Source organism: Methylocapsa sp. S129, assembly GCF_009765995.1.
In the GTDB taxonomy this organism is placed as follows: Bacteria; Pseudomonadota; Alphaproteobacteria; order Rhizobiales; family Beijerinckiaceae; genus Roseiarcus.
Genome location: NZ_LMUI01000004.1, coordinates 55,909 through 111,868 on the forward strand (window position 1 = coordinate 55,909; position 55,960 = coordinate 111,868).

General features: G+C 62.4%; 60 protein-coding genes, 1 other RNA gene and 1 pseudogene (2 of these 62 running past the window's edge). 44 read left to right on the plus strand and 18 right to left on the minus strand.

Annotated features, from left to right (window positions below; translation table 11 throughout):
• From ubiE to GSQ90_RS00310, 3 genes are all read right to left on the minus strand, one after another.
• Positions 1–610 carry the 5' portion of a bifunctional demethylmenaquinone methyltransferase/2-methoxy-6-polyprenyl-1,4-benzoquinol methylase UbiE gene (ubiE, locus tag GSQ90_RS00300; RefSeq protein ID WP_158812481.1) on the minus strand. Its footprint begins 152 nt before the window's first position, so 610 of the gene's 762 nt are visible here — the first part of the coding sequence; its start codon is at positions 608–610; its stop codon lies off the left edge, out of view.
• A gap of 108 nt (positions 611–718) precedes the next feature.
• A complete protein-coding gene (gene cobF, locus GSQ90_RS00305; RefSeq protein ID WP_158812482.1) occupies positions 719–1,477 on the minus strand; it encodes a precorrin-6A synthase (deacetylating) in 759 nt (252 codons plus the stop codon).
• Positions 1,478–1,490: 13 nt separating this feature from the next.
• Entirely contained in the window at positions 1,491–2,540 is a 1,050-nt protein-coding gene (locus GSQ90_RS00310) for an MBL fold metallo-hydrolase (protein ID WP_158812483.1), read from the minus strand.
• Between the two features lie 84 nt (positions 2,541–2,624).
• Here GSQ90_RS00310 and rnpB point away from each other — a divergent pair.
• Positions 2,625–3,027, plus strand: an RNA gene (gene rnpB / locus GSQ90_RS00315) — RNase P RNA component class A.
• Between the two features lie 13 nt (positions 3,028–3,040).
• On the opposite strand, the gene GSQ90_RS00320 is transcribed toward rnpB, so the two are convergent.
• Positions 3,041–4,285 (minus strand): FAD-dependent oxidoreductase, encoded by a 1,245-nt coding sequence (locus tag GSQ90_RS00320; RefSeq protein ID WP_371418315.1) that lies wholly within the window; start codon positions 4,283–4,285, stop codon positions 3,041–3,043.
• A gap of 150 nt (positions 4,286–4,435) precedes the next feature.
• On the opposite strand from GSQ90_RS00320, the gene GSQ90_RS00325 reads away from it, so the two are divergent.
• The 6 genes from GSQ90_RS00325 (at position 4,436) to GSQ90_RS32060 (ending at position 9,297) form a co-directional block, all read left to right on the plus strand.
• Entirely contained in the window at positions 4,436–5,089 is a 654-nt protein-coding gene (locus GSQ90_RS00325) for an urease accessory protein UreE (protein ID WP_174247429.1), read from the plus strand.
• Entirely contained in the window at positions 5,031–5,783 is a 753-nt protein-coding gene (locus tag GSQ90_RS00330) for an urease accessory protein UreF (RefSeq protein WP_246731347.1), read from the plus strand. The genes GSQ90_RS00325 and GSQ90_RS00330 overlap by 59 nt, the downstream gene beginning before the upstream one ends.
• A complete protein-coding gene (ureG, locus tag GSQ90_RS00335; RefSeq protein WP_371418316.1) occupies positions 5,777–6,400 on the plus strand; it encodes an urease accessory protein UreG in 624 nt (207 codons plus the stop codon). The genes GSQ90_RS00330 and ureG overlap by 7 nt, the downstream gene beginning before the upstream one ends.
• A gap of 352 nt (positions 6,401–6,752) precedes the next feature.
• A complete protein-coding gene (locus GSQ90_RS00340; protein ID WP_158812486.1) occupies positions 6,753–6,980 on the plus strand; it encodes a hypothetical protein in 228 nt (75 codons plus the stop codon).
• A 214-nt stretch (positions 6,981–7,194) separates the two neighbouring features.
• Positions 7,195–8,988: a DNA mismatch repair endonuclease MutL gene (gene mutL / locus GSQ90_RS00345; RefSeq protein ID WP_158812487.1), complete on the plus strand. Its 1,794-nt coding sequence runs from the start codon at positions 7,195–7,197 to the stop codon at positions 8,986–8,988.
• A 63-nt stretch (positions 8,989–9,051) separates the two neighbouring features.
• The gene (locus GSQ90_RS32060) at positions 9,052–9,297 is read left to right on the plus strand and encodes an SRPBCC family protein (protein ID WP_210254778.1); all 246 of its coding nucleotides are present in this window, start codon (positions 9,052–9,054) and stop codon (positions 9,295–9,297) included.
• A 274-nt stretch (positions 9,298–9,571) separates the two neighbouring features.
• On the opposite strand, the gene GSQ90_RS00355 is transcribed toward GSQ90_RS32060, so the two are convergent.
• The 3 genes from GSQ90_RS00355 to GSQ90_RS00365 form a co-directional block, all read right to left on the minus strand.
• Positions 9,572–9,940, minus strand: a complete 369-nt coding sequence (locus GSQ90_RS00355; RefSeq protein WP_158812488.1) for a VOC family protein — start codon at positions 9,938–9,940, stop codon at positions 9,572–9,574.
• 67 nt (positions 9,941–10,007) lie between these two features.
• Positions 10,008–10,697 carry a YafY family protein gene (locus GSQ90_RS00360; protein ID WP_158812489.1) on the minus strand — a complete coding sequence of 230 codons (690 nt, stop codon included), beginning with the start codon at positions 10,695–10,697 and terminating at the stop codon, positions 10,008–10,010.
• A 9-nt stretch (positions 10,698–10,706) separates the two neighbouring features.
• Entirely contained in the window at positions 10,707–11,444 is a 738-nt protein-coding gene (locus GSQ90_RS00365) for an SDR family oxidoreductase (RefSeq protein ID WP_210254779.1), read from the minus strand.
• A 264-nt stretch (positions 11,445–11,708) separates the two neighbouring features.
• Between GSQ90_RS00365 and GSQ90_RS00370 the strand changes: the two genes are divergently transcribed.
• Together GSQ90_RS00370 and GSQ90_RS00375 are read left to right on the plus strand one after the other, a co-directional pair.
• Positions 11,709–13,160 carry a porin gene (locus GSQ90_RS00370; RefSeq protein ID WP_158812490.1) on the plus strand — a complete coding sequence of 484 codons (1,452 nt, stop codon included), beginning with the start codon at positions 11,709–11,711 and terminating at the stop codon, positions 13,158–13,160.
• Between the two features lie 258 nt (positions 13,161–13,418).
• Positions 13,419–14,624 carry an MFS transporter gene (locus GSQ90_RS00375; RefSeq protein WP_158812491.1) on the plus strand — a complete coding sequence of 402 codons (1,206 nt, stop codon included), beginning with the start codon at positions 13,419–13,421 and terminating at the stop codon, positions 14,622–14,624.
• 24 nt (positions 14,625–14,648) lie between these two features.
• Here GSQ90_RS00375 and GSQ90_RS00380 read toward each other — a convergent pair whose 3' ends face one another.
• From GSQ90_RS00380 to GSQ90_RS00405, 6 genes are all read right to left on the minus strand, one after another.
• Positions 14,649–15,941 carry an aminotransferase gene (locus GSQ90_RS00380; RefSeq protein ID WP_158812492.1) on the minus strand — a complete coding sequence of 431 codons (1,293 nt, stop codon included), beginning with the start codon at positions 15,939–15,941 and terminating at the stop codon, positions 14,649–14,651.
• 148 nt (positions 15,942–16,089) lie between these two features.
• Complete coding sequence (locus GSQ90_RS00385) at positions 16,090–16,839, minus strand: SDR family NAD(P)-dependent oxidoreductase (RefSeq protein WP_158812493.1); 750 nt, start codon at positions 16,837–16,839, stop codon at positions 16,090–16,092.
• A 227-nt stretch (positions 16,840–17,066) separates the two neighbouring features.
• Complete coding sequence (locus GSQ90_RS00390) at positions 17,067–17,360, minus strand: helix-turn-helix domain-containing protein (RefSeq protein ID WP_158812494.1); 294 nt, start codon at positions 17,358–17,360, stop codon at positions 17,067–17,069.
• 127 nt (positions 17,361–17,487) lie between these two features.
• Entirely contained in the window at positions 17,488–17,898 is a 411-nt protein-coding gene (locus tag GSQ90_RS00395; protein WP_158812495.1) for a RidA family protein, read from the minus strand.
• Positions 17,899–17,955: 57 nt separating this feature from the next.
• Positions 17,956–18,543, minus strand: coding sequence for a 16S rRNA (guanine(966)-N(2))-methyltransferase RsmD (rsmD, locus tag GSQ90_RS00400; protein ID WP_158812496.1), 588 nt, complete (start codon positions 18,541–18,543; stop codon positions 17,956–17,958).
• 3 nt (positions 18,544–18,546) lie between these two features.
• The gene (locus GSQ90_RS00405) at positions 18,547–20,292 is read right to left on the minus strand and encodes a pseudouridine synthase (protein WP_158812497.1); all 1,746 of its coding nucleotides are present in this window, start codon (positions 20,290–20,292) and stop codon (positions 18,547–18,549) included.
• A 229-nt stretch (positions 20,293–20,521) separates the two neighbouring features.
• Between GSQ90_RS00405 and GSQ90_RS00410 the strand changes: the two genes are divergently transcribed.
• The 5 genes from GSQ90_RS00410 to GSQ90_RS00430 all read left to right on the plus strand — a co-directional run bounded on the left by GSQ90_RS00410 (position 20,522) and on the right by GSQ90_RS00430 (position 25,596).
• Positions 20,522–21,955, plus strand: coding sequence for a homospermidine synthase (locus GSQ90_RS00410; RefSeq protein WP_158812498.1), 1,434 nt, complete (start codon positions 20,522–20,524; stop codon positions 21,953–21,955).
• 98 nt (positions 21,956–22,053) lie between these two features.
• Positions 22,054–22,923: a 2,3,4,5-tetrahydropyridine-2,6-dicarboxylate N-succinyltransferase gene (gene dapD, locus GSQ90_RS00415; RefSeq protein WP_158812499.1), complete on the plus strand. Its 870-nt coding sequence runs from the start codon at positions 22,054–22,056 to the stop codon at positions 22,921–22,923.
• Positions 22,923–23,399, plus strand: coding sequence for a hypothetical protein (locus GSQ90_RS00420; RefSeq protein ID WP_158812500.1), 477 nt, complete (start codon positions 22,923–22,925; stop codon positions 23,397–23,399). The genes dapD and GSQ90_RS00420 overlap by 1 nt, the downstream gene beginning before the upstream one ends.
• A 365-nt stretch (positions 23,400–23,764) precedes the next feature.
• On the plus strand, positions 23,765–24,193 hold the full coding sequence (locus GSQ90_RS00425) for a hypothetical protein (RefSeq protein ID WP_158812501.1): 429 nt from the start codon (positions 23,765–23,767) through the stop codon (positions 24,191–24,193).
• Positions 24,190–25,596 (plus strand): DNA-packaging protein, encoded by a 1,407-nt coding sequence (locus tag GSQ90_RS00430; protein WP_158812502.1) that lies wholly within the window; start codon positions 24,190–24,192, stop codon positions 25,594–25,596. Before GSQ90_RS00425 ends, GSQ90_RS00430 begins: the two co-directional genes overlap by 4 nt.
• 27 nt (positions 25,597–25,623) lie before the next feature.
• Here the strand turns inward: GSQ90_RS00430 and GSQ90_RS00435 are convergent, their stop codons facing one another.
• The 3 genes from GSQ90_RS00435 to GSQ90_RS00445 form a co-directional block, all read right to left on the minus strand.
• Positions 25,624–26,388: an alpha/beta fold hydrolase gene (locus GSQ90_RS00435; protein ID WP_158812503.1), complete on the minus strand. Its 765-nt coding sequence runs from the start codon at positions 26,386–26,388 to the stop codon at positions 25,624–25,626.
• A gap of 90 nt (positions 26,389–26,478) precedes the next feature.
• Complete coding sequence (locus tag GSQ90_RS00440) at positions 26,479–26,841, minus strand: VOC family protein (RefSeq protein ID WP_158812504.1); 363 nt, start codon at positions 26,839–26,841, stop codon at positions 26,479–26,481.
• A 105-nt stretch (positions 26,842–26,946) separates the two neighbouring features.
• The gene (locus GSQ90_RS00445; RefSeq protein ID WP_158812505.1) at positions 26,947–27,288 is read right to left on the minus strand and encodes a hypothetical protein; all 342 of its coding nucleotides are present in this window, start codon (positions 27,286–27,288) and stop codon (positions 26,947–26,949) included.
• 67 nt (positions 27,289–27,355) lie between these two features.
• Here GSQ90_RS00445 and GSQ90_RS00450 point away from each other — a divergent pair, with 67 nt between their 5' ends.
• The 7 genes and pseudogenes from GSQ90_RS00450 to GSQ90_RS32795 form a co-directional block, all read left to right on the plus strand.
• Complete coding sequence (locus GSQ90_RS00450; RefSeq protein WP_158812506.1) at positions 27,356–28,687, plus strand: phage portal protein; 1,332 nt, start codon at positions 27,356–27,358, stop codon at positions 28,685–28,687.
• A 156-nt stretch (positions 28,688–28,843) separates the two neighbouring features.
• Complete coding sequence (locus tag GSQ90_RS00455) at positions 28,844–29,182, plus strand: hypothetical protein (RefSeq protein ID WP_158812507.1); 339 nt, start codon at positions 28,844–28,846, stop codon at positions 29,180–29,182.
• A 746-nt stretch (positions 29,183–29,928) separates the two neighbouring features.
• A complete protein-coding gene (locus GSQ90_RS00460; RefSeq protein ID WP_158812508.1) occupies positions 29,929–30,357 on the plus strand; it encodes a hypothetical protein in 429 nt (142 codons plus the stop codon).
• A gap of 270 nt (positions 30,358–30,627) precedes the next feature.
• On the plus strand, positions 30,628–31,281 hold the full coding sequence (locus tag GSQ90_RS00465) for a hypothetical protein (protein ID WP_158812509.1): 654 nt from the start codon (positions 30,628–30,630) through the stop codon (positions 31,279–31,281).
• 2 nt (positions 31,282–31,283) lie between these two features.
• Positions 31,284–31,586 (plus strand): hypothetical protein, encoded by a 303-nt coding sequence (locus tag GSQ90_RS00470; RefSeq protein ID WP_158812510.1) that lies wholly within the window; start codon positions 31,284–31,286, stop codon positions 31,584–31,586.
• Positions 31,586–32,317, plus strand: a complete 732-nt coding sequence (locus GSQ90_RS00475) for a hypothetical protein (protein ID WP_158812511.1) — start codon at positions 31,586–31,588, stop codon at positions 32,315–32,317. Before GSQ90_RS00470 ends, GSQ90_RS00475 begins: the two co-directional genes overlap by 1 nt.
• A 139-nt stretch (positions 32,318–32,456) precedes the next feature.
• Positions 32,457–32,546, plus strand: a pseudogene (locus tag GSQ90_RS32795) (ClpX C4-type zinc finger protein); the annotation flags it as partial.
• Between the two features lie 93 nt (positions 32,547–32,639).
• On the opposite strand, the gene GSQ90_RS00485 reads toward GSQ90_RS32795, so the two are convergent.
• Both GSQ90_RS00485 and GSQ90_RS00490 read right to left on the minus strand, forming a co-directional pair.
• Complete coding sequence (locus tag GSQ90_RS00485; protein WP_158812513.1) at positions 32,640–33,746, minus strand: Fic family protein; 1,107 nt, start codon at positions 33,744–33,746, stop codon at positions 32,640–32,642.
• A gap of 212 nt (positions 33,747–33,958) precedes the next feature.
• Positions 33,959–34,243: a hypothetical protein gene (locus GSQ90_RS00490; protein ID WP_158812514.1), complete on the minus strand. Its 285-nt coding sequence runs from the start codon at positions 34,241–34,243 to the stop codon at positions 33,959–33,961.
• Positions 34,244–34,381: 138 nt separating this feature from the next.
• Between GSQ90_RS00490 and GSQ90_RS00495 the strand changes: the two genes are divergently transcribed.
• The 23 genes from GSQ90_RS00495 to GSQ90_RS00605 form a co-directional block, all read left to right on the plus strand.
• On the plus strand, positions 34,382–34,726 hold the full coding sequence (locus GSQ90_RS00495; protein WP_158812515.1) for a hypothetical protein: 345 nt from the start codon (positions 34,382–34,384) through the stop codon (positions 34,724–34,726).
• A 228-nt stretch (positions 34,727–34,954) separates the two neighbouring features.
• Entirely contained in the window at positions 34,955–35,278 is a 324-nt protein-coding gene (locus tag GSQ90_RS00500) for an NTF2 fold immunity protein (protein WP_158812516.1), read from the plus strand.
• 175 nt (positions 35,279–35,453) lie between these two features.
• Positions 35,454–36,122 (plus strand): hypothetical protein, encoded by a 669-nt coding sequence (locus GSQ90_RS00505; protein ID WP_158812517.1) that lies wholly within the window; start codon positions 35,454–35,456, stop codon positions 36,120–36,122.
• A 72-nt stretch (positions 36,123–36,194) separates the two neighbouring features.
• The gene (locus tag GSQ90_RS32065) at positions 36,195–37,250 is read left to right on the plus strand and encodes a hypothetical protein (protein ID WP_210254780.1); all 1,056 of its coding nucleotides are present in this window, start codon (positions 36,195–36,197) and stop codon (positions 37,248–37,250) included.
• Between the two features lie 310 nt (positions 37,251–37,560).
• The gene (locus GSQ90_RS00515) at positions 37,561–38,325 is read left to right on the plus strand and encodes a hypothetical protein (RefSeq protein ID WP_158812518.1); all 765 of its coding nucleotides are present in this window, start codon (positions 37,561–37,563) and stop codon (positions 38,323–38,325) included.
• Positions 38,326–38,343: 18 nt separating this feature from the next.
• A complete protein-coding gene (locus GSQ90_RS00520) occupies positions 38,344–38,736 on the plus strand; it encodes a DUF6572 domain-containing protein (RefSeq protein WP_158812519.1) in 393 nt (130 codons plus the stop codon).
• 363 nt (positions 38,737–39,099) lie between these two features.
• Positions 39,100–40,737, plus strand: coding sequence for a DUF6572 domain-containing protein (locus GSQ90_RS00525; protein WP_158812520.1), 1,638 nt, complete (start codon positions 39,100–39,102; stop codon positions 40,735–40,737).
• A 315-nt stretch (positions 40,738–41,052) separates the two neighbouring features.
• Positions 41,053–42,561 (plus strand): hypothetical protein, encoded by a 1,509-nt coding sequence (locus GSQ90_RS00530; protein ID WP_158812521.1) that lies wholly within the window; start codon positions 41,053–41,055, stop codon positions 42,559–42,561.
• Positions 42,562–42,617: 56 nt separating this feature from the next.
• On the plus strand, positions 42,618–43,436 hold the full coding sequence (locus tag GSQ90_RS00535; protein WP_158812522.1) for a hypothetical protein: 819 nt from the start codon (positions 42,618–42,620) through the stop codon (positions 43,434–43,436).
• Positions 43,430–43,915: a hypothetical protein gene (locus GSQ90_RS00540; RefSeq protein WP_158812523.1), complete on the plus strand. Its 486-nt coding sequence runs from the start codon at positions 43,430–43,432 to the stop codon at positions 43,913–43,915. Before GSQ90_RS00535 ends, GSQ90_RS00540 begins: the two co-directional genes overlap by 7 nt.
• The gene (locus GSQ90_RS00545) at positions 43,912–44,346 is read left to right on the plus strand and encodes a hypothetical protein (protein ID WP_158812524.1); all 435 of its coding nucleotides are present in this window, start codon (positions 43,912–43,914) and stop codon (positions 44,344–44,346) included. The genes GSQ90_RS00540 and GSQ90_RS00545 overlap by 4 nt, the downstream gene beginning before the upstream one ends.
• Positions 44,347–44,393: 47 nt before the next feature.
• On the plus strand, positions 44,394–45,128 hold the full coding sequence (locus GSQ90_RS00550; RefSeq protein ID WP_158812525.1) for a hypothetical protein: 735 nt from the start codon (positions 44,394–44,396) through the stop codon (positions 45,126–45,128).
• Positions 45,125–45,499 (plus strand): hypothetical protein, encoded by a 375-nt coding sequence (locus GSQ90_RS00555; protein ID WP_158812526.1) that lies wholly within the window; start codon positions 45,125–45,127, stop codon positions 45,497–45,499. Before GSQ90_RS00550 ends, GSQ90_RS00555 begins: the two co-directional genes overlap by 4 nt.
• Before the next feature lie 11 nt (positions 45,500–45,510).
• Positions 45,511–45,726 (plus strand): hypothetical protein, encoded by a 216-nt coding sequence (locus GSQ90_RS00560; RefSeq protein WP_158812527.1) that lies wholly within the window; start codon positions 45,511–45,513, stop codon positions 45,724–45,726.
• Positions 45,727–45,747: 21 nt separating this feature from the next.
• Positions 45,748–47,061: a hypothetical protein gene (locus tag GSQ90_RS00565; protein ID WP_158812528.1), complete on the plus strand. Its 1,314-nt coding sequence runs from the start codon at positions 45,748–45,750 to the stop codon at positions 47,059–47,061.
• Positions 47,058–49,541 (plus strand): glycoside hydrolase TIM-barrel-like domain-containing protein, encoded by a 2,484-nt coding sequence (locus GSQ90_RS00570; RefSeq protein WP_158812529.1) that lies wholly within the window; start codon positions 47,058–47,060, stop codon positions 49,539–49,541. The genes GSQ90_RS00565 and GSQ90_RS00570 overlap by 4 nt, the downstream gene beginning before the upstream one ends.
• 80 nt (positions 49,542–49,621) lie before the next feature.
• Entirely contained in the window at positions 49,622–50,239 is a 618-nt protein-coding gene (locus GSQ90_RS00575; RefSeq protein WP_158812530.1) for a DUF2460 domain-containing protein, read from the plus strand.
• A 64-nt stretch (positions 50,240–50,303) separates the two neighbouring features.
• The gene (locus GSQ90_RS00580; RefSeq protein ID WP_158812531.1) at positions 50,304–51,173 is read left to right on the plus strand and encodes a DUF2163 domain-containing protein; all 870 of its coding nucleotides are present in this window, start codon (positions 50,304–50,306) and stop codon (positions 51,171–51,173) included.
• A gap of 145 nt (positions 51,174–51,318) precedes the next feature.
• The gene (locus tag GSQ90_RS00585) at positions 51,319–52,011 is read left to right on the plus strand and encodes a hypothetical protein (protein WP_158812532.1); all 693 of its coding nucleotides are present in this window, start codon (positions 51,319–51,321) and stop codon (positions 52,009–52,011) included.
• Between the two features lie 198 nt (positions 52,012–52,209).
• Complete coding sequence (locus tag GSQ90_RS00590; protein WP_158812533.1) at positions 52,210–52,671, plus strand: Tox-REase-5 domain-containing protein; 462 nt, start codon at positions 52,210–52,212, stop codon at positions 52,669–52,671.
• The gene (locus GSQ90_RS00595; RefSeq protein ID WP_158812534.1) at positions 52,668–53,429 is read left to right on the plus strand and encodes an Imm52 family immunity protein; all 762 of its coding nucleotides are present in this window, start codon (positions 52,668–52,670) and stop codon (positions 53,427–53,429) included. The genes GSQ90_RS00590 and GSQ90_RS00595 overlap by 4 nt, the downstream gene beginning before the upstream one ends.
• Positions 53,430–53,587: 158 nt before the next feature.
• Complete coding sequence (locus GSQ90_RS00600) at positions 53,588–54,103, plus strand: hypothetical protein (RefSeq protein WP_210254781.1); 516 nt, start codon at positions 53,588–53,590, stop codon at positions 54,101–54,103.
• Positions 54,103–55,960, plus strand: the 5' portion of a protein-coding gene (locus tag GSQ90_RS00605; protein ID WP_158812535.1) for a phage tail protein. 260 nt of this gene lie beyond the right edge of the window; 1,858 of the gene's 2,118 nt are visible here — the first part of the coding sequence; the start codon lies at positions 54,103–54,105; its stop codon lies beyond the right edge, outside the window. The genes GSQ90_RS00600 and GSQ90_RS00605 overlap by 1 nt, the downstream gene beginning before the upstream one ends.

A 55,960-nucleotide genomic window follows, 5' to 3' on the forward strand; every position in this document is an offset into this window, starting at 1 on the left:
CATCGCCGGTGATGACCTTGCCCAGCGCGGGAATGGCGGTGAAGGAATAGGCGTCATAGAGGCGATCGAGAAGCGGCGTATCGACGCGCGAGAATTCAAGGGCAAGGAAGCGTCCGCCGCGCTTCAGCACGCGATGGGCCTCGCTCAAAGCCTTGTCGATACGCGGCACATTGCGGATGCCGAATGCGATCGTATAGGCGTCGAAACGATCGCTGGGCAACGGCAGCGCCTCGGCATTGCCCTCGACAAAGGTCACGCGCTCGCCGGTTTTACGCTTGGCCGCACGCTCGCGACCGACCCGCAGCATATCGCGGTTGACGTCGAGCGCCGTCACCGCGGTGAGCCGGCCGCCGGCGTCGGCGACGCGAAAAGCGACATCGCCGGTGCCGCCCGCGACATCGAGATGCGCGAACGGCCGGTCGCGGGGAGGCCGCACTTTGGCCACGAGCAGGTCTTTCCACAGCCGGTGCAAGCCCAACGACATCAGATCGTTCATCAGGTCGTAGCGGTCGGCGACCTTATGGAAGACGTCATCGACCAGCCCCTGCTTCTCATCGAGCGGGACTTGCTGATAGCCGAAATGCGTATTTTCACGAACCGACGACGACATAAACTGGCTCCGATGGCGACGGACCATAGCGATTGACGACGCTGATAGCATTCTTTCCCGCGCGGCGCCCTTTTTGCGGTCGGGCGCACGCCAAAACCGATTCAATGCCTACTCACGCTTCCGCAGGAGATAAATGTCCATGATCCATCCCTTTCGCGCCCGAGCCTCGGCTCGAATTCGCTCGATCTCGGCGGCGACCGCCCGCACATCGCCCGACACAAGAATCTCATCTTTCGTTCCGATATAAGCGCCCCAATAGATATCCACGTCCGCGTCCTTAACGGCCTTGAACGCGCAATCGGCGTCGAGCATCACCACGACATTGTCGAATCCGTCGGGAAAGCCCGCCGCCACGTTGCGGCCGGTGGTGATCTCGACCGCCGTCCCGATCTGATTCAGGGAAATCTTGTGGGCGGCGGCGAGGGCCTGGACGCTGCTGACGCCGGGAATCACTTCATAGGCGAACTGCACAGCGCCTCTGGCGAGGATCTGTTGGACGATCCGCAACGTGCTGTCATAGAGCGCCGGATCGCCCCAAACGAGAAAGGCGCCGCATTCGTCCTCGCCCAGTTCTTGCGCAATCATCCTCTCGAAGATGGCGACCCGCCGCTGATGCCAATCCTTCACGGCCGATTCGTAGGATGAGGGCTTCCGGTCGCGCTCTGGGTCCGGCGCGGAGACGGTCCTGTATGATCTGCCCTTGATGTGGGTTTCGCAGATCTCCTGCCGGAGGCGCGCCAAATCCTCTTTCTCGCGCCCCTTGTCGAGCGCAAAAAAGACATCGACTTTGTTGAGCGCCTCGACCGCCTGCACGGTGATATGGTCGCGATGTCCGGCGCCGATGCCGATAATAAACAACTTCCGCATCTTTGGGCGCCTTTTAAGCGGCGGCGGTCAAACGAGCCGGTCCAGCCGTTCGTTCGGCCCAACGCAATTCGCCTCGGGCGAGCATGTAATTCACATGGGCGAGCAATTCGCTGAAGGCGAACCCCATTTGATGGGGGTCGAGTTTGCGCGTGAACATGACGGTCAGCAGTTCGGCCGGCCGATGGGGTTTTTCCTCGCACGCCTGGCGCAAGGCCTCGCAGCGGGCTTCATGATGCGCCATCAGTTCGCTCGCGCGCTCGTGCAGGCCATAAAAAGGCAATTGATGGCCGGGCAGCACCAATCCATCCGCGGGCAGATCGGCTTTCAACGCACGCAGCGAGCGCAAATAGAGGCCGAGCGGATCGCCGCGCGGGCTCATCGCCGCAACGCTGACATTGGGGGAAATTTTGACGAGAACCTGATCGGCCGCCAGAAACAGCTTCTCGTCGCGGCAGAACAGCATGAGCTGCTCGGGCGCGTGACCGTCGCCCGCCAAAACCTCGAATTTGCGCCCGCCGATGGCGAGTTCGTCGCCCGCCACCAGACGCTCAAAGGTCGGCGGCAGAGGCGCGACCATGCCGAGATAATCATGGCCCATCGTTGCAATCAGCGCGGTCGTCGCCTCATCCAGGCCGTTGCGCAGATAAAAGTCGCGATAGACCGGCGCCTGAAGCTTGCCCGGCGCAAGGCTGAGGTTCAGGCATTCGATGTAAGCGGTCTGGCTGGTGAGGAGCGGAATATCAAACTTTTCGGTCAGCCAGCCAGCAAGACCGATGTGGTCGGGATGCATATGGGTGACGATCAGCCGCGTCAGGCGTCTGCCCGCTAACGGTCCGGACAGAAGCGCGTTCCAGGCCATGCGCGCATTCTCATCGTCGATTCCGGTATCCACCACGGCCCAACCATCGCCATCGTCGATGAAGTAGACATTGACGTGATCGAGCCTGAACGGCAGCGGAATGCGCGCCCATAAAATGCCCGGCGCGACCTCGATCGCCTCGCCTTTTTCGGGCGGGGTGGGAAAAGGAAAGATCAGAGGCGCGGCTTCTATCGATTTTGTCATCGCTCCTTTTACACAATTTGGCGCCATTCAAGCCACCGGCCCGGAACTTGACCCCGGCGCCGCGCCCCCCTATTGCCTCACGCGCCAGTCGGCTGGACGGCCGTCGCTTTCTCAAGCGGAGGAAAGTCCGGGCTCCACGGAGACACGGCGCCGGATAACGTCCGGCGGGGGCGACCCCAGGGACAGCGCCACAGAGAGCAGACCGCCGGTTCGCATTTCGAAAGAACTGCCAGCCGGTAAGGGTGAAAGGGTGCGGTAAGAGCGCACCGCGCGGGCGGCAACGTCAGCGGCATGGCAAACCCCGCCGGGAGCAAGACCGAATAGGAGCGACAAGAGGCGCCTAAAGCGCCTCAGGCCCGTCCCCGGGCTGGTCGTTCGGGTTGGTTGCTAGAGGCGTTCGGCAACGGACGCCCCAGAGGAATGGCCGTCACGCACGGGGCTCACGCCCCGGGCCATACAGAACCCGGCTTATAGGCCGACTGGCGATTTTTATGCGAGCCTCACCCCTGCCCCGTGCGCACGTGCTCGGGGCGAACGCCGAGGCCGACAAGGCGCGCCATCAGCCGGCGCAGGAAAGCAAAACGTCCGATCAGCCGGAAGGCGAGCGGCGGCTTCAACGGCGTGGTTTGGCTAAGGGCCCGCACGACGATATTGTTCTGCGCCATCACTTGCGCCCATTGCGTCGCCCGCGCCGGAAAAAGGCGGCGGCGTTCGACGGCGGCCAGATCATCGTCGCCGACGCTGCGTGCGAGGAGCGGCGCGGCCAGTTGGTTGGCTGCGGCGACCGCGTCCTGCACCGCCAGATTGATGCCGACGCCGCCGATCGGCGACATCGCATGGGCGGCGTCGCCGATCGCCAGAAAGCCCGGCCGGCGCCACTTCTCCAGCCGGTCGACAGCGACGCTCAGCAGCTTCACGTCATCGAAGCTGGCGATATTGGCGAGCCTTGCGATAGGAATCCGCATCAGCCGCGCGACATTCGTTTTGAAGGCGTCGAGGCCGCGCGCCTGCAGCGCTTCAAGCGAGCCCTTGGCGATGACATAGCCGCATTGCCAATAGTCGCCGCGATTGATTCTGATGAAAATGCTTCCTGCATCAAAATGCCCGGCGATCTCCGCCCCATCGCCATCCTCGCGGGGAATGCGGAACCAGAGCACGTCCATGGGCGCGCCAAGATCAATCACCTTCAGGCCAGCGGCATCGCGCAAGGTCGAATGGCGTCCGTCCGCCGCCACCGTGAGATCGGCCCGGATCGCCAACGGGCCGTCCGGCCCCCGCGCTTCGACGCCGACGATTTTGCCTGCTTCCTCGATCAGCGACTTCGCTTCCGTCCGCATCAGTAGTCTGAAGGTTTTGAACGCTGCGCCCTTGGTCGCCAGAAAGCTCAGGAAATCCCATTGCGGCATCAAGGCTATATAATTGCACGGCGCGGGCAGACGCGAGAAATCGGCGATTATGGCGCGCGTGTCGCCGAACCAGCCCTCAAGCTCGAAAGCCTTTTGGTGTGGCAATTGAAGGAATTCATCGAGAAAGCCCAATTCCTTCATCAGATTGAGGGTCGAGGGATGGATGGTGTCGCCGCGAAAGTCACGCAGGAAATCGGCGTGCTTTTCCAGCACGACGACATCGACGCCCGCGCGTGCGAGCAAAAACCCGAGCATCATGCCCGCTGGCCCGCCGCCCGCAATGCAGCAGCGCGTTGAAACAACGGATTCACTCAGGGCGGCCTCCCCCTCATTGCTTATACGCTATTGTCAATCGCCGGATCGCCGACCGCAAGCCATTCCGAGCGCTTGCCTGGCGCATGAGGCTTTTCTAACGCAGCTAAGGCGCGTATGGGAGGAGCAGCGGCGGAAGCCCTGCCGCCAAACGCTTCTTTGAATCCTGGCGAGTCCATGCAACACGCTCATTCCGTTCGTCCCGCCGGCTCCTGGTCCGGCGAGCCGGCCGACACAATCGTTCTCGATTATGACGACCGTTATCGGCGCCGCATTGCGATGACCGGCGTGCGCGGCCTCGCCTTTCTGCTCGACTTGCCAGAGGCGGTGATGCTGCGAGCCGGCGATGGCCTGGCGCTGGACGATGGACGCATCGTCGAAGTTGTCGCAGCGCCCGAAAAATTGGCGGAGATCCGCGGCGTCGACGCCGCCGCGCTGACGCGCATCGCCTGGCACCTCGGCAACCGTCACCTGCCGACCGAATTGCTTAAGAAAAGTCTGCGCATCCGGCGCGATCATGTCATCGAGGATATGGCGCGCGGACTGGGCGCCAGCGTTGTCGAGATCGAAGCGCCTTTCAACCCCGAAGGGGGCGCTTATGTCTCGGCCGCGCCAGTTCATGGGCACGATCACGGTCACGACCATCATGACCATGGCGCGCATGATCACGATCACGGTCATCACGGCGATGCGCATCACCGGCACAGCGACCACCAGAGCGTCGGCGCCGAGCCGCATGTGCATGGCCCGGACTGTGGCCACGATCATCATCATGACCACGACCATTCTCACGGCCACGCTCACGAGGCTCATGGACGCGCCAAGTCTTAAGCCGGAGAGCCTAGAGCCGGAAAATTTTGCGGAATTGCCATTGCTGCTGTGGCTGTCGCCGGCTTTTCCCGTCGGCTCGTTCGCCTATTCGCATGGGCTCGAATGGGCGGTGGAGGCCGGAGACATCGTCGACGCCGCGACGCTTCAGATATGGCTCGTCGATCTCCTGAATTTCGGCGCGCCGCGATCGGACGCGGTGCTTTTCGCTTGCGCCTTCCGCGCCGGGCGATCGTCCGACTGGGCCGCGCTGGCTGAGATCAATGAATTGGCCGTGGCGCTCGCCGGTTCGGCCGAGCGGCGGCTTGAGACTTGCGCGCAAGGCGGGGCGTTTGTCTCGGCGATGCGCGCGGCCTGGACTTGCGCGGCGCTTGAACATTTACCGGCGAGCGGCGATCCCATCGCTTATCCCGTCGCCGTCGGCACCGCGGCGGCGGGGCATGGATTGAGCCTCGATCTTTCCCTGCAGGCCTTCACCCTCAGCCTGTTCTCCAATTTCGTCTCCGCCGCGGTGCGGCTTGGGGCGATCGGCCAGACCGACGGGCAGAAGACGTTGGCGGGGATTTTGCCTGACGTGCGCCGCCTTGCGCGCGAAACATCGAGCGCTGGACTTGACGATCTTGGCGGCTGCGCCTTCCGCTCCGACATCGCCGCGATGCGGCACGAAACGCAATATTCGAGGTTGTTCCGATCATGACGAGACAAAAACAGCCGCTGCGCGTCGGCATTGGCGGACCCGTCGGGTCGGGTAAGACAGCGTTGATGGAGCAATTGTGCAAACGCTTGCGCGCCGGCTTCGAGATCGCGGCGATCACCAACGACATCTACACCAAGGAGGATGCGCGCCTGCTGGTCGAGGCCGGCGCGCTGGCGCCCGAGCGCATCATGGGGGTGGAGACGGGCGGCTGCCCGCACACGGCCATCCGCGAGGACGCGTCGATCAATCTGGCGGCGATTGACGAAATGAACCGTCTCTTTCCAGCGCTCGATCTCATCCTGATCGAATCGGGCGGCGACAATCTCGCCGCGACCTTTTCGCCCGAACTCGCCGATTTGACGATCTACGTCATCGACGTTTCGGGCGGCGAGAAAATCCCGCGCAAGGGCGGACCCGGCGTTACGCGCTCGGACATGTTGGTCATCAACAAGATCGATCTTGCCCCCTATGTCGGCGCCTCGCTCGATGTGATGGCGAGGGACGCAAAACTGATGCGCAAGGAGCGCCCCTTCGTCTTCGCCAATATGAAGAGCGGCGAAGGCGTGGAGGCCGTGATCGCCTTCATCCATGAAAAGGGTGGGCTCGGCGCGGCGTAAATGACTGTGATCACGCGCATTTGATGGACAATCGGCGCAACCTTCATTTGCAGCGCAACTCAACTGCGTCATGAGCGTTGAGCGTAAACGGGGCTGTCGCATTTTGCTTGCCCTCAAATCGGAAGGAAACCCGCTATGTTAGGCAAATTCGCTCGGACAATCGCCTTGACGGGGGCAGTGGCGCTGGGCGCGGCAAGCACGGCGCAGGCCGCAATCGGCGACGGCGTCTTGGGCGCGCGCGAGCCGCTGACAAACACGACGCAGATCGAGAAAGCCCAATTCTTTTTCGGTGGCCAGAATTACTGCTGGTATGACGACGGTTGGCAGGGTGCGGGCTGGTATTGGTGTGGTTATGCGCATCGTAGCGGCCTTGGCTGGGGCGGCGGCGACGGCTTTCACGGTTGGCGTCGCGGCGGCGGCGGAGGTCATGGCGGAGGGGGATTCCATGGCGGCGGTCATGGCGGCGGCGCATTCCATGGCGGCGGCGGAGGTCATGGCGGGGCGCATGGCGGCGGTCACGGCGGCCATGGTGGCGGTCACGGCGGCGGTGCGCACAAGCACTGATTCGCCAACGCGATGAAATGAAAGAATATGGCGCGTAGCGCCAGCAGCGTCCGGCTCATCCAGCCGGACGCTTTTTTTGCTTTGGACCTCTGCGCCCAAAGAGATATCCGTGCGCGTTTCGTCGAGCGCGCTGGCGCCCAATGGGTTTAAAATCCCGCCGTCCGCATTATTTCTCCCTTTCGGCCAACGAATCTGCTTGAATCGCCTACCCCTCTCGCGAGAAACGATCCGTGTCCATTCGCCGCCTCGATCCCTTGCTGATCGACCGCATCGCCGCCGGCGAAGTGATCGAGCGGCCGGCCGCTGCGGTCAAGGAGCTGGTCGAAAATGCGCTCGACGCGGGCGCGACCCGCATCGATGTGGCGGTGGAAGCCGGCGGGCGCACGCTCATCCGCGTCGTTGACGACGGCGCGGGGATGAGCGCGCACGATCTCGAGCTCAGCGTCGAACGCCACGCCACGTCGAAAATTCCCGACGGCGATCTGACCAATATCGCAACGCTCGGCTTCCGCGGCGAGGCTCTGCCCTCGATTGCCTCCGTGTCGCGGCTTGAAATCCGTTCGCGCGCGCTCGGCGCCGATGCAGCCGCCATGTTGCTCGTCGAAGACGGCGTCAAAAGCCCCGTTCAGCCTTGCGCCCAACCGCACGGCACGCGGATCGAGGCGCGCGATCTGTTCGCTGCGACGCCCGCGCGGTTGAAATTCCTCAAAAGCGATCGCAGCGAAGCCCAGGCGGCCGGCGATGTCGTGCGCCGCCTCGCTCTTGTCAATCCGCAGGCGCGTTTCTCCTTCGCCAGCGAAATCGGCGCGAGCTTCGACTGGCCGGCCTGCGCCGCCGGTGAAATGGGCCGCCTGGAGCGGGCGCGGCAGGCGCTGGGTTCGGATTTCGCCGCCAATTGCATCGCCCTTCATGCGGAAAGGGAGGGCGTTCGCCTCACGGGCTTTGTCGGCTTGCCGACCTTCAGCAAGAGCAATGCGCTGACACAATATTTCTACGTCAACGGCCGTGCGGTGCGCGACAAACTGCTCGCCGGCGCCTTGCGCGCCGCCTATCTCGACTATTTGCCGCGTGACCGGCACGCGGTCGTGGCCCTGTTTCTCGAATGCGAGCCACGCGACGTCGACGTCAATGTCCACCCCGCCAAGGCGGAGGTGCGCTTTCGCGACAGCGGGCTGGTGCGCGGCCTGATCGTCGGGGCGGTCAAGCAAGCGCTTGAAGGCGCGCTCCATCAGGCGTCGACGACGGGCGGCAGCGGCGCGATCGCCGCGTTGCGCAGCCCTGGCTTTACGTCGCCGGCGGCGCGCCTTTCCGGGCCGTGGGACTGGCGCGCTTCGCCTGCCGCTCCCACAGGTTTTGCCGAGCCCGCGCAGCAAAGTTTTGCTGACTTTGCGCCCGCCGCTAATGCCGCCGCCGACATGGCGGCGCCCGCGAGCGCCGATCTCGCGGCGCCGCTTGGAGCCGCGCGCGCGCAAGTCCATGACGCCTATGTGATCGCGCAGACAGGGGACGGCATCGTCATTGTCGACCAACACGCCGCCCACGAGCGCATCGTCTATGAGCGCCTGAAGCGCCAACGCGCGCAAAACGGCATCGAACGCCAGATTCTGCTTTCTCCCGTCGTCGTCGATCTCGACCCCGACGCCGCGGCCCTGCTTGTCGATCACGCGGCGGCGCTCGAAGAGCTTGGCCTTGTCATCGAAGGCTTCGGGCCTGGCGCGATCCTGCTGCGCGAAATTCCGACCCTCCTCGCGCAGGCCGACATGAATCTTTTGATGCGCGATCTCGCCGATGATTTATCCGCGGAGGATGGCGCGCTATCCCTGGAGCGCCGCCTGGATCATCGCCTCGCCACCATCGCCTGCCATCATTCGGTCCGGTCCGGGCGCAAACTCAAGCCGGAGGAAATGAACGCGTTGCTGCGCGAGATGGAGCGGACGCCGGGCGCTGGCCAATGCAACCACGGAAGGCCGACCTATATCGAGCTGAAGCTCGGCGATATCGAGCGGCTGTTTGGGCGAAGGTAGCAGTTTGCGACCGCAAGCGCGTCCTCCGAGCGTGGCTTAACACTCGTGTGACGGGAGACCAGCATGCGCGAGACCCGGACGGTGAGCGTCTCAATCGCCCGACCATGGCAAGAGGTTTACGAGGCGATCTGGAGACCTCAAGACTTTCCGAAATGGGCCTCGGGTCTCTGCAAAACGCCGCTGGAAAAAGACGGAGACGGCTGGAGAGCGGAAGGCCCTGAAGGGCCGATCAGAATAAGGTTTACGGACCATAACGTCCTTGGTGTGATGGATCATTATGTCGATGTTGGCGTCGGCCCGGAAATCTAAGTCCCCATGAGAATTATTCCGAACGAGGGCGGGACAGAGGCGCTGCTGACGCTCCTGCGACAACCGGGGATGTCTGAAGCAAAATTTGCATCGGACGCAGAATGGGTGGAACGCGACCTGCTTGCGCTGAAAGCGCTGGTTACGCGATGGTCGAGCGCCTGATTTCATCCATGAACGCTGAGCTACGCCCCCTCCCCGTGTGAGCGGAGAGAGGGCGTCGCCAACGCCGCGCGTTTCCCATCCGGGGCGTGAGAAAGGAGACGATTGCGCGCCTTCACGCCCCGCTTGGCGCGAATACGCGCAGCCGATGGCCGTCGGGATCCAGCGCCACGAAAGTGCGCCCGAAATCCATATCGGTCGGCGACTGAACGATCTTCAGGCCTCGCTCACGCCAATCGGCGTGGCGCGCGTCGACAGCTTCCCCGTTCTCGAGGGCGAAGGCGATTTCGCCGCCGCCCGGCGCGTTGGCCGCGGGCTTGACGCCGTCGCGTCCCCAGAGCCCCAACATGATTCCCGACCGCATCCCGAACATCACGAAAGTCGGCGAAGATTCGACGGCCGGGCGCCCGAGAAGGTCGGCATAGAACGCTTCGCTCAGCTTGGGGTTGGCGACATAGAGAAGAATGAAATTGATGTCTGTCATGGCGTGGCTCCTTTTCGATCGGAGCCTGGGATATCGCCGAGCGCTGTCAGATTCTGTCAGCAGCGATTCACGCTTCGCCGATGCCTTGCGCGGCGCGCCATTCCTTCAGAAGCGCCTGTCGCCGGCGGGGATAGCGCGTCGGAATCGACTCGATCGCGCTGATGCGGTCGGTGCGGAAATGGCGGAACGCCGCGCGCGTCTCGCACCACGCGACGACGACGCGGGAGCGGTCGAAGAAGCTGAGGGCAAAGGGCCAGATTGTCCGCTGCGTCGGCGTCCCGGCGCCGTCGACATAAGCGACGTTGAGTTTTCGCTCGGCGCGGATCGCTTCCCGGATCGTCGGCAATTCGGCGTCTCCCACAGCGATGCGGTCGCCTGGGCCAACCAGCAGGCTTGAGGAATCCAGGAGATCGGAGAGGTTGGGGGGCAGCACCGCGGCGATTTTGGCCAAAGCATTGCGCGCCGAGCCGGCCAGCGGCGAATCGGCGCGGGCGGCGACCCAGCGCGAACCCAAGGCGAGCGCCTCGATCTCCTCGATATTGAACATCAGCGGCGGCAGCGTGAAGCCTGGCCGCAGGACATAGCCAAGCCCCGCTTCGCCAGCGATATCGGCGCCCTGCGCCTGGAGGGAGGCGATGTCGCGATAAAGCGTGCGCAGGCTGACGCCCTGCTCGCGCGCCAGCGCCGCGCCCGATATTGGGCGACGATGGCGGCGCAGAATCTGGATGAGATCGAGGAGACGTTGCGCGCGCGACATGGCGGCGATCTAGCGGCCGCCCGAGATCGTCAGCACGGTTCCCGTCGCATAGGCGGCGGCGGGCGACATCAGCCAGATGATCCCCTCGGCGATTTCTTCGGCCGCGCCGACCCTCCCCATCGGAAGGCTGGCCAACGCCGCGTCGCGCATCTCCTTCGATGACATGTCAGTGGCCGTCATCCCGGGCGCGACCGCGTTGACGCGGATGCCCTCGCGCGCCACTTCGTTGGCGAGGCCTTTGGTGAAGGTTTCGATCGCGCCTTTGGTCATGGCGTAAGGCACGCCCCCGGCAAGGCCTCCGAGCCGCGCCGCGACCGACGAAATGTTGACGATGGCGCCGCCGTGGCCGCCGTGGCGCGTGGACAGCCGGCGCACGGCCTCCTTTGCGCAGAGGATGGTTCCCATAACGTTGACTGCGAAAAGTCGCGCGAGATCCGCGGGCTCCTGCGCGTCTATGCGGGCGGCCACCCCGATTATGCCGGCATTGTTGATCAGTCCCGTCAGGGGCCCGAGCGCGCTTACGGCGCTTTCAAACAGCGATCTGACGGCCGCGGGATCGGCAACGTCGGCGCCGAACGCCTGGGCGCGCCCGCCAAGTTTCTGGATCGCCGCCACCGTCGCTTGCGCGGCCGCTTCGTCGACGGCGTAATTGACTGCGACGGAATAACCGGCCGCGGCCAGTTTGAGACAAGCCGCCGCGCCAATGCCGCGTCCGCCGCCCGTAACGATGACCATGCCGCTCGCCATGATGTGTTCTCCCGCGTGAGATGCCGCCGACGCCAGAATGTCAGGCGACGACGGCCTTGGCGAGAACTGTCGATCATCCACAGGGGCTTTTGCAACGCGCTATGTCTTATGCGATACAACGCTTTGTGGCGACATTGCGTCGAAAATGGGACGCATGCGTCGAGAAGGCTCTTCGGGGGCGGACGCAGCTTGGCGTGAGGGCGCGGATTTTGACAGGCGCCGTGTTTCGATCAAGCGCGGCGGCCAAAACGGGCGGGGCGAATCGTGAATATTTTTCGAGAAGTTCTTTTGGTTTCCGCGGCGAGCTTGGCCCTCGTCGGCGTTGCGCAAGCGGCTGATTTGCCAACCAGCAAGCCAGCCCCGCCGCCGCCCCCGACTCTCGCGTCTTGCGCGACGCCGATGGAGTTCATCACCACGGCCTGCCCGTTGACCTATTACGGCATTACGCTCTACGGCGCGGTGGACATGGGCGGCGGCTGGCAGAGCCACGGAACGCCGTTCAACAGTTCCATCATCTCCGGCGTCGAAGAGCTTGTCTCGAAGAACAGCAATCACGCGGGATGGCTTCCGGCGCCCGGCGGCCTGACCCAGTCGTTCATCGGACTCAAGGGAAAAGAAGAATTCGCTCCTGGATGGTCCTTTGTCTTTGATCTGACCATGGGGTTCGACCCTTATTCCATGACGCTCGCCAATGGACCAAAATCTTATCTTGAAAACAACGGCCTCCCCGCCACCCTCCAGTCGTCAAACGCCGATTCGAGCCGGGCGGGCCAGTTTTACAACGGCACGGGTTATGCGGGCGTCAGCAACCCAACCTTCGGCACGCTGACCTTCGGCCGGCAAAACTCGCTGACTCTGGACGGCGTGATCGCCTATGATCCGATGGGCGCTTCTTACGCCTTTTCGCCGATTGGCTATTCCGGCCTGACCGCCGGCGCCGGCGACACCGAGGACGCGCGATACACGACCGCGATCAAATATCGCGTCGACGCCGGCATGTTCCGGGCGGCGGGGCTTTATCAGTTCGGCGGCTATGAATTGAACAACGCCACGCAGGGCGCCTATGAACTGCAAGTCGGCGGAGATTTCGACGGCGGCGCCTACGGCAAACTTTCGCTCGACGCGATATACACCCGCGACAAAGACGCTGTTTCATCCGCGCCGCTCACCGCCGCGCAAAATCTGGTGCATCCCGGCACGCTCGCCGCCACTATCTCCGACGACACCAGCGTGATGCTGCTCGCCAAATACACCTACAACCAGGTCAAGCTATACAGCGGCTACGAACACATCACATTCCAGAATCCGTCCAATCCCCAATTGACAAGCTTCACCGACATCGGCGGATACACCGCCGTCTACACGGGCGTCGGCGGCCAGATCAACAATGTCGCCTACACCACCAACAGGATCATGCAGATCATGTGGGTCGGCGGGCGATACGCCTTCACCGACACGCTCGACGCGGGCGTCGCTTACTATCATTACATCCAGAATAATTATGCCGGACCGGCGAGCTGCGCGACCTTTGGATCAAGCAGTTCGCATTGCGCGGGAACGATGGACGCCGTTTCTTTCGACGTCGATTGGAAGTTCGCCAAGAAATTCGATGTTTACGCAGGCCTGATGTTCTCTGAAATGAACAATGGTCTGGCGAACGGCTACCTCTATCACACCAACATCGACCCCACGGCCGGGATTCGCTTCCGGTTCTAGGAAACGGGCCGATAATTCGCCGAAAGCGCTTTGTCGTAAACTTCAATCCCGTCATTCGCCTCCTGAGCGCCGTCTGTTCGACAGACGGCGCCGCCGGGCCGGCAGCGTAGAATTTGCGCTTGACGAATGACCTCGGCCGCAATTATACGCGCCGCAGCGAAGCGGTTCGCCTTCGTCGTAAGCGTTAACGTCACTCAACGCGCCATCGTCCGAGTTGCGAGTCCTTAGGCTCACGCTCGGCTTTAAAGGCGCAATCCTATGAGCGACGTCGCACGTCATCCCTCTTCTGCAATCTCCGCCGCCCGAACTGAATTCGCGGGTCTGGCGCCACTGTTTCTAGTGATCTTTCTTGGCTTCCTGTCCGTCGGCGCGCCGTTGCCTGCCCTCTCCCTTTACGTGCATGACAGCCTTGGCTTCAGCCCCTCAGTCGTCGGCTGGGTCATTGGAATCCAGTCCTTGGCGACGGTGCTGACACGCCATCGCGCGGGCGCTCTCTGCGATCGCAGGGGGCCGCGCCGCGCTGTCCTGCTCGGTCTCCCGCTCGCCGCCTTGTCGGGAATGTTTTACCTCGCCTCCGTCTGGGCGCCTCTCAACCTTGAAGGCAGACTCGGCGTCCTGTTGATCGGTCGAGTGACGCTGGGGCTGGGCGAGAGCCTGTTCATCACCGGCGCCATGAGCTGGGGCATAGCGCGCATCGGCGCGGCGCGCACCGGCAAGGTCATGTCCTGGCAGGGCATGGCGATATATGCGGCGATCGGCCTTGGCGCTCCGCTCGGCTTAGCCGTGCAAGGCGCCTGCGGCTTCGTCGGCGTCGCAATCCTGACGATCGCGACGCCGCTGCTCGCCGGCGCCATTGCGCTGCGCCTGCCGGCCGCGCCCGCCAGCGGCGGCGGCGACCGCACGCCCTTCTATCGCGTGCTGGGACTGATCTGGCGGCCGGGCCTCGTCCTCACGCTCGCGACAGTCCCCTTCGCCGCCATGGCGACGTTCCTCGCCCTCGATTACGCCGCCAGAGACTGGTCTGGCGCGGGACTGGCGCTGACCGGTTTTGGCGCGGGCTACATCCTGGTCCGCCTTGTCGGCTCGCACCTGCCGGACCGTTTCGGCGGCGCCAAGGTCGCCGGCGCTTCGCTCGCCATCGAAGCTCTGGGCCAATTGCTGCTCTGGAGCGCCCCGGGGCCAGATCTCGCGTTCATCGGCGCGACATTGACCGGCGTCGGCTTTTCGCTGGTGTTTCCCGCCATGGGCGTCGAGGCGACCCGCCGGGTCCCGCCGGAACAAAGGGGACGCGCGGTCGGCAATTTCATCGCCTTCTTCGACGTGGCGATCGGGTTGACGGGCCCGGCGGTCGGCATCGTCGCGGGTCGCTTCGGCTACGCCTTCGCGTTTCTCATCGGCGCGGGCGCGACCCTTATCGCACTCGCTCTGCTGACGGGCGTTCGCCGACCGAACGTGACGCGATAGACGGGCGACGGCGCGCTCACAAACTCACGCGACTTCCGCTCGCGCGGCGACGTGTTTCTCAATCGCCGCCAGCAGAATGCATATCGCGATCCCTTCGGATGCGTCGCGCACATCCCTCAAGGGAGGAAACGTCGGCGCCAGGCGCAAATTGCTGTCATTGGGATCGCGCCCATGCGGCCAGGTCGCGCCCGCCGGCGTCAGCGCCAGACCGACGTCGCGCGCCAGCGCGACGACCTGTCTGGCTGTGCCGTCGGCAACGTCGACGCTAATAAAGTAGCCGCCTTCCGGGCGGGTCCATTTGGCGACGCCCGTTCCGTCCAGATGGGTCTCCAAAGCATTCACGACCGCATCGAACTTCGGCGCCAGCAAGGCGCGATGCGCGTCCATGTGGCGAAGCAGGCCCGCCTCGTCCCTGAGGAAGCGCACATGCCGGATCTGGTTCAGCTTGTCCGGGCCGATCGTCCGTTTTGACGCGCGCGCGAGATACCAGCGCACATTGGCGGCGGACGAGGCAAAGAACGCGAGGCCGCCGCCTGCGAGCGTCACCTTCGACGTCGAGGCGAAGACGAAGGCCCTGTCGGGATTGCCCGCCTTCTCGCAGAGATCAAGGATGTCGGCGATCTCATGCCGGCGTTCCGTCAGATGATGAACCGCATAGGCATTGTCCCAGAACAGGCGAAAATCGGGAGCGCCGGTTTTCATCGCCGCGAGCCGCGCCGCCGCCTCATCCGAATAGACTTCGCCGCTCGGGTTCGAATATTTGGGCACGCACCACATGCCTTTCACGGCGGGATCGGCGGCGAGCGCCTCGACCGCGTCCATATCCGGCCCCTGCCCAGTCATCGGCACGGGCAGCATGCGGATTCCAAATTCCTCGCAAATGGCGAAATGGCGATCATAGCCGGGCACGGGACAGATGAAGGCGGGCGCCGTCGCGCGCGACCACGGCGCAGTCGAGCCCGGCACGCCCTTCAAAAGCGCCCAGACCACGCAATCATGCATGATCGCGAGACTGGAATTATCGCCGACGACGATGCGCTCGGCAGGCGCGCCGAGCATCGATGAGAACAGGGCGCGCGCTTCGGGCAATCCCTGCAGGCCGCCGTAATTGCGCGCGTCTTCGCCAGCTTCCGTGAAATGGTCGCGATTGCCAGGCCACGCCAGCAACTCGTTGGCGAGATCGAGCTGCTCCGGCGCTGGTTTGCCGCGCGTCATATCGAGCTTGAGGCCGCGGGCGCAGAAGGCTTCGTAATCGCTGCGGACCTTGCCCAGCAATGCTCGCAGACCGTCGTCGTTCAAATCAGCAATGCGACTCACGGAAACCTCATTCGCGTCGGCGGCGCCCGAGCGGGCGCCGCCGACGCGAATGATAAACTTTATGCCTGACCTATCCAACCGTTCGTGGACGATTTCGGCGCCCCGCCCCGGCCTGTGCGAAGGCCGAGAGCGGATTCATTCCGTATGCTTACCGCATGCCGCCGGACGCCAGGAGAATCTCTCCCGTCAGCCATCCTGAATCGGCCGAGGCGAGAAACAAAGCGATGGGCCCGATGTCTTCCGGCTGCCCCATCCGCCCTAGCGGCGTCTGCGCCACCATCTGCTTCTGGAAATCGGTGCCGATAATTCCGGCCGCGTGGACGCCCTCCGTCTCCACCGGGCCGGGATTAATGGAATTGACCCGAATTCTTCTGGGCGCCAGTTCTTTCGCCAGCACATGCGTAATGGCGTCCACCGCGCCCTTGGTCGCCGTATAGATCGCCGACATGGGCGGCGTTATCTGGCTTGCATTCGAGCCGATATTGATCACGCTGCCGCCCTCGGCGCCGAATTGCTTTACGGCCTCCTGAGTGGTCAGCAGAAGGCCGAGGACGTTGGTGTTGAATTGCCGGTGAAACTCACCTTCCGTCACCGTTTCAAGAGGGCTGAACTGATAGACGCCCGCATTGTTCACCAGCACGTCGAGCGACCCAAACGCCTTTTTGGTCTCGGCGAACAGCCGCTGCACGTCAGCCGCTTTCGAAACATCGCCCTGGACCGCGATGGCTTTGCCGCCCTTGCCTTTGATCTCCGCGACAACCTGGTCGGCGCCTTCCTTACTCGATGCGTAATTCACCACGACCGCGGCGCCCGCCGCCCCCAGGCTTTTCGCAATCCCCGCGCCAATGCCTTTTGACGCGCCCGTCACGACGGCGACCTTGCCTGCCAATTTGCTCATCTTGCTTGATCCTGTTTGATGATCGATGATTAGACACTTAGATAAGTATCTAATCATTGCAAGAGCGCGGTTTGTAATTTTCTGCGCGGCGAGGATTCCGCGCCTGGAGGCAGAGTGGGTCGCCGCCGCCCCACCCCTGACCCCTACCCGTTGCACGGGTAGGGGAAATCTCAGCGCTCCCCTCCCCGCGTTTGCGGGGAGGGGCCGGGGGTGGGGAAGCGCCATTGCTAGATTTTAGCGAGCTGATCCAGATAGGCGCTCAAAACGTCACGCTGGAGGACGAGTTTGGCGAACTTGCCTTCGCGGATGATTTCGATCAGGCCCGCCGTCTCCAGTTCTTTCATATGGTGAGAAAGCGTGGCGGCGCTGACGCGATGGGTCTCCTGCAAGGCGCTGCAAGGCATCGCATCGGGGCAGCCGCCTATTTCCTTCAGGATTTGATACCGCCGCGGTTCGGCCAGAGCGCGCGCAATCAAGGCGAACTGCCGATCTGTCAGTCGGGTCTGTTTGGCAGTCGCCATGATTTCAAGTCACATTAACGGGTAAACGCATCCGTATTGCGGGCTATGGCTTCGGCTGCCGCCGCGCCATTCCCATTATATGCGGACGGATGGGCGCTTTGACAACGACGCGCGCAGAGCGCTCGCGCTACGGGCGCCTGAACCGATCGAGAGGAATTTCCGCCGTCGCCGTGATTTCAATCAACAGGTCCGGGTGATAGAGGCGAACGATCTGCACAGTCGTCGTCACCGGAAAAGGCTCCGCGAAGAACTGCTTGCGAATATCGCCGGCGGCCATGAACTGCTCGATATCGACAGCATATTGGGTCAGCGCCACGATGTCGGCCATGACGCCGCCGACGGAGGCGAGAGCCGCCTGGATATTCTCCAGCGTCTTGCGAACCTGCGCCCGCATATCGTTCTTGCCGACGACCTGCCCCTCCTTATCGAGCGCGACTTGCCCCTTGAGATGGATGATTTCACCCGCGCCTTGAATCTTCATCATTGAGAATGCGCCAAAGGGCTGCCAGATATCCGGCGGATTGAAACTTGACGCCATGGCGATCTCACCCGTCTGTGCATGGGAAGATGACGGTACCTCCCCGTATCGCGAAAATCATGATTTCGCCTGTTGAGCCGTCTTGTCCGACTCACCGCGCCGCAGAAACACAACCTTCGTATCGCCATACGTTCGCTCATCCTCCACGCCGAATCCCTCCGGCGCGGCGATCTCCGCTTTCTCGGCTTCCTCCACCACGCAAAGGGCGCTTTCGGCGAGCCAACCGCCCGCCGCCAACGCGGCGAGCGCCGGCCCCGCCAACCCCTTGCCATAGGGCGGATCGAGGAAAGCGAGGGTGAACGGGGCTCCCGTCGGCGCCTTGCCGAGCTTCGTCGCATCGGCGCGCCAGATGCGCGTGACGCCGCCAAGACTCAGCGCCTCGACATTGCCGCGCAGCAAGGCGCGCGCTTCGGCGCCGTCGTCGATGAACAGAGCAAAAGCGGCCCCGCGCGACAGGGCCTCGAAACCCAGCGCGCCCGAACCGGCGAAGAGATCGACCACGCGCGCGCCCTCAAGCGCATCGGCGAAGCGATGGGCGAGAATATCGAAGATCGATTCCCGCAAGCGCTCCGAAGTCGGCCTGATGGCGCGCGAGGCGGGCGCGTTCAGAACTCGGCCACGCAGGCGTCCGCCGACGATGCGCACCGCTTAGCTGCGCCGGGGCGGCCGCGACCCGCCGCCCGGCTTGCCGCCCGAAGCGCCGCCGGAGCCGCGCGGCGGCCCGTTGCGGAAGGGCTTGGCGCCATCGCGCTTGCCGGCGCCGCCGCGCGAAGGCTGCCCGCCGGGCCTCTTGTGGAAAGGCTTCGAATCGTCTCGCGCACGCGGCCCCCGGCCGGTCGCGCTTTCGCGAAACGGCCTGGCCTCGCCCCCCGGCGCCTCGCTGCGAGGCTTGCGGCCGGCGAAAGATCCGCCGGGCGGCCCCTTGCGGAATGGCTTGGAATCGCGGCGCGGCGCATCCGTGTCCCGGCGCGGCTTATCATTATCGCGATGCGGCCGGTCGCCGACACGGCGCGGCTTGTCGCCGTCGCGGGTCGGCCGCGTATCCTCGCGGGACGGCCTGGCGCGGCGCACCGGCGCTTCGCCCTCGGCCGCGCGATCCACACGCGGACCCTCGCGACCGGGCTTCGTCCTCGTCCTGTCGCCGGGCCGGAACGTGCGGCCGGCCGGCCGGCCCTCGGCGCGGGCGCCGCGATCCCCGGCGCGCGCGGCAGCGGCGGCTCGCCTTCGCGCTTCTTGCGCAGTCGGCAGCAAGCGCTCGACCTGGACTTCTCGTCCCTTACGGTCGGCGGTGGCGCCGCGCTCGATGCGCTTGCGCGGACCCCTTTCGTCCTCCTGCCTCTCGGCGCGAAGCGTCGAGACATGTTTGCGCATCTTGGGTCCGTAGGAAGTCTTGGGATCGTTTTTGGCTTTCTCCTCGCGCTCCTCGAACCCGCCAGGGCGCGGCTTGCGATCGGAACGGCCGGCCGGCCGGCGCTCGCGACTATCCGCGCGCGCTGACGGCTGGCGATCGGCGGCCGGCTCAGGCTCGCCGCGCTCGATCATCGGCGCGTCAAAATCGACGCCCGCCTCGCGCGCCAGTTTGGCGCCGAGCTGGTCGCGCAGCACCCGCGTGCGCACTTCGGCGACGGCGCCTTCTTCGAGTTCGCCAAGCTGGAAGGGCCCGAAGGAAATGCGAATCAGGCGATTGACCGCGAGGCCGAGATGTTCGAGCACTTTCTTGATCTCGCGATTCTTGCCCTCGCGCAGCCCCATCGTCATCCAGACGTTGGAGCCCTGCGCGCGATCGAGAATCGCCTCGATGCCGGCGTAATCCACGCCGTCGATGGTCACGCCTTCGCTTAGCGGGTTGAGCAGTTCCTGTTCGATCTCGCCATGCGCGCGCACCCGGTAGCGGCGCAGCCAGCCGGTGGCGGGAAGCTCCAGGACCCGCGCCAGCCCGCCATCATTGGTAAGCAGGATCAGCCCTTCCGTATTGATATCGAGACGCCCGACGGCGACGACGCGCGGCAGGTCTTCGGGCAGATTCTCAAAAATGGTCGGTCGGCCCTCGGGGTCCCGCGCCGTGGTCACCAGGCCGCGCGGCTTGTTGTAGAGGAACAGCCTGGTGCGCTCGGGCGCGGCGAGCGGCTTGCCGTCGACGCGCACATCGTCGTTCTCGCTGACATTGAAGGCAGGGCTGTCGAGCTTCTTGCCATTGACCACGACGCGCCCTTCGGCGATCCAGCCCTCCGCGTCGCGCCGCGAGCAAAGCCCGGCTCGCGCCATGACCTTGGCGATGCGCTGACCCTCGCGCTTCTCCTGGGGCCTGGCGCCGCGCGCATCGAGGATGCGTCGGCGCGGCGATGGGCCGGCGCCGTCATGGGCGCCGCCGCTGGATTTTGTTTTATCGATCATCGCTCTTCCTAACAGGGGCTTGGCGGCGCGTCAGCAGATTTAAAATGTCCCAGCCCGCCGCCGGGCGTCCTTGTTTATGAACAAAGTGTGACGCATTTCGCCGATAAGGCCCGCGTTCGGCTTTGTTTCATGGGATCCACGTCGCTATTGACGCGCCGCGCCGCGCTTGCTTTTAAGCGGCGCGAAAAGCGCTTCACGCCAGCCGATCAACCCTTGGAGAACAGACATCATGACGCAATGGCCTCGACATGGGCGCATCGATGGCGCGATCGTGATGATCGGCTTTGGCTCGATCGGCAAGGGAACGCTGCCGCTGATCGAACGCCATTTCGACTATGACAAGGAGCTTTTCGTCGTCATCGGCCCCGACGATGCCGACCGCAAGCTGCTCGACGAGCGCGGCGTCAAATTCGTGCATCTGGCGATCACGCGCGAAAATTATCGCGACGTGCTGACGAAATACCTGAAAGCCGGCAAGGGCCAGGGGTTCTGCGTCAATCTGTCGGTCGACACGTCTTCGCTCGACATCATGGAGCATTGCCGCGCGATCGGCGCGCTTTACATCGACACTGTCGTCGAGCCCTGGCCCGGCTTTTATTTCGACAAGAACATCGGGCCCGAAGCGCGCTCCAATTATGCGTTGCGCGAGACGGTTCTGGCCGCGCGCCGCGCCAATCCGGGCGGCGTCACCGCGGTTTCCTGCTGCGGCGCCAATCCCGGCATGGTCTCCTGGCTCGTCAAACAGGCTTTGCTCAATCTGGCCGCCGATCTTGGCGACAAGGGGCCGGAGCCGAAGACGCGCGACGAATGGGGCAAGCTCGCCCATCGCCTCGGCGTCAAGGGCGTGCATATCGCCGAGCGCGACACGCAGCGCGCGAAAACGCCCAAGCCGCGCAATGTTTTCGTCAACACCTGGTCGGTCGAGGGGTTCCTGTCCGAGGGCATGCAGCCAGCCGAGCTCGGCTGGGGAACGCATGAGAAATGGGCGCCTGAAAACGCGGGGTTTCACAAGAGCGGCTGCGGCGCGGCGATCTACTTGAATCAGCCCGGCGCCAATACGCGCGTGCGTTCATGGACGCCGACCGCCCAAGCGCAATATGGCTTTCTCGTCACCCATAACGAGGCGATTTCGATCGCCGATTATTACACGCAGCGCGACGCCAATGGCGCGGCGATCTATCGACCGACCTGTCATTACGCCTATCACCCCTGCGACGACGCCGTGCTGTCCCTGCACGAAATGTTCGGCCGCGCCGGCGTGATGCAGAGAGAGCATCACATTCTCGGCGAGGCCGAAATCGTCGACGGCATCGACGAACTCGGCGTTCTGCTGTTCGGTCATAAGCGCAACGCTTATTGGTACGGTTCGCAGCTCTCGGTGGAGGAGACGCGGCGCATCGCGCCGTACCAGAATGCGACGGGCATGCAGGTGACCTCCGCCGTGCTCGCCGGCATGGTCTGGGCGCTGGAAAACCCGAACCAGGGCATCGTCGAGGCCGATGAAATGGACTTCCGCCGCTGCCTCGAAGTGCAGACCCCCTATCTCGGCCCGGTGATCGGCGCCTATACCGACTGGACGCCGCTGACCGACCGGCCGGGATTCTTCCCCGAGGACATCGATACGTCCGACCCATGGCAGTTCAGGAACGTGCTGGTGCGGTGAGATAGTAAAACGCCCCTTCCCCCACGGGGGAAGGAGCGCCATTGACAACCCCTCGCTGAGCGAAGAAACCTCGCGCGGCCATCACACCGGGACCGCCCATGCCGCACCAACGCCTGCAAGCCATCATCGAGCAAGCCTTCGAGGACCGCGCGACGATCACGCCGCAAACGACCGGCGAGGTGCGCGAGGCCGTCATCGCGGCGTTGAAGCTGCTTGACAGCGGCGAGGCGCGCGTCGCCGAGAAAATCCCCGGCGCGGTCGGCCTGGGATCATGGAAGGTCCATCAATGGCTAAAAAAGGCGGTATTGCTGTCGTTCCGCCTCAATGAAAACGCCCTGATAGCGGGCGGCCCCGGCGGCGCCAATTCGGCCTCAAGCTGGTACGACAAGATCCCGTCCAAATTCGAAGGCTGGGACGCCGCTACCTTCGCCAAATCGGGCCTGCGCGCAGTGCCCAATTGCGTGGTGCGGCATTCGGCCTATATCGCGCCCAATGTCGTGCTGATGCCCTCTTTCGTCAATCTGGGCGCCTATGTCGATACGAGCACGATGGTCGACACCTGGGTCACGGTCGGCTCCTGTGCGCAGATCGGCAAGAACGTGCATCTGTCGGGCGGCGTCGGCATCGGCGGCGTGCTGGAGCCGTTGCAGGCGAACCCCACCATCATCGAGGACAATTGCTTCATCGGCGCGCGCTCGGAAGTGGTCGAGGGCGTGATTGTCGGCGAGGGCTCGGTTGTCTCGATGGGCGTGTTCCTGTCGGCCTCGACCAAGATCGTCGACCGCGTCACCGGCCAGATCCATATCGGCTATGTCCCGCCTTATTCCGTCGTTGTTTCCGGCTCGCTGCCCGGCAAGCCCTTCGCCAATGGTTCGCCCGGCCCCTCGCTCTATTGCGCTGTCATCGTCAAGACGGTCGACGCGCAGACCCGCGCCAAAACCGGCATCAATGAATTGCTGAGAGATTGATGGGCGAGACGCGCGGCAAACGCTTCCGGTTTCTCTATCGGCAAAGCGAGGGAACGATCGATCGGCGCCAGTTCTGGCTGGCGTCCTGGCCGCCTCTCGCGATCATGCTGGCGCTGACTTTGATCTGGATCGTCGTCATGCCGCGGCAGGCGCGCGATCTGTCGCATGAGGCCCTGATCGACTGGGGCGTCGCGGCGACCTACGCCTATCTCCTCGTCTATGTCTTCGCGCTGTTCCTGTGCGCGGTCGCTGAATATTTTGTCTGGGCCAAACGCTTTGCCGATCGCGGCCGGCCGCAGGCTTTCGCGGGCCTCGCGCTATTCGCGCTGTTCCTCGCCGGCGCCGCCCATTGGTATCAGCCGCGCTCGGAAGGAACGATGCCCGATTGGCTGACCTGGGCCTTCGACGCGCTCGCGCTCGGCGTGCTCGCCTGGACGATCGCCGAGCTTGGATTTGGCGAGAGCGAGCGGCGCTAGGCGCGAAAGAGGAACCCTTCTCCCGAAAATCGGGAGAAGGTGGCATGCGAAGCATGACGGATGAGGGCCTATCGGCGTGGGAGGGCCTCTTCTCACCGCACCCGTCTTCGTCGGATCACCTTCTCCCGCAAGCGGGAGAGGAATTCACGCCGCTAAAAATATTCTTCTCGTAATTATTTGATTTTATTTTACAATTGCCGTTTTCCACCCCTGCTTTGCAAACAAAAGATTGCCAGCTTACGCCGTCAGAGGCATAATCAGGCACATTGGAGATGGCGGGTTTGAAACGCCGCCGCGCCTCTTAACGCCGCAAAGGCGCTGGGCGCCGCTCCATCGAAAGCCTCCGCTAAAAACAGGAATATTCCATGCTTCTCGCAGCGAAGACGCGCCGCGTGAGCAAACACGCGCCGGTCCGTCCGGGCGTGCTGAATGCGCTCATGGCTGGCCAGACCATCGATAAGATCGGCAAAACCTCGAAACTCACCCGCGCGCGCATCGAGAGAATTCTGCGCTCGGAATTGAAGGCGCTGTCGATCCGCCCAGCGCAGGACTACGCCAAGCTGCAGATCAGGCGTCTTGAGGCGGTGGTCGACAGGGTGACCGTGAAAGCCAACAAGGGCGATCTCGCGGCGATCGATCGTTTGATGAGAATCCTCGATCGTCTCGATCGCTATCATGGCTTCGCCAAACAATCGATGAGGCCGCCCAAACCAGACGAGAGGGACGACCTTGCGTTCGACAAGAAACTTGCGGACCTGATGGACCGCGCCGAAAGGGCGAAGGGTCGGGAATGAATGCGGATCAGCCCGACCTCGGTAAAACGCTTAAGCGTCAGGCGCGATCCGCGCTTGTTCGGAAGGCGAGCCGCGCCTCCATTCGCGAGATACTCGCGCTTAGCCGGATCGAATGTCAGGAATGGTCGGGGAATCTCACTCGCGAGCAAAAGAACCGTTTGTTCCGCCACTGGCGTTTCTGGGCCCGGCCGAACCAGGTCATCCCGCCCGGCGATTGGGTCTATTGGCTGATCCTGGCCGGGCGCGGCGCCGGCAAGACGCGGGCGGGCGCCGAGGCGGTGCGCCAATGGATCAATACTTTTCCATACGTCAACCTGATCGGCGCCACCACCGACGACGCGCGCGACGTGATGGTGCTTGGCGAATCGGGCATCCTCGCCTGCTGTCCGCAAGATGAGCGCCCGGTCTATTCACGCCGGTCGGCGCGCCTCGTCTGGCCCAATGGCGCGACGTCGCAAGTGTTCTCGGCCGAGGAGCCGGATCGGCTGCGAGGAAAGCAGCACATGAAACTGTGGTGCGACGAACTCGCCGCGTGGCGCCATCCCGAAACCTTCGAACAGGCGCTGCTTGGCCTGCGCCTTGGCGGCCATCCGCAGGCGGTGATCACCACGACGCCGCGGCCGATCAAGATCCTCAAGCAATTGCTCGACGACAAGAATGCGATCGTGACGCGCGGCACGACCTTCGATAACGCCGATCATCTCGCGCGGGTCTTTCTCGATCGGATCGCGGCGCGCTACGAGGGCCGCGCGATCGGCCGGCAGGAATTGTTCGCCGAGATTCTGGAGGAGACGCCCGGCGCGCTCTGGACGCGCGATCTGATCGAACGCTGCCGTATCGCGGCGAGCGCGGCGCCCGGCGACTATGCGCAGATCGTCGTCGCGGTCGACCCGCCCGCGACATCGGGCGCCCGCGCCGACGAATGCGGCATCATCGTCGCCGCCAAGGCGGCCAACGGCGAAATCTATGTGCTCGCCGACTTGACCAGCCAGGGCGAATCGCCCGGCGGCTGGGCGTCGCGGGTGGTCGCAGCCTATCGGAATTTTAGCGCCAATCGCGTCGTCGCCGAGGTCAACAATGGCGGTGAGATGGTCGCCGACGTGCTGCGCCAATGCGAGGCCAATTTGCCTGTGCGCTCGGTCACGGCGACGCGCGGCAAATTCCTGCGCGCCGAGCCGGTCGCCGCCGCCTATGAACGCGGCATGGTCCATCATGTCGGAATCTTCGAGAAGCTCGAGGACCAGCTCTGCGCGCTGACCGCCGATTTCGACGCCCGCTCCGCCGGCTTCTCGCCCGACCGCGCCGACGCTCTGGTCTGGGCGATCGCCGATCTCATCAATCTCGACGGCAAGGGTCGGGCCGGGATGGTGGAGTATTATCGGGACGCGGCGCGCAAGCGGTGAGGGCAAGCGCCGCTCTCAGTATCCGCCTCAGGCCTGCCCCGCTGCCTCGAGGATCAGATTCGCGATCGTGTCGGGCTGCGATATGAGGGAAAGGTGGCTCGCCTTCACCTCGATCGTTTTCGCGCCCATGCGTTTGGCCATGAAGCGTTCGAGATCCGGATTGATGGTCCGGTCTTCGGTGGACACGGCATACCAGCTCGGCTTTGACCGCCATGCGGCCTGGGTGGTCTTGTCGGCAAGCAACGCCCGTTTGAACGGCTCCTGGACGGCGTAGAGAACGCGCGCCTTGTCTGCGGGAAGGTCGCCGGCGAAATCGCGCAGGAACGCCTCCTCGCTCAATCGTCCCTCATCGTCGGACCATAGAATGCCGGCGGAGGCTGGCGGCGCCGGAAACCGTTTGGCCAACGCCGGGTAATCCTCGCCCGCATCGGGCGCACGCGCTGCGACATAGACAAGCGCCGAAACCTTGGGGTCGACGCCCGCTTCGCTGACAATCATACCGGCGAAGGAGTGGCCGACAAGCACGGTCGGGCCGTCCTGCAGAGCCAGGACGCGTTGCGTCGCCTCGACGGCGGCCTGCAGCGTCGTCAACGGGTTCTGCACGGCGGTGACCCGGATGCCTCTAGGCTGAAGCCTCGCAATGACCTCGGACCAGCACGACCCGTCGGCAAAAAGTCCGTGCACAAGAACGACGTTGCGCGCCTTTGGCGCGGGCTGAGCAACGGCGGCGCCCTGGAGAAGAGAGCTTGCCGCCCCAGCCGCAATCATGGTCATAAACGTGCGACGATCCATCGGAAAGCTCCCGCCAAACTCGGCCTTGGTTACGAGGACATGATGCGCAGAGCAATCAGTTGGAATTGCGGCCGGCGAGGCGCTTCACCCTCAAGCTTTTTTCCGAAAAGCGCGGCTTGAAACGGAGATCGGATTTTTGCTGGGGTCTCTGGAATTGGCGAAGGCATAACCGTTGGCCTGATGGATGGGTCCGAATTCCAGCCCGTCTTTCGCGCGAGCGGAACAAAAGGCTTCGACATCGGCGATGTCGAAGACGAGCTTCACGATGGATTGACCGCCTCTCTGCCCCTTGGCCGCCTGATGGATCATCAAATTGGCGCCGCCGTCGCGGCTGATCAGTTCGATGATCCTGTCGCCGGCCTCTCTGGACGCTGCAAAACCGAAATGATTCTCGTAGAAGCGGACGGTCTCCTCAACGTTCTGCGCGTAAAGCACGATTCTGTTGATTGGCAATGTTGCTCCCCTTCCTGTGACGCCCCGCTCCGCCACCCATATGCCGGGTCTCGCATATTGTGAGTCGGGAAATGGGTTTGACGACATCTCCTGGTCGCACCGCCCCTAACGGCGCGGCGGAAATTCCTGCGTCGACACCGCGTGCAGCGTCGCGCCAAGCTTACGGTTGAAATCTTCGGCGCTGGTCTGCGCGTTGACGACGCTGGTCTTGTCGTCGCTCGGCAGCGGGCATTGGGCGATGACGCGCGCAGCGCCCTGGCGCTCCAGGAAATTCTTGTAAGCGACCTCAAGCCGCTCGCGATCGAGCCCGGCGGGAAACACCTCGCTGATCCAGACATCCTTGGCGGCGGGCGCCCAGCCGACGCAAAACGTCCAGCGTTCGACGGCGGCGGCCGGTGTCGCAAGGACAAGCAGGAACGCAAGTGCGATCGGCGATCGGCTGTTCATAGAAGTCTCCGAATCGATATCAATCTATAGACCGCGCGCCGCGCGCCAAACAACAGAGGATCGCGCCATGCCGTCAGCCGAAGGAATCCAGACCCCGCTGCCGCCGAGCGCCTTCGCGCGTTTGGCGACCGCCGCGCGTTACGCTATATCTGGCGTCGCGCCGACGACATGGTTCGGACCTCAGCAGCCGCTGACCCCGATGGCGCCGCCGGAGGTGAAGGGGCGGCAGTTCGATTATCCCTTCGGCATCAATATCGATTACACGCCTCGCTCCACCGCCAATATCGGCTTTGCCGAATTGCGCGCTTTGGCCGACGCATTGCCGCTGCTGCGCACTGTCATCGAGACGCGCAAGGACCAGATCGCGGGCACAAGCTTTGCGGTCCGCTTGCGCGATCCCGCCGGCGACGCCGCCGCCGCGGCGGGACGCATCAAGACGGTGCTCGCCTTTCTCGACCGCCCCGACCGGCGCCATTCCTTCGCCGCCTGGCTGCGCATGTTGCTCGAAGACATGCTGGTGATCGACGCGGCGACGATCTATCCGCGCCTGACCCGCGCGGGCGCGCTCTACAGCCTCGACATCATTGATGGTTCCACGATCACACCGCTGGTCGGCGAGGACGGGCGCGCGCCCGAGCCGCCCGATCCCGCCTATCAGCAGATCTTGCACGGCATTCCGGCGGCCGATTTTTCGAGCGACGAATTGCTCTATCTCCCGCGCAACGCGCGCGCCCATCGCCTCTACGGCATGAGCCCGGTCGAGCAGATCGCGCTCACGATCAATATCGCGCTGCGCCGCGATACGATGACGCTCGAATATTACAAGGCCGGTTCTACCCCAGAGGCATTTGCGACATTGCCGAAAGAGTGGACCTCCGACCAGATCGCCCAGTTCCAGGAATATTTCGACGCCCTCATGGCGGGTAATTCCGCGCGCCGGCGCATGATCAAATTCATGCCCGCTGATTTCCGTCTGCAGGAGGTACGCCAGCCGCCGCTGAAAGACCAGTATGACGAATGGCTCGCGCGGTTGGTCTGTTACGCCTTTTCCGTCCCCGTCTCGCCCTTCGTCTCCGCCGTCAATCGCGCGACCAGTGAGACCCTGCGCCTGCAGGCGAGCCAGGAAGGACTGATCCCCTTGCGCGCCTGGATCAAGAACGCGCTCGACCGCGTGATCCAGACCTACCTTGGCGAGGCCGATCTCGAATTCGTCTGGGTCGGCGACGATGCGATCGATCCGCTGCAACAAGCGCAGACGCTACAAATTCTGGTCGGCGCCGGGATCAAAACGAAGGACGAGGCGCGGGCGGAGCTGGGGCTGGCGCCGACCGGCGGCGGCCCGGGCGGCAATCCGGCTGAGCTCGGCAAGTTTAACCCGCATCACGACGAGCGGGGGTGATTTACGAGCGTAGATGAGGCCGCGGGGGCGGGCGACGCGCAGGTCCAACATGTTTCCGACAAGGCGCGATCGAGCAACATTGGAGATGACGCTGCCGCGCCCTCCAGGGCGAACGCCCCTGCATCGAGCGAGAGTCCCAGCGAGATCAAACAGGGCATGCAATTGGCGCTTGATCCCGGGGAAAAGTTCGGCGGCGGCGACGCGTGCCTCACCACCTTCAATCGATGCCTTGCAACCGGAAATCGGCTATACGACCTTGGTTATGTGGATGAGGCGCATCAGCAATACCTGGGTTGCCGCAACGCGCTGGCTGCCTGTTACGAGAATGAAACATTGGCCCAGTCAAGTCCGCTCTACTCTGAGATCGATACCTACTTTCCGCCGAATAAAGCCCAAAATGGTGGCGGCTATGTCAGCCATGCGAAAGGGATTGCGCCCGTCTACATACCGCCTTCGGTCGATCCTCTGGCGGGCTGGCTCCCGAAAAAGCCGTAAGAGACATTGGAGCGTTGCGCCCGTGTCAGAATCAACGCCATGCACCCCTCCTCACGGCGCCCGCACTCGTTTATAGTTAAGGACTCGAACATGCCAGCACCACCCTCAGATATGACTCCAGATGAGCAGTTGCTAGACGCTGATCAGCTCGCTCAGTTAGACTGCCTGAGTATCGAGAGGAGAAGGTTAGTCACGAGTCGTGGCGGAGATTTAGGTAGTGAGAAAGGCTCTCACAGCGAAAAATTCGGATATATCTTTAGATACGACGTATCGAAGACTATGGCCGACGACTCTGGAAAATTATTTACGGTTACTTCGATGATCGTTTTCTGGACATCCGATTGCAAGATGCTTTCAATGGCCACCTACCCGGGCTTGGTGCTTCCGCAAGCTGATTCTAGGCTACAATAGTCCTGCTCGCGGCGTCCGTAATTGTCTATCGAAAGAATCCGCGGCGAACAGATTTCAAGCTCACTGGATTAATCGTAATTGATAGAAGCGAATGGCTCGCGCACCTCATCAGTTACACCTTTTCCGTCCCCCTCTCGCCCTTCGTCTCCGCTGTCAACCGCGCCACCAGCGAAACCTTGCGCCTGCAGGCGAGCCAGGAAGGGCTGATCCCCCTACGCGCCTGGAAAACGCGTACCCAGACCTAAAGGTCGATCGTTGAGCCATTTCCTCAGACGAGAACAAGGCCGCCTTGTCGGGCGCGCGCTCCCCACCAGCGCCGTACTGACGAGGTTTCCATGATGGACATTCGCCAACTTCTCGCGGGACTGGTTCGGTCCATGCAAAGCGCGGATTTTCCCGATGCGGGAACGATTGCAAAGCAATTGGATATGGACGTTTCGGCCGCGAAAGTGGCGAAGACGAAACGCGGACTCCTGACGATCCATGGCGCGGCGCTAGGCGGCGCTGTCGTCGTCGACGTGGTCGGGAGCGTAACGCCGCAGCGGACAATCTATCTCTTGTTCACCAATTCCAGCATTCCCTATCGCGACGTTGACGGCGAGGTTTTTGGCGCCGATCAAAGGGTGCAACAATCCAGGCACAGCGAAGGCTTCGCGATTCTCTGCGAGAAAGATGGGCTGACCTGCGGCCTGACGGCTTCCGGGCCGAATGGCGTCGTGCAAAGCCTCTTCTGCGAGGCGCCGAGACTGGCGCGGGCGGGCTAAGTCGATCCGGCTCGCCGCCCGTCTCGCCTTTCGTCTCCGCCGTCAATCAGGCGCAGGTGGGTGATGATTTCAACGGTGCGATACCGGTGCTCAAGTTTGTACGGACTACCGAAGGGAGCGTGACGAGTGAAATCTGCGGAATTATGTAGCTGCTTCAACTATTTCAAAAATGGCTGCTCGCGGAGTGCCGCTTGCAAAGCTCAATTGCCAGCGCAATAATCCTCCCATAAGGTGCACAGTGAGATGCGCCGCTGGGGTGGGAGCGAGCGAATGCCGGAATCGCCGAAGGAAGAACTTGCTCGTCGACTAGCAATTTATCCCGAAGGGGCACTCCCATTTTTCGATAGCGGATTTGCCGTCGCCGCGTTGCTCACCAACGAGATTCGAAAGCTCGTCCTGGCCGAGGTGATTGATAACCTCAAGCGGGGCTCACGGAATCTTAGCGGGTCGGCGCTGCGGGGGATCACAAAGCTTTCCGAGCGCGACAATGAGCAATTAGCGTCCGTATATTCCGTGATAATCGGCCTCCTTTCGGAATCCTCAGCTACCCCTGATGACTTTGTGGCGGCTGCGAAGGGCATTTTGTTTACCCCTCCGCACGAAGATATCGCCAAATCTATCGCCGATTCGATCTGCTCCGCTCAATCGGAAATTGCCGACATGGTTGGCCGGGCGCAGCTCGCTGGAGAAGTGCTTCCGTCGTTGGCTGCTTTCGATATTGTAGTCGATGTTCGAATTAGAGTTATCGACGGCGAAATTAAAACAAGTATTCCTGTCGCTATCCTTCATGTGGACACGGATGCAGCGGACCAAGAACTTTGGGTGCAGCTAAGTAGAGGTGATATTGAAGAAACAATTCGCAAACTATCGAAATGCGTCGCCGACATGCAATTGGCGGAAACCTTGGTTCTGCGAAAAGTATGACGATGTTCACGATTCAGTCCATCGCCATCTTCCTATTCACGTCGCTGGGCGCGTTCTTGCTGTGGCTTAGATTAAAATATGGTGGCAATTTATTTACGCAGGTCGATGGCATCTTTAACGAAATTATTGATAATTTTCAATATCGTATGATCCCGAAAATGTTATTTTTCGTCATACTTGGGGCAATATTATCGATTATTATAGTAGGGCCGAAAACTTACAGGCAGGCCGTGGCGGCGGGCGCGGCGTGCACAGTTATGTTGGGTGATTTGGTCCCTGCCGAGACTAAAAGAAAGACACGCTGATGGAATACCTTTTTTCAGTGGCTAAAAATAATCGAGTACGCGGCGTTATTTTAAATGCAACTGTTTTGCTTTTATTCGCTGCCGCGTGGGTATCCGATGAATGGCCACAGCTTACCATCCCATCTCTTCTAGCTGCTTTTGTCGTGATCGGCGGTGAGGCGGCCGTCTTGTACCTATTGGCGACGAAGGTGCGGTCGGAAGCTGGCGCTAAAACCCAGTCTCAGGAGATCGTCAACACCCACGTGCATCATGATCATGTTGCTATCAGCCAGTCGACGGGCATCGTGGATGAGTACCGTGAGCTTGAGGCGTCGAGTGAACGGGATTTGGTTCTGTTCCTTAACCGTCACCATCACGCGATGCTAAAGCGCCGCCGGATGGCTTACGCGCCGCGTCCTCGTGCATCGCAGGCTTCGACATGGGCTTTGGCTGCTCTAAATGATGACCGCTCCCAATTTTTTGCTGTGATTAAAAGCCAAGATGGATGGACTGCCGGAGAGATAGAGGCGCGCCGCGCGCTGAATTCAGAATTGGCAAAATGGAAAGCCTTTCCCGACGGTAGCGAAGCTTTCAGAATTGAGGCGGGCGCGTTCATGATTGAGTATTTTCATGGTCGCACCAACATTCGGGTGTTGGATTCTACTAAGGTGACGGTCGAAGGCTCTACTCGCGGGTCGAAGCTCAAAACGTCTCCGCTGTCGTCTGATTTTTGCGCGCCGGTCTATCAATAAGCGCGGACGTACCGTCGCGGGTGTGATGTTCGGTGTGGTGGTAGGATACGTCCGACCCTGTCGTGACCATCCAATTCGCCGTTCCCGGCGGTGGCTTGCTGGTCATGAGAGCGACGGCGGCGATACCGCCAAGCAGAACATCGCCTGCTCATTTTGCGGAAGGAGCGCTCCCGAGGTGCGGCTAGGCGCCGGTCCGTCGGTTTTCATTTGCAATGAATGCGTCGAGATATTTCATAAGATTCCTTAGCCGAGCATAGGCTTCGATCGGAGGCCGCTCGCCGCAGCAGAACACGTCCGGCGCCCCAACGACCACCCGCCGGCCTCACGCTCCAACCAACGCATAGCTCGTGCTCCGCCCCCCGCCCGGCTCCCTCACGAGAAGGCCGCGCTTCACGAGATCGTCGATGTCGCGCAGCGCACTGTCTTGCGAGCACTTGGCGAGCGCGGCCCATTTCGAAGTGGTGAGCTTGCCAAAAAATCCGTCGAACAGAAGAGCGATCATCGCACGCTGACGGTCATTGAACGCGGCGCCCGCATGCGTCTCCCAGAAGCGCGCCTTCCTGAGAACGGACGCCAGCGCTTGCTCCGCGCCGGCGAAGGCGCGGTTGAGGCAATCGAGAAACCAGATAAGCCAGGCCGTCACGTCGAGATCGCCCTTCTGCGTCTGCTCAAGAATGTCGTAATAGGCCTTGCGCTCCAGACGGATCTGCGCCGACATGCTGTAGAAACGCTGGGCGCTTTGCTCAGAACGGGCGAGGGCCATATCCGCGATCGCGCGCGCGATGCGCCCATTGCCGTCGTCGAACGGATGGATGGTCACAAACCAGAGATGGGCGAGCGCCGCCTTCAGCACGGGATCGATCGCGCTCTTGCCGTTGAACCATTTCAGAAAGGCTTGCATTTCGCGGTTCAATATCTTCGCGACTGGCGCCTGATAATGGACGCGCTCGCGCCCGATTGGCCCCGACACGACTTGCATCGGTCCCTTCTCGTCGTTGCGCCATACGCCGACGACGATGCGGCTCATGCCGCTGCGCCCCGTCGGGAACAAAGCGGCGCGCCAATCGAACAATCTTTCGGCGGTCAGCGGGTCGGCAAATTTCTGCGTCGCGTCGAGCGTCATTTCGACGATGCCTTCGACATGGCGATCGGCGGGCGCCAGGGCGCCGATGTCGACGCCGAGACGGCGCGCGAGCGAGGAGCGCACCTGCGCCCTGTCGAGGATCTCGCCCTCGATCTCGCTGGATTTGAGGACTTCCTCGGTCAGGGTTTGCAGAACGGCTTCCGTCCTGAGCGGGAACCCGAGGCCTTCCATGCGCCCGATCAGCCGCCCCTGCTGGTAGCGGACGTCGACAAGCCGCGCGGCGATGGCGTCATCGCGCCAGTGGAAGGCGGGCCAAGGCGGCAATTCGTGAATATAGGTCGTCAATCTCCGCGCCCCATGCGGAGATTACGCCTGCTATTCCCCGCAAATGCAAATTATTCGCCGCATAATCCGCGGTAAATAAGGTAGCTATTCGCCGCAAGAGCGAATTTATTATCCGCAAATCGCGCGGTGAATAAGGCAGGGCGGCGACGGAACCAGCGCGGATGGGCGGAGCGGCTTCGCCCGTCGGCCGAGATCGCGCTACAGAGGTTTGCTCACCTGAGGGCTTGCCATGCGGCAATTCTCTTATCGAGAACCTTTGCCGCCTCCTGCGCCGCTTCTCGTTTTGTCGAGAAAGACATTTCAGAGCGATTGTAAGCCTGGGTCGCTTTGAAAAGCGCCCAACGGAAACGCCCTGGTCTGGAAGAATCCGGTTCTACTCTCACGGTGAATTGGTGATCTTCGCCCATGCCTGCACTATGCGGCAAAGCCGCCATCGCCGCCAGAACGAAATTCCGCCGCCTATTCAAACTGGTCCGCGACCTGTCGCGGATCGCCATGGCGGCGCCGGAGTCCCTCGATGAATCGAGATTGCTATTGGCTCTGCAAGGTCCATGATGGACGATGGCGGCGACATATTCAGAGTCCCGACGACGCAACGCCCCTCGTTCCCCTTCGCGGCTTTGGCAGGAGCCTCCATGCGTGCGATCTCTTCCATCGTCCTGTTGCTCGGGCTTTCGCTATGCGGCGCGGCGGACGCACAAGGCGTCCGGAAGGAGTGCCATGTCATGGATTTATGCGCCGGCGTGGAGCCGGGCGGCGGCAGGATCATGGATTGCCTGAGGGCGCATAAAGACCAATTGTCCGAGAAATGCGTCATGGCGATCGGTACGGCGATGTTGAACAGGCCCAGCCGAACCCCGCCAGCGCCCGGCGGACAGCCGCCTGCAGCGTCGCCGGGCGGCCAGGACGATATGGATGAGTCGCCGCCTCCGGGCGCGCCCGCAGCCGCCCCGCCCGGCCAGGCCCAGCCTCCGAAGTGATGAGGCCGCTCCACTGCTTGCGCGACAGATCATGAGATGTGCGGCGGGCGGAGCGCTGCCGCGTGAACATGATCGTTGATCGTCGGGTGTTCGCTTGGCTCCCAACTTGCCGAGATTGCCGTTAGGAACAAAACGAGAACATTTTCTTGCATTGTTACGCGACACCGGGCATAATCGCTAAATTGGAAATGATGTGGCCGTCGCCCGACGCCGGGAAGGTTGACTAAAATGTTCCCCTTCAAAACCGACGAAGAGCGCCCGGACATGATGGCGCGCCGCGCGGCCGGCATGAAGATCATCACTGACGCGATCGCGCTGGAGATCGCGCGGCTCGTGCTTGTCAAAGAACACGGCGAAGACGAACTCGAAAAACAAGCGCCGCTGTCTGTTGTTCCCGAAGGCGACACCTGGGTCGTCCGGGGAAGCCGGCCCACAGTCAAAAACTCCGATCTGCCAAAGTTGGACGGGCCGTTTGAAATGCGTATTTCGCAGTTCACCGGCCAGATTTTTAGCTGCTGCTTTTTATTCGGTATGACGCCGTCGAAGAAGTAGAGGCGGCGAAATCAAACAGGGATTAGGGCACGGCGTCTCGCGCGCCTTCGCTGCATCACCGAATTGATCCCATCAGCGAGCGGCGCTTTTTCTGCAGCCAGTACATCTGCGATCAACTGGTCGCCCGACGATACTACGCGCTTTCGTTTCGATACGCGAAGGAGGAGCTCTCGTCATGCACAACACAAGACGACTCCTCGCCGAACCATTCTCGATTGAACCTTTGCGTGAGCTTCTCGCCAGCCTTCAAAAAGCGCGCGCTGTCGTCGCACTCATGCCTAAGCGCTACTTTCGTAAATTTGGTTTCGATCCGGCTCAGCCGCGGGATGAAGATGGGCGATGGACGGCCTCCGGCGCGAGTGATGGCAAGAGTCTGATACAGGACGTCGCCTATCAAGGTGACTTTCATGACGCAGTAAAAAAACAATGGCTAGACTATCTTAACAAGACTGGCGGAATCTGTGTCGACGAAGTTCGATTGACTCTAGCGCCCGTTACCGCGCGTCTCGATATACTCTGCCAGACGGCGATACGTGGAATATATGTAGGGTTCGAGATTAAGACCGGCGCCGATCCGACGCTGACGCCGCAGCAGATGATTGTCTATCCTCATGCGATCGGCGGGGCTGGCGTTAGGTCGCCTGACGCCAAGATCGGCGCGCTCGGTTTACTCCCAGACGTTGAATTACCCCCGATTCCCATTCTCTTCATTTACGCCGAAAAGCCCGGTGTCGATTATAGATTTTTTGCTCCCAAGCTTGAGCCGCTTGAAAAGAAACTTGGCGTTTCATCCGGCCGCGAACTTACTCAATATCCCGACACGTTGCTCCTCGCTGACAGTTAGGTAGCAAGTTCGTCGCGGAAATCTTTGCAGCCAGACAGTTAGTCATCTCCGCGCCTATCCCCTGGAGCGCCAATGTCCGAACTCAGCCTCTTTCTCCCGATCACCAAAGTCGACGCCGATCAGCGCATCGTCTACGGAATCGCCACCGCCGAGGTCGCCGATCGCGCGGGCGAAATTTGCGATTACGATTCGACGAAACCTTATTATGAAGCGTGGTCAGCCGAGATGAACGAGGCGAGCGGCGGCAAGTCGCTCGGCGCTTTGCGTGCGATGCATGGACGCGTGGCGGCAGGCAAGATCACCGACATCGCATTCGACGACGCAGGCAAGCGCATCATGATCGCGGCCAAAATCGTCGACGACGACGAATGGCGCAAGGTCGAGGAAGGGGTCTACACCGGCTTCAGCCAGGGCGGCCGCTATGTCCGGCGCTGGTCGGACCCCGGCGGCGAGCTGACGCGCTACACCGCCGAGCCGCGCGAGATTTCGCTCGTCGACCTGCCCTGCGTGGCGTCGGCGACTTTCGAAGTGATCAAGGACGGAATAGCGCAAAAACGCGCCTTCGCCGCGGCCGCGAAAAACGCCGCGCCGACGCAAGGCGACGAGCAGGATAATGAGAATGACGGCGGCGATGCGGCGCAGCGTCTCGCCGCGCTCGTGCAGCTCGTCGCCATGGCGCGCGCGCTGAGCCGGCAATTGAGCGCCGAAGCGGAGGCGCTCGCCGCCCAGATCGGCGGCGACCCGGCGCCGGACGCGCTGCAAGCCAACGACGATGATTTGCAAGCTTCGAAGATCGCAGCGCCGCCGGCCTCGCCGGCAGCCGCGGAGCCTATCCCCTCCCTCGCGCTCGCCAAGGCGCTCGGCGAGACGGCGGCGCTGCGAACCCGGCTCGACGAACTGACGCCCGGCCTCGCCGCTCTGTCCTCGCGCATCGCCGCGCTCGAAGCGCAGCCGCTCCCCGCCAAGGCCGCGTTGCGCGCGGTTTCCAAATCGGCCGACGGATTGAGCAGCGAGGGCGCGGCGCCCGTCGACGAAGCGATCCGCCGCCTCGCCGCGCTGCCGGCTAGTGAGCGCGCTTTGGCGCTGACGAAGCTCAGCCTCGCCAATCCGATTGCGGGGCGGTTTTGAGGGGGCGTGGGCGTCGATGAACTTCTCGACGCCCTCAATTCTCACCTGGCTCGCGCTGGCCCCAGCGTCAGAAACCCATTGATCGCTTGGATGCAATTATGCGCGGGAGGAATTCGAACTCAAGGACGACCGCATACGCGGTCGCCTCCGGCGGCGGCCCGAAGGGCCGTCCTTGAGTTCGAATTCCTCCCGCGCTCCGCTCCGCCAAGCAAACAATGAAAAACTCTGCTTCAAGTAACATTAGTTCTTGCTTTGTTCTTTTCCACAATCTATCGTCGCGCTGCTTTCCGTATCGTGACGTGCGTGTCCAATGATCGACATTCGCCAAATCATCGCGGGACTGGCGCGGGTGACGCCTGCGGTCGACTTTCCCAACGCGAACGCCATCGCCGCGGCCCTCAGCCTGGAAATGGCCTACGCCAGCGTGGCGAATATGAAGGGCGGCAACCTGATCGTCCGAGGCGCGCTCTTGGATGATGGAACAGGAATCCAAATCATCGCAGCGCTCTCGCCAAGGCGCGAATTATTTCTGTCGTTCGAGGATTCCCGGCTGCCCTATCGCGACATCGAAGGTGAGGTGTTTGGCGACGACCAGCACATTCAAAAGTCGCGGGCGAGCGAGGGCTTCGCAATCGTCTTTTATCGCGATGGCCTCGAATTCGCTATTACGGCGGATTCACCCGACGACGTCGTAGACGCGATATTTTGCAGAACGCCAAATCCGCGAAGACAACCGCACAATCAGCTATCCGAGCAGCCGGCGCGAGGGACAGACAAGCATGATTCCCGCTGGGACGCTTCGATGGTGGTTCACGCCGCGCGCAACAGGCCTCTGATTTCGCGTGAGACCGCGCTCGAAGTCGCCAGACGGGTATTTTGCGACTTCCTCGGCACGAAGAGAGACGAACTGCAAGAGCCCTTGCTGATCGAAGAGGACGCCGATGTCTGGAAGATACGCGGCGATCGGGCATGGCGGGAATTTATCCCCGGCGTTACAGTCAGCCGCCTCGCCGTGCAGATGAAGATCGCGAAAATCGACGGCGCCATCCTCTCCTTCGTTCCCGGTCCCATGTAGGATCAAGCTGGGGCATTCATGACGATCGAACAGCTCGATGTGATCGACATTGTCACGATAAATGATGCCGCAAACGAAGTGCGACTGTTCATCAGCGACCATCTGCCGTGGGATGTCGATGAGGGCGAGCATCTCTTGTTGTTGCAGAGCAAGCTCAATTTGTACCTCCACGTAATCGAGAGCGGCCAACTCTACGAGCAATGCCCCCGATCGATCGGAAGAGATGTCATCATAGAGATAGCGCCGATATTTCCGCTGAGCGCGCAGGCGCAAAGGCTTTTTGTTCTGTGTCAGGGCGTAGTACGCAATGCCGGTTTTGACTTGCGCATCTGGAATGGCTTTGCGGAAGACGATCGAACGTCCGCCCCGATAGATGGACAACCAGAAGGCATACCGCACGTCAAGCATTAGAACCCGATGAACCCCGGTCGAATCGGTTCGCCTTCATTGGCGAGGGAGCGTAGCGACGAAGCAATCCAGACTGAGGCTCTGACAGTCCACGCCTGGATTGGGTTCGCGTGACGAATGCAAGGCGCACGTCGGCCGCTGCTCGCGATGACAGCCGACCGCGTACGCCATCAATCGTCCGCTCCACGCAGGCGACGTCCGCCTGGGACGCGGCGCGAACATTTTAACAATGGCTTTTTGAACCAACGCCGGCGCCGACGCCCCGGAGCGGCGAACGGCTGATCGCGTGCGCCTGGGATAATGACGAACGTCGGTCTCTTCTCGCCGCGCCTCTGAGCCCTACTCCAACAAACCCCGAGGTTGCCAATGCCAGTGGAATCACTGCGCAAGCAATGGGACGCGCGCGCTGCCAGTGCGCCGTTGCACTGCGCGATGACGTTCGAAGGCGACGATCTTGTGCTCGGCGCTGGGACGAAGCTCGCCGCCGTGGAGCGCGGCCTTCGAAAGGCCGACGAGGACGCCGCTCCAACAAGTGATGCACGCCTCATCGCCATGCTCAGCGCGGCATATCGCCGTCCGATTGGCGCACCGATTCTTGGCTACATCCGCCGCGCGCTCGTCAAGCGAGGCGAAGGCGAAACCGCCGTCGCCTTGACCCACCTCGCGCTGACGGGGTTGCCCAAGCTAGCGCAGCCAATAGAAGACGCGCGCCGGCTATTCATGGCCGACGGCCTGATGAAGGCAGGCGTCGGCCCGCGCACAATTCTGAAGGCGCTGGAGCTTGACGAAAGCCTGCTGACCGAACTGCAGCGCCGCTACAATCCCGATCAGCCGCGTGTGCCCGCGGGCAACGGCGAGGAGAGCGGGCAATGGACGGACGGGAGCGCAGCCGGCGCTGTTGGACCGAGCGCAAGATCAGGTCGCCCCACTGCGCGCCGGCAATATGCGCAAAACTCGGTTAGCGACGCCGAAAGATTTCCGACGGAACCAGAGAACGAAGGCGAGCCTGTCACCTTCTACAATCCTGAGACTCGGGAGTACAGACACTTCCGCGCGAATTCGCCGATCACACCGCCATTTCTGCCAGGCTTCATAAACCTTAACCAGCTGCCGCATGGTGAAACATACTTCGAGCCTCCCCCCGTTGAGACCGAACCGGGAGATGACGACCCCGTGCCTGGGGGCGAGAAGACCGAGGACGTCGACGATCCGGTCCCGCAAGGCAGCCAGCCGACCGCCGCCGACAAAGCAAAGGCGCGCGACGCGCAACTCGCGGCGAACAAGGCGGCCGGAGCCAAGTGGGAGGTTTGCACCGAGAACGACTCGCTTTCCGCCGGACTGCTCATTGGGCGACAAATCACAATTATAACGGACAGCGGGATTTCCTTTCGCGCCGACCATCTTACACTGGACCCAACTACGGGAGAGTTCGGCGGCGTCGAGGCGAAGGCATCCCAGACCGCTCCTCTGACGCCCGGTCAGGAGGTTGGCATTCCGGAAGTCGCAGTAACCGGAGGGACAATTCGGGGGGCGGGAAAGCCCAACTTTCCCGGCGGCATGCGTCTCCCACCCTTCACCATAAGAATCGTTCGGCCACCGACAGAGAAATTCATGACGATCGAACAGCCCGACGTAATAGATTTTACGACGACGGACCCGGTTTCCGGCGATGTCTGCCTCGTCATCAGCGATCACCTCCGATTCGACGTCGACGAAGCCCAGCATCTGTGGATGCTGCAAGGCAAGGTCAATAAATATCTCGGCGCTATCGAGAGCGGCGAAATATACAAGCATCTTCCGCACGCGATTGGCAAAAAGATCATCATTTTCATCGCTGCAAAATATCCGCTGACAGAAAACGCGCGCTATTTCATTGAGAGATGCCAAAAAACATTAGGCGACTATGGATTGGAATTGCAGGTGGACAATCGCGGTCCCGGCGCCCGCTCGAAATCCGCTTCGTCGGGCGGGCCACACGAAAGCAACGTCGAACAGAAACAGTAACAGCACAACGATTGTTGGCGGAACGATAGGCGCCGCTGCGTTGCGCGTCGCAACGAGTGCATCTGCCCCCATCCCATCTGAAATTGAACCGCCGCTGCTTACGTGCCGACTGTCGCAAGCCGCCTGGCGACATCCTCATCGCGCCACGACGATAGCCGCTAACACCCGCCGATAGTCCGCGCTCGCGCTTACTTGGCGCTCCCTCATCTCACGGGCCATCGCCCGCAATGTCACATTCAAATCCGTCCGCTCCCTCGGCGACGGCGCATCCCTCACGCCGCTCCTGACCGCAACCCCCACAGAAATGGACCCCCCATGAGCATCGCACAGACTACCGAAGAAACCCTCCGCCTCACCAAGGAAGCCCTCGCGCAGCCCAATGCCGCGCTCGCAAAGAACGTCACCATCGCCACCGGCCTCTCCGCATACGATCTTCAGGCGCCGGCGAAGAATCTCTATCCGACGATCACGCCGCTGCGCAATGCGATCCCGCGCGTGCAGCGGCTCAATCCGGGCGACGCGGCGCGCTGGCGCACGATCTCCTCCGTCGCCGGCTCCGGCTTCGACGCGATGGGCTGGGTGCCCGAGGGACAGCGCTCGGCGAGCATGTCCTACGCCGCCAATCCGCAGACCGCGCCCTATGTGACGCTCGGCGAGGAAGACACGGTGACCTTCGAAGCCGAGGCCGCTGCGCAGGGTTACGAGGACGTCAACACGACAGCCACATTGCGCCTGCTGCAAAAGACCATGCGTAAGGAGGAGACTGGCCTGCTCGGCGGCAATGCCTCGCTCGCGCTCGGCACGCCCGGAACGCCTGTGCTGACCGCATCGGGCAGCGGCGCGACCCTTCCCGCCGCGACCTATTCGGTGATCGTCGTCGCGCTCGCCTTCGAGGGCTATCGCAATTCCTCACTCGTCGCCGGCGTCGCGACGACCAAGACGATCACCGGCAATGACGGCAATACCTACAGCCTCAACGGCGGCGCCTCGAACAAGAGCGCCAATGCGACGCAGGCGGTCACGCTGGGGCAGACTTTGTTCGCCACGGCGCCGATGGTCAATGGCGCCGTCGCTTACGCCTGGTATGTCGGCGCGGCGGGCTCGGAGACGCTGCAGGCGATCACCACGATCAACAGCCTCGCGCTCTCGGCGCAGCTCGCCAGCGGGCAGCAGCCGGCGAGCGCAATCAGCGCCGATTATTCTCGCAATTCCACGCTCGCCTTCGACGGCCTGCTGACGATCGGCTTCAACCCCGTCAACAGCGCCTATGTGCAGGCGCTCAGTTCGGGGACAGCGGGGACCGGCTCCTTCCTCACCGCGTCCGGGCGCGGTTCGGTCGTCGAGATCGACGCCATGCTCGTGCAAATGTGGAACGCCTATCGCCTGTCGCCCACCGTGCTCTATGTGAACGCGCAAGAGCAGAAGAACATCACCAACAAGTGCCTGACCAGCGCGTCCGGCCCACTGGTGCGCTACAACATCGCCGCCGACAGCGATCGCGGCGGTCCCTATGGCGTTTCGGCTTCGGGCGTCGTGCGCTGGTATTACAATCCGTTCAGCGTCGACGGCGGTTTCGACATTCCGATCCAGGTCCATCCCGACCTGCCGCCCGGCACCATTCTGGCTTATTGCGAGCGTCTCCCCGTTTGGTACCAGTCCAATGAAGCGCCCAATGTGGCGGAGGTGCTGACGCGCCGCGACTATTATCGCGTCGACTGGCCGGTGCGCACGCGCCGCCGGGAATTTGGCGTCTATGCCGAAGAAGTGCTCGCGGTCTATGCGCCGTTCGGCATCGGCATCCTCACCAATATCGGCAACGGCTGAGACGGCGGGCGCAAGCGCCCGCTCGCTCTTTCAGCGGCGCAAAGAGGAGACAGTCCATGTCCCCCAACGATCTCACGACCCTGCCGGCGCTCAAGGCCTGGCTCGGCCTGCCGGCGTCGGCTTCGCCCTATGACGCGACGCTCGCCGCGCTCATCACGGCGGCGAGCCGCGCCATCTACGCCCTGCTGAGTCGGCCGGCCCTACTGCCGCAGGATTACAACGAGGTCCTCGACGGCGAGAGCGCGCGGATTACGCTTCGTCACTGGCCGGTGCAGAGCATCGCTTCGCTCGCCATCGACAATCTGGCCGTCCCGCCCGTCGTCGCCGGCGTTCGTCACGGTTATCTCCTACAGAGCGCGGACATCGCGCCACCGAGCCGGCAACAGGCCGTCGACATTTTCGGACGCTGGGTCTTGCGCGGCCGACTGAATGTCGCGATCTCTTACACTGCGGGCTATGCTGTGTCGGGCGAAGCGCAGATCGTTCCCGCCTCCGCGCCCTGGCAGATCGCCGCCGCGGCGCCGTATGGGCCGTGGGGCTGCGATGTCGGAATCGTCTATGCCGCGACGGGCGCCGCATTGACGGCGGTCGGCGCATCGCCGTCAGCAGGGCAATATGCCGTCTCCGGCGGCCTCTATTCATTCTCCGCGGCGGACGCCGCGACGTCCTTGTCCATTTCCTACGGCTACATCCCGCAAGACATCGCCCAGGCGGCGCTGGAGCTCGCGGCGGAGCGTTTTCGCGCCGCCGAGCGCATCGGCCTCAAGTCCAAGTCGGTCGGCGGGCAGGAGACGATCGCCTACGACACATCGGCCATGTCAGCCGCGGTTCTCGCGCTGCTGCAACCTTATCGCCGAGTGACCATGTCATGCTGACGCTCGGCCTTGTCGGCGCCGACGCGCTCGATGCGCGTCTTGGCGCTTTCCCCGCGCAGTTCCTCAACGATCTCAGCGCGAAAGCCGCGGCGCTTGCCGACGCCCTCGTCGACAAGGTGAGGAACGACAAACTGTCGGGCCAGGTTCTCAACGCGATCAGCGGCGAATTGCGCGACTCTATTTTCAGCGAAGTGCGCATCGACAGCGATGGCGTCGCGGTCAACGTCGGCTCCGCCGGCATTAAATATGCCGCGATCCAGGAATATGGCGGCAAGACTGCCGCCCATGAAATATTGCCTGCGAAGGCGAATGTTTTGGCGTTCATCGCCGGCGGCGCTCTTCACTTCGCCAGACGCGTCGAACATCCCGGTTCGCTCATTCCCGAACGTTCCTATTTGCGCTCGAGCCTTGCCGAAATGATGGACGAGATCATCGCGGCATTCGCAGAATCGCCGGGCGAAACCTGGGAGGGCCCATGAGCCGCGAAGCCGCCTTCTCCAGTCTCTTCAACACGCTCGCCAACGCCTATTCCTGGGGCCTCGCGTCGCGCCGGCTAAAACTCTGGAGCGAAATTCCCGCCGCGATGCGGCCAGCCTTGTTCCAGCTCGAAGCGGGGCCGGAAACCTATTCCTGGACTTCGCTCGCCACGCCCAGGCGCACGATCGAGGCCAGATTGTTCCTCTATTTCGACTCCCGCGATCCGCTGACCCCTGGCGCCATCGCGATCAACGCCGCGCTCGACGCAATCGACGCCGCTCTGGCTCCCCAAGCCGGCGACATCGCCCTCGGCCGCCAGACACTCGGCGGCGCGGTCTACGATTGCAAAATCTCCGGCGTTCCCGTGCGCGACACCGGCGACATGGACGGCGACGGGCTGGCGGTGGTGAGCGTGAAACTGGCGCTGCCGTAGAACGCGTCGCTGCGAATTTCCAATCCCCATCACAACGGAGAACCTCCATGTTCGTCTTTGGTTCGGGCGTGCTGATCGGCACGCCGCAAGGCGGGACGCCGATCAATTTCGGCCTCGCGCAGGAAGTGACGCTCAATCTCAGCACAACGACGAAATCGCTCTACGGGCAATATAACTTCCCCGTCGCGATCGGCTCGGGAACGCGCAAGATGGCCGGTAAGGCGAAGATGGCGCGCATATCGGGCCAGGCGCTGGGGTCGCTGTTCTTCGGCGTGACGCCGTCGACCGGCGTCACGCAGACGCAATTTGGCGAGGCGGCAAGCGTCCCGGCGTCCTCGCCCTATACCTACTCGACGAGCTTCCATGCGACCTTTGTCGCCGATCAGGGCGTCGTCTATGCCGCGAGCGCGCTGCCGCTGAAGCTTGTCGCCTCCGCGCCCGCGGTCGGACAATATTCGGTTGCGGGCGGCGTCTATACTTTCGCGGCGGCCGACGCCGGCGCCGCTGTGTTGATCTCCTACACCTATGCGAACGCGACCAGCGGCGAGAGCATCGCCGTCGCCGCGCAATTGATCGGCCCGACGATTTCATTTTCGGCCAATCTGTTCGCCTCCGATCCGACCACTGGCAAGCAATTTTCGGTGCTTCTCTACAATTGCGTCGCGGAGAAGCTCGCCTTGGGCACCAAGCTTGAGGATTTCGTTCTGCCTGAGCTCGACTTTCAATGCTTCGCCAATAGCGCGGGCCAGGTGTGCCAGCTCAATTTTGGAGACGCGGCATGAGCGAGGAGGCCTTCCTTGTTTCGCTGGCCGGACGGCAATGGTTTTTGCCGCATCTGCCGTTCCGCGCGATCAAGAAAATCCAGCCGGCATTGTTTCAGATATATGCCGAACTCGGCGGCGCCGCGATTTCGACAGCGAGCGTCGCACGACTCAGCGAGGCGCAGCTCGATCGTCTCGCCGAAGCGACTTATCAGGCGATCACTCACGTCGATCCCGAGCTTTCGCGGGAGGACTTTCTCGATTTACCCTTCTCGGTGAGCGAGCTGATGCAGGCGTTTCCAGCCATCGCAAGGGCCGCCGGGTTGCGCGCCGCCACAGCTTCGGAAGCGTCTCGGCGGGAGGCGCCGGGGGAGCTGATTTCGACCGGCTGATCGCCCATGTCGTGGCCAATACCGGCTGGACCTGGGATCAGGCGCTCGACGGCCTCACGCTGCCACGGCTCATGGCCCTGCAAGCCGAATGGCGCGCCCATCCGCCGGCCCATTGGCTGCTCGCCGCGGCATTGAAATATCGGGCGCCGCCCAACGCGGTCGACACGCCTGCGCGACACGCGACGATGGCTGAGATGAAGGCGGCCTTCCCGGCTGGCCGGCTCTGAATCGCATTTAAGGAGCCGCCCATGGCCGACGCCAATCTCGCTGTCACATTCTCCGCCTCGATCGACAATCTCACAGCCGGAATCGCTGAAGCGAAAGACGCTTTGTCGAGCCTTTCAAGCCCGATCAGCGAGATGAACACGCAATATGCCACTCTCGGCGCCTCGATCACGCAAGCCTTCGCGGCCGACAAGGTGCAGGCGTTCAACGCCGCGCTGCTCGCATCCGTATCCGTCCAGAACTCGCTTGCCGCCGCCCATGCGCAGGCCGCCGCCGCGATACGCTCGGGCGATGACGCATCCTATGCCGACGCCATGCGCGCCTCGAAACTAGCGATCAGCGAGGAGATCAAGGACGTTGAAGACGGCTTGAAACAGAAACTGGCGCTCTTCAGCGAAGAGGCGACGCGCCATGAGATCACGCAGCAGCAGAAGGTGACGATGTCGCGCCAGGCGACCGACGCCGAATATCAGGCCGAACTCGGACTGCTGCAACAGGAGCAGGCGCTCGGCACGACGACGCTCGCGCAAAAGCAGCAGATCGACGACAAGATTCTCGACGCTGAGCGGCGCCATCAGGATCAAATGGCGAGCCTCGTCCAGAAATCGATCAGCGCTCAGCAGCAGCAATATGAGAATTTCGGCAACGCGATCTCGCAAAGCTTCAATTCGCAATTGCACGGCCTCATCGATGGGACCACCAATTGGCAAACCGCATTCAAGAATATCCTCGCCGATCTTCTCATCAAATTCATCGAATGGGGCGAGACGACGGTGATCCAACATGTCGCCAATGAAGCGGCCAAAACCGCCGCCACAACGGCGGGCGTCGCCGCTCGGACTGGCGCTGAACAGTCGGGTGCGGCGGCGTCTCTGGCGACTCAGGCCGCGACAATGATCCGGTCGATCATGTCGTCGGCCGCCGAAGCTTTCGCGGGCGTGTTCGGTTTTCTCGCGCCGATCATGGGCCCGTTCGCAGCCGGCCCCGCCGCGGCGGCGCAGGCGACCGTCGCCGGCGTCGCCGGTTCTGTCGCCTCGGCCGATATCGGCATGTGGCAAGTTCCCAAAGACATGCTTTCGCTGGTCCATCATAACGAACTGATCATGCCCGCCGCCGAAGCGGGCGCGTTCCGCGATATGCTAGAGGGCGGCGCCCAGCCGCAAACGGGCGGTGGCGCCGTCCACATCCATCCCACAACGAATTTCCACGTCTCGGCGGTCGATTCGGGAAGCGTCGCCCAATGGATGAAGAACAATAGTCCCGCGATGATGAAGGCGATGGATGAAGCGGTGCGCCATGGCGCGCATCTCGGCCTGCGTCGGCTCGCAGGCGCATGAGCTTCGTCGCCGGCGTTCATCTCCTGCCCTCGACAGGCGAGTTCACTTACGACACGATCTCCCATCGGGGACAACGCCTGACCGGGCCGACGCTGCCGCTCAACAACTTCTTCGCGCCAGGCGACTCCTACACCGATTACAGCGCCGCGATTGACCAATTGCAGGCGGCGTATCCCGCCTGCACAACCGTTTCTCTGGTCTGCGCGTGGTTTGGCGATTCGCTCGACGCGTCGACCTGCCAGATCTACCCTTCGACGACTTACATCGGAGGCAATTTCGAGCAGCTTTCGGGCGGTTCATGGATTTCCGATACGTGGCGCGTATCCGGACTCACCCAGGCCTCGCCCGGCCTCATCGGGATACCAACGAGCGGCGATTCTTTCATTTACGGCGGCACGCCGTCCGATCCAAGCATCGTGCGCTGCATTCAGGATTTGAAGGCGCGCGGGTTTCGCGTCATTTTCTATCCCTTCATTTTGATGACATCCGCCGGCCTGCCGTGGCGCGGCAGCATCGCCTATTCGCCCGATCTCACCAGCGCTGCGACATCAGCGGTCAACGCATTTCTCGGCTCGGCGACGACGAGCGACTTCACGCCGGATGCGGTCAATCTCACCGTCGCCTATTCCGGGTCACCGACCGATTACACCTACCGCCGCATGATCCTGCATTACGCCTGGCTGTGCACGATCGCCGGCGGCGTCGATCTCTTCATGATCGGCTCGGAGCTGCGTGGGCTTGAGACGATTCGCGGTCCCGGCTGGACGAAAGCGGGCGCGACGGACAGTTCCGGCAACGCGACATGGGACTATCCTTTCGTCGCGGGATTGCGGACGCTCGCCAATGATGTCCGTTCGATTCTCGACAGCCAGGGCCTGACCAAGAACCTGTCGACGCTGAAGAACCTCATCGCCTATTCCGCCGATTGGTCGAGCTGGATGGGATATCAGCATCCGAGCGAGGACGGCCAATGGCCGCATCTCGATCAGCTTTTTGCCGACGCCAATATCGATCTCGTCGGCTTCGACAATTATCTGCCGCTGTCGGACTGGACGACGCAAGGCGGCCTCGATGTCGACAATTGGGACACGCCGGCGTCATCGGGCGCGTGGCCGCCGACGCCGGCCGCCATGAACGGCCTCGGCCTCTCAGGAGCGCCGACGCTTTATTCCCTGCCCTATCTCAAGACCAATATCGAGGGCGGCGAGAAATTCAACTGGTTCTACGACGACGGCGCCAATGACGGCGTCGGCCTCGATCCGCTCGGATCCGACCAGCAGATATCGCGACCCGAAGGCGATAGGCTCACGCAATCGCGCAATCCCTATTATCCGAACCAGCAATTGCTCGCCAACAAGCAATTCCGGTGGTGGTGGAACAATCTTCATTACGCCATCTATGATGATGGCGATGGAACCGGATGGTCGCCGCACGGCCCGCAAACCCAATGGCAGGCGCAATCCAAATCGATCGCCTTTATCGAATATGGCTTCCCGGCGGCTGACAAGGGAACCAACCAGCCAAACGTTTTCTACAACCCCGCCTCAAGCGCAAGCTTCACGCCTTATTGGTCGGTCTGGCGAGCGGTCGCCGGCGGTTCCTATCTACCGCTGCGCGACGACACGATCGCGTTGCTCGCGCTGCAGGCGCTCTACGAATATTGGAACGTCGACGGACGCAATGAGACGTCAGACGCCGGCGTCCCGATGATCCAGTTCGCCTTCTCCTGCGTCTGGAACTGGGACGCACGGCCGTTCCCCGCCTTCCCGACCCTCAATAGCGCTTGGGGCGATGCTGGCAATTGGTCGGCGGGCCTGTGGCTTCCAGGACGCGGGCCGGCAACGCCGCCCTTGCAGCCCTCGGCGCCGCCCTCGCCGGGGACCTATCCGACATTTCCAAATCTGATAACGCTAAGCTGGTCGAGCGTCACGCGGCCGAAATTCGCGACCGATGTGATCGACCTCGCATCCGGCCGCTCGACGCGCCGCTCGCGTTATGGCGCCGCGCTCTATGACGTGGAGCTCACCTATGAGGTTCTTCGCTCCGCGGCGCCTTACGCCGAATTGCAGACCATCGCAGGTTTCTTTAGCCAGATGCAAGGACAGGAAACGCCCTTCTGGCTGGCGCCGCCGGGTCAGTCCAGCATCACTGCCCAGGCGATCGGGACTGGCGACGGCGTGACGAGGACGTTTCCGCTCGTTCGCAGCTTTGGCGGCTATAGCGAAACGGTTGCGGGGACGTCGGGGGTCACGGCGGTTTACGAAAACGGGTCACCGGTTTCGTCGGCGCTCTACACAATCACGCCCGGCTACCAGCCGGCGATCATGTTCGCGACGGCGCCAGCTTTGGGGGTCACGATCTCAGCGGACTTCGGCTTGCTGTGGCTCTGCCGCTTCGCCGACGACGTTCTAGATCTCGAAGAATTCATGGCGATGCTGTTCGCGCTGCGCGTGGTGAAGTTGCAGACCGTGAGATTTTGAAGGGGATCGACCGGCAATAGGCAGTGGGCCGTTTTCGACTGCCCACCGCCTGTTGCCTACTGCCCTGGCGGAGCCGCCCCATGACCACGCCCCCTTCCTTCCCAACGCTTCCAGGCCAAGGCTGGAGCGTTCATAAAAAGCCGACCTTCTCGACCATTGTCGCCTCGCACGTATCGGGCCGCGAGGTGCGCGATCCGCTCTGGCAATATCCGATCTGGGAATTCGAGCTGACGTTTGACGGGCTTGCGTCGGATTCGGCAAGCTGGCCAAGCCTCGGCGCGCAATCGCTGCAAAGCTTGATGGGCCTGTTCCTGCAATGTCAGGGACAATGGGGAACGTTTCTTTACGTCGACCCAACCGACAGTGCCGTCATCGATCAAGGCCTTGGGCTGGGCGACGGTTCGACCAAGACTTTCACTATGGCGCACACGCTCGGCGGTTTCATCGAGCCTGTCGGCTGGGCGACGGCGCTGATCAACGTCAAGGTCAATGGAACGCTTGTTAGTTCCGGCGTCTCCCTGGCGACGCCCAACTCTCTTGTCTTTACAACCGCGCCGGCGTCGGGGGCGATCGTAACCGCGAGCTTCTCCTACGCGTTCCTGTGCCGCTTTCTCGACGACAGCGAAGACTTCGAGCAATTCATGCAGAACCTGTGGGCGATCAAAAGCGTGAAATTCCGCAGTGTCCGGAGCAATTGAAGAGGGCAATAGGCAGTGGGCAGTGAGGAGTGATTGCCCCGCGCCTCCTTCACGGAGCAACGCGATGAAAACAGCCAGCACGGCCCTCATTAGTTTCATCAACGCGACGCGCGCGAGCCCCGACGCACCGATCGCCTTCGCTGATTGCTTCACCTTCACGCTGCCGTCCGGCCTCGCGCTGACTTACACCAATGTCGATCAACCGATCGCCTATAACGGCGCCGTCTTCGCGGCGAATGGTCCGCTCGTCCAGGGCTTGAAATATCGTTGCGCCGCCGGGCTCGATGTCGACAAGCAGCAGATCGTCATCGCAGCGCGACCGACTGATCTTGTCGCCGGCGCGATGTTCCTCAACGCCCTGCGCGATGGCGCGTTCGACGGCTGCGTCATCCAGCGCGACCGCGTGTTCATGACCGCGCTCGGTCAGCCGCCTATCGGCGGCGTCACTTTATTTCATGGGCGCATTTCGACCGTCGACCAGGTCGGGCGCACCAGCGCCAAAATCACGGTGGCGTCCGATCTTATCATTCTCGATATGGATATGCCAAAAAACCTCTACGCGGCGACCTGCCTGCATACGCTCTACGATTCTGGCTGCGGAATCATCCGGGGAACCTATGCGACATCGGGAACCGTGGGAGCGTCTTCAACGGCCTCGCTCATCAATTTCTCCGGCGCGCTGATGGCGCATCAGCAAGGCGCCATTCTCTTCACATCGGGCGCGAACGCCAATGTCCGAGCGACCGTGAAGCTCGCCGTCGCGGGCGTTTCATTGACCTTGATCTATCCGCTGCCCAGCCCGCCCACGACCGGCGACGCCTTCACCGTCTATCAGGGCTGCGACCACACGCCGGCGACCTGCAAGGCGCGGTTCAACAACCTCGCCAATTTCCGCGGCTTCCCCTACGTGCCGCCGCCGCAGATTGCTTACTGAGTCGCTCACGCCGCTTGGGCGTTTCCGGCCGACTCTCCAACATTTCGGGATGTGCGATGCTCTTCGAGGAATTGCGAAGCAATGGGGCGCGCTTGGCCCGCGCGCGCCCTTGCACACCGCGCTGAGTTTTGTCGACGATTGGCTGGTGCTCGGCGCCGGGACAAGGCTTGCCTTGGCGAAGCGCAGCGCTCGCGCGCTGGTAAGCGATTCGGTCGAGGGCGATGACGCACGCATCAGCGCGTTGGTCTGCGCGGCCTACGGACGGCCGCTCGATCCTCGCGCACTTCGCTATATCCACCGTGCGCTCGTCAAACACAGCGAAGGCGACGCCACGCTGGCCTTGATGCACCTCGCGATGACCGGCCTGTGGCCGTTGAAGGAACCAAGGCAAGCGGCCTATCGGCTGTTTATGGCCGATCGCTTGATGAAAGCGGGCCTCGTGCCGCGCGATCTGATACGCGCGCTTGGCCAAGATCCTGGCTCGGTCGATCAGCTTGAGCGTCGCGGCTACGACCCCAACCAACCGTGCGTGCCAGCCGGCAACGGGCGACCGAGTGGTCGTTGGGGCGATGGCTTCGGGGAAGGCGGAGCGCTGCCGGAGTTCGGTGAGGATCGCAAACCCATCATGCTCGCCACTTCGTCATCGGATATCAGCCCGTTTCTCTACCAAAGTACCAAGCAGACGGCGATGATTCTCATAGCCCTTTTCGCTGCTCAGCAGGTCGCCAGCCGTATTCTTGATCTGATTTTCGTCCCGCGGCGTTCGCCCTCTGCGATTCTCGAAGGCGAAGTTCCGGATTATCCCAACATTCGCTATCGCTGGGATGGTTCCGCATAACAGCTCGCAATCCGCGCCAAGATCGGCGATCACTGGACCACCCTGGCCGAGGGATATGGCGACGACGACGGGCTCTTTCGCGACCAGAATGGCCAACCATTCGCGCGCGCGACGCGCGGCGGCCTTGTTCTCGACACCGACGCGCTGGGCCTGCCCAGGAAGGGCGGAAGGTCGCAAGATGATGAGGCGGCGGCCGCCATGGCGGCGGGCGCAGCAGCTAGAGCTGCCGCCAGCGCGACGGCGACCTCGCAAGCGACAACCAAAGATCGCCCCAAACTTTGCCCCGCCCCGACTCCGGAAAGCAATGTGGGTTGGTCGGACAATTCGATTGGATACCAACAATACGTCACCGGCCTCCCGCCTGGCCTAAAGGTCCAGCTCAATGACGTTGATTTTGACGGTTGCCGCGAACCAAAAGGGCCAATGCTTGAGGGAAAGGGCGCATTCGAGAAATTCATGCAGAAAGACGAAGAAAAATTCCAGCCGTGGTTTACTGGAGCTGACGATTGGCCCCGCCAATTGGAGGATCAATCTGTCGCCGCCCGCGCCGCTGGGATGAGAGTCGAATGGCATGTGCAAGAAAAACGTGTCGCCGACTACATCCGAGGATTGGCTAGCGGTTATGACAACATCACGGTAATATGGGATCCGTGGCCATGATTACCAAAGAATCATATTATTTTGAGCTCCATTGGGGGAACCGACGCGAGACTCCCGAACAATGCGCGATACGATTCGGACGGACGATCGATGAATTGAACGCGCTGGATGGGGTTTTCGGCCAGTGGAACAAACTGGCAAACACCATCGAAGAAGCGCAAGACCCATTTTGCAAAGTGCCCGCCGATCAGGAGGAGCTGATTGCGGTCTTTCTGAAGAAGAGACGCCGCTATGACTATCCCCCGGACAAGCTATGGCCGGAAATGGGTTATTCCGTTGGGGCATGGAACGGGATGGACGAACCCTTCGGTGCTACGATCGCCGTCCACCCGGGAACCTACGACGCTCACATTGCTCGAGCGAATTCGCTAAGACTATATCTCAGCAGCCGCCGGCAGAAAACGAGCGAGCCTTGGCACGGCAGTGAGTTGGCTAGCATCATGCGGCTGCTCGTCGAGGCATGGGACACGAACGAAGCGAGCGTAGCCTGCGCACGCTATCAGCCGGACTCGCCCCAAAACGCAATGGGGAAGGTGCTGTTGCCGCGGCCGGGATGGCTGACCTATCTGGCGCCGTGGCAGCTTCTGAAAGTGACGCCGCCCGAAGGCATTCACGTTGAAAAGCTTCCACAGGGCGGCGTCATATGCACGATTTGTGAGGAACCGTTTACGATCGACAATCCGCGACACATTGAGCTTGCAGAAGCGCTGAACCAAGCCATGCGTCCGATCCAGGCGTTTCCTGCCCCCATAGACTAGCGTTTTCGGCACCGCTGCAGTAGCTCGGCAACCCGCGGTGGCGCGAATGAGGATGGGCCCCCCCCGATCGATGCCTCACAGGCATAGTGGCGCCGCGCGCAATGGTGCGCCACCCTCCGCGTCGTTCGCACTTCACTCAATAACGGATCGAGGCCGCCATGAACGAACCCGCGACTCGCGCCGCCGTCGTCGCGGCCACCCGCTCCTGGATCGGCACGCCATACCACGTCTGCGCCGACGTCAAGGGCGTAGGCTGCGATTGCGCGATGCTGCTCGTGCGCGTGTTCTGCGATCTCGGCCTTGTGGCGCCCTTCGATCCGCGCCCCTATTCTTCCGACTGGCATCTGCATCGCAGCGATGAGGTCTATCTGCGCCTGCTGCTGGAGCGCGCCCATGCCGTCGATTCGCCCGAGCCCGGCGATGTCGTGTTGTTCCGCTATGGGCGCTGTTTCAGCCACGGCGGCATTGTGTCGAAATCCAGCCCATTGACGATCATTCACGCCTTCGCCGCCGCCGGGATCGTTCTTGAGGAAGAACTCTCGCATAATGTCGCGATCGCGCATCGTTTGGACAGTGCGAAATTCGCGAGCTATTTCCGGGCGCCGCCTCCGTCGCCCGGTTCCGCGGATGCGCCGCATCCTTCAAACCGCGCTCCAGCTCTGGCGGGCGCCTGATGGGCTGGTTTCACACAAAGAAGTCGAGTCCGGCGGTCACGCCCGACTATACCGGCCTCCAGCTTCAGACCTCCGTCAACACGCTGCCTGTCGCGATCGTCTGGGGCGAGTCAAAAATTGCGCCCAATGTCATCTGGTACAGCAACTTTCAGACGCATACACAGACGGAAAACTCCGGCGGCAAGGGCTTCTTTCGGACCGCCACGACATCGGGCAATACTTATTCCGCCGATCTCATCCTCGCGCTTTGCGAAGGGCCCATCGCCAGCATCGGCCAAATCTGGAAAGACCAGTCGATCTACACGCTTTCTTCGCTCGGCCTGAGCTTGTTCACCGGAACGACGCCGCAAAGCGTCTGGGGCTATCTCGCGGCGGCCAATCCGGCGCAGGCGCTCACCTATCAAGGCACCGCCTATGCCTGCGCGGCGAGCTACGCTCTGGGCGACGACGCCAGCATTTCGAATCATAATTTCGAGGTCCGCGGCATCCTTTACGGAAGCGGGATCAATGGCGTCGACGCCGATCCGGCTGAGGTCATCTCGGATTTTCTGACCAATGCGCAATATGGGCTTGGCTTCAACGGCGCCGGCATCAATGCGGCGACCCTGTTCGGCGCGTCTGGCGATTCCTCACTGCAGACCTATTGTCGCGCGAGCGGCATTTGTTTCAGCCCGGCTTTGACCGATCAGGAACAATCCTCCAGCATTCTGGCGCGCTGGCTGCAGATTTGCAATTGCGCGGCGGTGTGGAGCGGCGGGCAGCTCAAGTTCATCCCCTATGCGGAAGATGCGGTCACGGGTAATGGCTATACGTTCAACCCGGACGTCACGCCGATCTATAGTCTCGCCGACAACGATTTCGTCGACGCCAAGAGCAATGAGGATCCCGTTCTTGTCTCGCGCGTCGACCCGTTCTCGTTGCCGACGATCCAGCGCATCGAAGTCATGGACCGGACCAACCAATACGGTTCGACTCCGATCGAGGCGCGCGACCAGTCGCAGATCGAGCTTTATGGGCCGCGCGTCGGCTCGACTGTAACGGCGCATGAGATATGCGACGTGTCTGTTGTCGCGCCCATCGTCGCGCAGACGATCCTGCAACGCGCGCTCTATGTGCGCGCCAATTTCACGTTCAAATTGTCCTGGGAATATTGCCTGCTCGACCCGATGGACATTGTCGCGATCACCGACGCCAATCTGGGCCTGTCCAATTATCCCGTGCGCGTCCTTTCGATCGAGGAAGACGACAGCGGAATTCTGACCGTTACGGCGGAGGAAGTGACGATCGGCGTTTCGACGCCAGCGCTCTATCCTGCTCAAAGCGCGTCCAGCACGATTCCCAATCAGGGCGCGACGCCCGATTCGGTCAATGCGCCCGTGATCTTCGAGCCGCCGCCCGCGCTGACCGGCGGCGTCCCGCAGCTCTGGGTCGGCGCGTCAGGCGGGGCTTCAGGCGCAGCCGATCCCAATTGGGGCGGCGCCTTCGTCTGGGCCTCGATCGACAATGTGACATACACCGAGGTCGCGACGATCACGCAACCGATCAAGCAGGGCTTTCTGACATCGGCCCTGCCTTCGGCGACGGGCTACGGCACGACGAACACGCTGGCGGTCAACCTCGCCGAGAGCGCCGGCGCCCTGGCGAGCACGACGGCCGTTGCGGCGCAACAGGGCGTGACGCTGGCGTTGGTCGACGATGAATTGCTGGCCTATGCCGCGGCGACGCTTACTGGCGCAAACGCCTACGACCTCACCGGCCTCGCGCGCGGCCTCTATGGTTCGACGCCGGCGGCCCATGCGAACGGCGCGACTTTCGCGCGTCTTGACGCTTCAATCGTCAAATACGACCTGCCTTCTG

Coding starts and splice junctions, on each gene's coding strand:
- GSQ90_RS00555 (WP_158812526.1), top strand. CDS start 45,125: ATGAGCGAGGAGGCCTTCCTTGTTTCGCTGGCCGGACGGCAATGGTTT.
- GSQ90_RS00340 (WP_158812486.1), top strand. CDS start 6,753: ATGCGCATCGTAGCGGCCTTGGCTGGGGCGGCGGCGACGGCTTTCACG.
- GSQ90_RS00360 (WP_158812489.1), bottom strand. CDS start 10,697: ATGTCGCGCGCGCAACGTCTCCTCGATCTCATCCAGATTCTGCGCCGC.
- GSQ90_RS00600 (WP_210254781.1), top strand. CDS start 53,588: ATGAACGAACCCGCGACTCGCGCCGCCGTCGTCGCGGCCACCCGCTCC.
- GSQ90_RS00570 (WP_158812529.1), top strand. CDS start 47,058: ATGAGCTTCGTCGCCGGCGTTCATCTCCTGCCCTCGACAGGCGAGTTC.
- GSQ90_RS00580 (WP_158812531.1), top strand. CDS start 50,304: ATGAAAACAGCCAGCACGGCCCTCATTAGTTTCATCAACGCGACGCGC.
- GSQ90_RS00595 (WP_158812534.1), top strand. CDS start 52,668: ATGATTACCAAAGAATCATATTATTTTGAGCTCCATTGGGGGAACCGA.
- GSQ90_RS00410 (WP_158812498.1), top strand. CDS start 20,522: ATGACGCAATGGCCTCGACATGGGCGCATCGATGGCGCGATCGTGATG.
- GSQ90_RS00470 (WP_158812510.1), top strand. CDS start 31,284: ATGTTCACGATTCAGTCCATCGCCATCTTCCTATTCACGTCGCTGGGC.
- GSQ90_RS00515 (WP_158812518.1), top strand. CDS start 37,561: ATGATCGACATTCGCCAAATCATCGCGGGACTGGCGCGGGTGACGCCT.
- GSQ90_RS00420 (WP_158812500.1), top strand. CDS start 22,923: ATGGGCGAGACGCGCGGCAAACGCTTCCGGTTTCTCTATCGGCAAAGC.
- GSQ90_RS00495 (WP_158812515.1), top strand. CDS start 34,382: ATGCGTGCGATCTCTTCCATCGTCCTGTTGCTCGGGCTTTCGCTATGC.
- GSQ90_RS00535 (WP_158812522.1), top strand. CDS start 42,618: ATGTCCCCCAACGATCTCACGACCCTGCCGGCGCTCAAGGCCTGGCTC.
- GSQ90_RS00505 (WP_158812517.1), top strand. CDS start 35,454: ATGCACAACACAAGACGACTCCTCGCCGAACCATTCTCGATTGAACCT.
- GSQ90_RS00430 (WP_158812502.1), top strand. CDS start 24,190: ATGAATGCGGATCAGCCCGACCTCGGTAAAACGCTTAAGCGTCAGGCG.
- GSQ90_RS00435 (WP_158812503.1), bottom strand. CDS start 26,388: ATGGATCGTCGCACGTTTATGACCATGATTGCGGCTGGGGCGGCAAGC.
- cobF (WP_158812482.1), bottom strand. CDS start 1,477: ATGCGGAAGTTGTTTATTATCGGCATCGGCGCCGGACATCGCGACCAT.
- GSQ90_RS00460 (WP_158812508.1), top strand. CDS start 29,929: ATGATGGACATTCGCCAACTTCTCGCGGGACTGGTTCGGTCCATGCAA.
- GSQ90_RS00310 (WP_158812483.1), bottom strand. CDS start 2,540: ATGACAAAATCGATAGAAGCCGCGCCTCTGATCTTTCCTTTTCCCACC.
- GSQ90_RS00550 (WP_158812525.1), top strand. CDS start 44,394: ATGTTCGTCTTTGGTTCGGGCGTGCTGATCGGCACGCCGCAAGGCGGG.
- GSQ90_RS00385 (WP_158812493.1), bottom strand. CDS start 16,839: ATGAGCAAATTGGCAGGCAAGGTCGCCGTCGTGACGGGCGCGTCAAAA.
- GSQ90_RS32065 (WP_210254780.1), top strand. CDS start 36,195: ATGTCCGAACTCAGCCTCTTTCTCCCGATCACCAAAGTCGACGCCGAT.
- GSQ90_RS00475 (WP_158812511.1), top strand. CDS start 31,586: ATGGAATACCTTTTTTCAGTGGCTAAAAATAATCGAGTACGCGGCGTT.
- GSQ90_RS00500 (WP_158812516.1), top strand. CDS start 34,955: ATGTTCCCCTTCAAAACCGACGAAGAGCGCCCGGACATGATGGCGCGC.
- GSQ90_RS00545 (WP_158812524.1), top strand. CDS start 43,912: ATGAGCCGCGAAGCCGCCTTCTCCAGTCTCTTCAACACGCTCGCCAAC.
- dapD (WP_158812499.1), top strand. CDS start 22,054: ATGCCGCACCAACGCCTGCAAGCCATCATCGAGCAAGCCTTCGAGGAC.
- GSQ90_RS00540 (WP_158812523.1), top strand. CDS start 43,430: ATGCTGACGCTCGGCCTTGTCGGCGCCGACGCGCTCGATGCGCGTCTT.
- GSQ90_RS00425 (WP_158812501.1), top strand. CDS start 23,765: ATGCTTCTCGCAGCGAAGACGCGCCGCGTGAGCAAACACGCGCCGGTC.
- GSQ90_RS00445 (WP_158812505.1), bottom strand. CDS start 27,288: ATGAACAGCCGATCGCCGATCGCACTTGCGTTCCTGCTTGTCCTTGCG.
- GSQ90_RS00530 (WP_158812521.1), top strand. CDS start 41,053: ATGAGCATCGCACAGACTACCGAAGAAACCCTCCGCCTCACCAAGGAA.
- GSQ90_RS00330 (WP_246731347.1), top strand. CDS start 5,031: ATGACCACGACCATTCTCACGGCCACGCTCACGAGGCTCATGGACGCG.
- GSQ90_RS00325 (WP_174247429.1), top strand. CDS start 4,436: ATGCAACACGCTCATTCCGTTCGTCCCGCCGGCTCCTGGTCCGGCGAG.
- GSQ90_RS00520 (WP_158812519.1), top strand. CDS start 38,344: ATGACGATCGAACAGCTCGATGTGATCGACATTGTCACGATAAATGAT.
- GSQ90_RS00465 (WP_158812509.1), top strand. CDS start 30,628: ATGCCGGAATCGCCGAAGGAAGAACTTGCTCGTCGACTAGCAATTTAT.
- GSQ90_RS00575 (WP_158812530.1), top strand. CDS start 49,622: ATGACCACGCCCCCTTCCTTCCCAACGCTTCCAGGCCAAGGCTGGAGC.
- GSQ90_RS00525 (WP_158812520.1), top strand. CDS start 39,100: ATGCCAGTGGAATCACTGCGCAAGCAATGGGACGCGCGCGCTGCCAGT.
- GSQ90_RS00355 (WP_158812488.1), bottom strand. CDS start 9,940: ATGACAGACATCAATTTCATTCTTCTCTATGTCGCCAACCCCAAGCTG.
- GSQ90_RS00375 (WP_158812491.1), top strand. CDS start 13,419: ATGAGCGACGTCGCACGTCATCCCTCTTCTGCAATCTCCGCCGCCCGA.
- GSQ90_RS00455 (WP_158812507.1), top strand. CDS start 28,844: ATGCAATTGGCGCTTGATCCCGGGGAAAAGTTCGGCGGCGGCGACGCG.
- GSQ90_RS00405 (WP_158812497.1), bottom strand. CDS start 20,292: ATGATCGATAAAACAAAATCCAGCGGCGGCGCCCATGACGGCGCCGGC.
- GSQ90_RS00450 (WP_158812506.1), top strand. CDS start 27,356: ATGCCGTCAGCCGAAGGAATCCAGACCCCGCTGCCGCCGAGCGCCTTC.
- GSQ90_RS00365 (WP_210254779.1), bottom strand. CDS start 11,444: ATGGCGAGCGGCATGGTCATCGTTACGGGCGGCGGACGCGGCATTGGC.
- GSQ90_RS00395 (WP_158812495.1), bottom strand. CDS start 17,898: ATGGCGTCAAGTTTCAATCCGCCGGATATCTGGCAGCCCTTTGGCGCA.
- GSQ90_RS00565 (WP_158812528.1), top strand. CDS start 45,748: ATGGCCGACGCCAATCTCGCTGTCACATTCTCCGCCTCGATCGACAAT.
- GSQ90_RS00490 (WP_158812514.1), bottom strand. CDS start 34,243: ATGGCGATCCGCGACAGGTCGCGGACCAGTTTGAATAGGCGGCGGAAT.
- GSQ90_RS00590 (WP_158812533.1), top strand. CDS start 52,210: ATGGCGGCGGGCGCAGCAGCTAGAGCTGCCGCCAGCGCGACGGCGACC.
- GSQ90_RS32060 (WP_210254778.1), top strand. CDS start 9,052: ATGCGCGAGACCCGGACGGTGAGCGTCTCAATCGCCCGACCATGGCAA.
- GSQ90_RS00390 (WP_158812494.1), bottom strand. CDS start 17,360: ATGGCGACTGCCAAACAGACCCGACTGACAGATCGGCAGTTCGCCTTG.